This is a genomic window from Microcoleus sp. Pol12B3 (genome assembly GCF_036701355.1).
Lineage (GTDB): Bacteria > Cyanobacteriota > Cyanobacteriia > Cyanobacteriales > Microcoleaceae > Microcoleus.
In genome coordinates, this window is sequence record NZ_JAUBQS010000030.1 from 1 (window position 1) to 57671 (window position 57671).

The window sequence follows — 57671 nt, forward strand, 5'->3', positions numbered from 1 at the left end:
CGCCATCTTTAATACCAGAACCAACGCCATCACCCGCGCCATCTTTAATACCAGAACCAACGCCATCACCTGCGCCATCTTTAATACCAGAACCAACGCCATCACCTGCGCCATCTTTAATACCAGAACCAACGCCATCACCCGCGCCATCTTTAATACCAGAACCAACGCCATCACCTGCGCCATCTTTAATACCAGAACCAACGCCATCACCTGCGCCATCTTTAATACCAGAACCAACGCCATCACCCGCGCCATCTTTAATACCAGAACCAACGCCATCACCTGCGCCAATTCCACAAGCAATACCGTCTCCGATATTAGTTGTGCCCTCCATTGCGCCTGAAAGGCTAGCCCCGATGCCATTACCTACTCCGACACCAACTTTATCTCCGTCTCTTGATGCCACCTTCCCCTTACCGGATATTTCAATTACCAATGCGATCGCCCAATCTGGCAACCTGAATAGCATTAATAGAATTGAATCTCTTTTTAACTACAGATCCGATTGGGTAAGCGAAGTTGTCCAAACGGCATCGCCTCTAAGTAGAGTTAGCCTTAGCGATATCACACGACTGATCGATAGAGGTGATATCCCACAAGCCAGTTTCTTTATCGATATCTTCTACAGTGAACAAGTTGGATCATACATTAACCAGCAAATCAGGCGGGATTTGCAATCTTTTACGGCCATACAGCAAAGAATTAGAGCGATCGCTAGCCAAACTGGTAAAAAACCAGCCATTATCTACACCTTAGCTCGCCCTGAACAATTAGACCTGATCATCGTTCCCCCTACAGGCATCCCAATTCACAAAAGCATCCCCGCCGCCCGGCGCGAAACTCTGATGCAAGTCGTCGCCAATTTCAGATTGGAACTCCTTAGTCCCAGCAAAATCAATACTCAGAGCTATTTGCCAGCATCCCAACAACTTTACCAGTGGATAATTGCTCCCTTGGAAGCGGATTTGAAAGCTGAGGGCATCGACACCCTAGTTTTTAGTATGGATGCGGGGTTGCGATCGCTCCCCTTAGCCGCCCTCCATGACGGTTCTCAATTTCTAGTAGAAAAGTACAGCATCGGACTCATTCCCAGCGTCAACTTAACCGATACTAGCTATGAAAGTGTTAAAAATGCTGAAGTTTTAGCAATGGGAGCCTCACAATTTACCAATAACGAACCCTTGCTAGCAGTGCCTGCAGAACTTAATGCTATTGCCTCCGAATGGAAAGGCGAATCTTTCCTGAACCAAACCTTTACTCTCAATAATCTGAGGTCGCAACGCACCGCCCAAGCCTTTCGGATTATTCACCTCGCTACTCACGGATACTTTAAGTCAGGATCACCGAGTAATTCTTACATTCAGTTATCAGATAGCAGGCTAACACTCGATCGCGTGCGCGAACTAGGGTGGAATCAACCACCTAAAGTTGAACTATTGGTGTTGAGCGCTTGTAAAACTGCTGTGGGTGATGACGACACCGAATTAGGTTTTGCGGGGTTAGCTGTGCAAGCGGGGGTGAAGTCGGTTTTGGCGAGTCTTTGGTCTGTCAGCGATGAAGGTACTTTAGGGTTAATGGCTGAATTTTACCATCACTTGAAAGTTGCGCCGATTAAAGCTGAAGCTTTGCGACAGGCTCAAATTGCTATGATCAAAGGTCAAGTTCGCATAGAAAATGGTCGTTTAATTTTGTCAAACTCAAATAAGGATTTAGAATTGCCGCCAGAATTAGCTAAACTGGGTAATGAAAATCTCTCCCATCCTTATTATTGGTCGGGATTTACGATGATTGGGAGTCCTTGGTAATGTCATTGTGAGAAAAGCGAAGCAATTCCAAAATCTGGCGATTTCTTCGTTTATCGCAATGACAGAAAATTGCTTTATTTCTCGTAATGACATAGTGTAAGTGCAGAAATACTAACAAAGTTATTGCCAGAAACAAAGCAATCGCAATGACTTTAGGCGTGGCTCGCAATCAAATGCTAGTAAGTGCATAAGTGCTATTTGAGCGATACATATAAACTTTGAAAAGTAAAGAGGTTGCATGATGATACAGCAAAAACTTGTTTTAAATATAGTTTTTATCGACCAAAATGTTAAAAATTACCAGAGTTTAATTGGCGACGTTTCTCCAAATGCTGAAGTAATTATTCTAGATGAAACGCGGGATGGCATTGAGCAAATTACCGAAAGGCTAGCAATTGAACAAAATATAGAAGCAATACATATTATCTCTCACGGCAGTCCAGGTGCGGTACATCTCGGTGCAAATACACTTAATAGCAGCAATATAGAAAGTTTCGAGCCTCAACTCAAACAGTGGCGCAAAGCATTAATTCCCGGTGCCGATATTCTCATTTATGGGTGTAATGTCGCTGCTTTTAATCAGCCCTGGCAAATAGAATGCGCGGCTATACAAACAAATTCCGCCTGCGCGGACTATGGAATTTCAACCGACGCAAACGAGTTGAGTTTGTGTAGTAGCGGTTTTAACCGCCGAGTTGAAAATAGTCCTACAAAACCTACAAAACCTAACCAATTCCTCGAACGCCTGAGTGAATTAACGGGTGCCGACATCGCCGCCTCCGCCAACCCCACCGGCAATGCGGCACTGGGTGGAAACTGGGAACTGGAAGTACAAATCGGCCATATCGAAGCAACGCCCATTAAGGCTTTAGCCTACAGCCACATCCTAGCGGCCACCGCTAACCCCGACAACAAAACTATCCCCGTCAACTCGCCCCAAATTAGCATAGACACCCTCGCCAACGACACAGGAAGCGCCCGCCTCTCAGTACAGAGCATCACCACCGCCCCCACCAATGGCACCGCCACCATCAACGATTGGATTTATGTGGGTGGCGCTTTCACCACTGTTAATGCCACTCCTCGCAACAGCATTGCCCGATTAAATAGCGATGGGACGGTAGATAGCACCTTCAACCCCAATGCGAATGCTATTGTCAGATCGATCGCCCTAGACAGCAGTGGCAACCCCATCGTGGGCGGCGATTTCACCACCATCGGCGGCAGTGCCCGCAACCGTATCGCCAAATTAAACCCCACCACAGGTTTCGCCGATCCTACTTTTAACCCGACTGCGGATAATAATGTCAGATCGATCGTCCTAGACAGCAGTGGCAACCCCATAGTGGGCGGCGATTTTACCACCATCGGCGGACAAACCCGCAACCGTATCGCCAAATTAAACCCCACCACAGGTGCCGCCGATCTTACTTTTAACCAGGGTGCGAATAGTATTGTCTATGCGATCGCCCTAGACAGCAGTGGCAACCCCATCGTGGGCGGCAGTTTCACCACCATCGGCGGCAGTCCCCGCAACTATATCGCCAAATTAAACCCCACCACAGGTGCCGCCGATCCTACTTTTAACCAGGGTGCGAACCTTACTGTCTGGACGATCGCCCTAGACAGCAATGGCAACCCCATCGTGGGCGGCTTTTTCACCAGCATCGGCGGACAAACCCGCAACTATATCGCCAAATTAAACCCCACCACAGGTCTCGCCGATCTTACTTTTAACCAGGGTGCGAATACTGAGGTTTTGGCGATCGCCCTAGACAGCAGTGACAACCCCATCGCGGGCGGCAGTTTCACTAGCATCGGTGGCAGTGCCCGCAACTATATCGCCAAATTAGACGCCACCACAGGAGTCGCCGATCCTACTTTTAACCCGAATGCGGGTCTTAGTGTCTATGCGATCGCTGTAGACAGCAGTGGCAACTCCATCGTGGGCGGCAATTTTACCACCATCGGCGGCATTGGTCGCAACTATATCGCCAAATTAAACCCCACCACAGGTGCCGCCGATCCTACTTTTAACCCGAATGCGAGTAATTATGCCAATGCGATCGCCCTTGACAAAGGACGCAACATATACTACACCCCCAACGCCGGATTCAACGGTGTAGACACTTTTCAATACACCGCCACCGACGGCATCGCCTCCACACCCACCACCGTCAGCGTTTTAGTCAACGACTCCCCCACCCTCGATAATTCCGGCATCCCCACTCTCAACGCCCAAAACCAAAACGACAGCGCCAGTACAGGTACATTAATTAGTACCATCATCGCCAACCTCGGCGGTACAAAAATCACCGATCCCAACGCCAGCGCCTTACAAGGCATCGCTATCACCAACCTCGACACCACTAACGGCACTTGGCAATACACCACCGACGGCACTACCTGGAATAACGCCCCAGCCGTTTCTACTACCAACGCCTTACTATTAGCTAGTAATGCCAACACCAGCCTCCGATTTGTTCCCAATGCAGGTTATAACGGCACTCTCACCAACGCCATCACCTTTGCCGCCTGGGATCAAATAGTTGGCACTAACGGCAGTGTAGCCGACTACACCGCAGACCGAACAAATAACACTACGTCCAGTGTTTTCAGTAGCGCTACCGAAACTGCCGATATTGCAATTAATCCCGTTCCCACTGTTACCAATGTTAGTGCCACCACAGCAGACGGGACTTACGGTATTGATACATCCATCGACATCACCGTTCAATTCTCTCAAATCGTCAATGTCACGGGTACGCCGAAACTTAGTTTAGCAGGTGTAACTCCTGTTGCGAATTACCTCTCAGGCAGCGGTAGCAACACTTTAACATTTCGGTATACAGTTGCAGCCGGCGATAGCAATCCTGACTTAGACTATGTTTCCACAACTGCTTTATCTCTGAGTGGGGGTACTCTTAAGAATGCTGCCAATGGTGATGCTATTTTAAGCTTGCCAACTCCGGGTCTAGTGAATTCTTTGGGTGCTTCTAAAGCAATAGCAATAGATGGAATTGTCCCGACTGTTACCATCACTCCTATTGCTGATATTACGACAGCAGGCGGTACAACGCAGACTTTTAATGTTACTTTCAGCGACAATAATGGAGTTGATATTACCAGTTTAGATAGTTCTGACCTAGTAGTAAACTGGTCAGGCGGTACAATTCCGGCTGCATTTGTCAGCGTCGATACTAACAGTAACGGCACACCTCGCATCGCTACTTATTCACTGACTCCGCCTGGGGGAAGTTGGGATGATACAGATAATGGCAGTTACGCTGTTAATTTGCAAGCATCGCAAGTAAAAGATACTTTTGGCAATCAAGTTTTAGGTAGCAATTTAGGAAGTTTTACTGTTAACATTCCCACGCCGATTCCAACTCCCACGCCGATTCCAATTCCAACTCCAACGCCAACTCCAATTTCAACTCCAACGCCAACGCCAACTCCAATTCCAACTCCAACTCCGACTCCAATTCCAACTCCAACGCCAACGCCAACTCCAACGCCAACTCCAATTCCGACTCCAACGCCAACTCCAATTCCGACTCCAACGCCAACTCCAATTCCGACTCCAACTCCAATTCCAACTCCAACGCCAACTCCAATTCCAACTCCAACGCCAACTCCAATTCCAACTCCAACGCCAACTCCGACAATAACTCCGACTCCGACAACAACGCCAACTCCGACAACAACTCCCACGCCAACACCAAGTAATCCCGCTGTCATTATCCTGGAACCACTTGGCAGTACCAACGTACTCGAAAGCTTCGGCAGCAATATATACAAAGTGCGACTAAATACTCAGCCCACTGCTAATGTCACCGTCGCCATTACCCCTGAAACCCAACTTACACTCAGCCAACGGGCCCTGACTTTTACTCCCGCCAACTGGAATGTCGCCCAAACGGTAACGGTGACTGCGGTTGACGATGCGGTTGTTGAGGGCGATCGTCTAAGTTCAATTAGCCACGCCACTACCAGCACTGACACATTGTATAATAATCTCGTAGCTCCTCTCACAGTCAATATCCGCGATAACGATAACTTAGGCGATGTCAAAACCTTGTCCCAAAAGTCAGTAATCGGTTTCACAGATAAGGACGATCGCGTCACAGGATCGGCATTAAACGACATTATCTACGCACGCCCCGGCAATGACTATCTTCATGGCAAAGCAGGCGATGACTTGCTTTACGGACAAAAAGGGGATGACGGCATCAGCGGCGGTGATGGCAATGACATTATTTTTGGCGGGCAAGGGATTGATTTTATTCAGGGCGATCGGGGTATTGACTTGATTTACTCAGGTAAGGAAAACGATCGCATTTACGGCGGCGATGGCAACGATATATTGTTTGGCGACGGGGGTAATGATTACTTATTTGGAGAAATCGGGGCCGACACTCTCACAGGCGGATTGGGTTTTGATGTGTTTGCGATCGCGATCGATACTGGTGGAACAAGTTTAGCCGCTGCTGATGTGATTACTGATTTTACCCTAAATCAAGACAAAATTGATTTAAGTAGCCCCCTGTCTTTTAACCAGTTAAATATTTATCAAGGAACAGGCGCTTTGGAGAGAGATACTATAATTCAGTATCAGGTAACAGGGGAATATTTAGCTATATTAAAAGGAGTCACTGCCATCCGTATAGTTCAGGCAGTAACTTTCGTGGTGTAGGGTTCGGGGATGCCGATAATTTTTGCATCCCATCAGGAGTGTGGTCACGCAGCCCCATTCTAGACGTTTTTAATTAGCATAAATATTTTTTATTGCTAATCACCTATTTAAAAAGTAAGAGATAGCCAATGATACACAAAAAAAATGTTTCAACTCTAGTTTTTATTGACTCAAATGTTGAAGATTATCAAAGTTTAATTAGCGGAATTTCCCCCAATGCGGAAGTAATTATTCTAGATGAAACGCTCGATGGCATTGAGCAAATTACCGAAAGGTTAGCAATTGAACAAAATATAGAAGCAATCCACATCATCTCTCACGGCAGTCCAGGTGCGGTACATTTCGGCGCAAATATACTCAACAGCAGCAACATAGAAAGTTTCGCCCCTCAACTCAAACAGTGGCGAAAAGCATTAATTCCCGGTGCAGATATTCTCCTTTATGGGTGTAATGTCGCGGCTTTTAATCAGCCCTGGCGAATAGAATTCGCGGCTGTACAAACAAATTCCGCCTACGCGGACTATGGAATTTCAACCCGCACAAACGGGTTTAGTTTGTGTAATGGCGGTTTGAACCGCCCAGTTGAAAGTGCTGCAAAGCCCACAAAACCTAACCAATTCCTCCAACGCCTGAGTGAATTAACTGGTGCTGACATCGCCGCCTCCGCCAACCTTACCGGCAATGCCAAACTAGGGGGAGACTGGCAACTGGAAGTACAAATCGGTAAAATTGACGCGCCTTTAGCCTTCACTGAAGCTGCAAGACTTAATTACGCATCAGTCTTGGCGGCGGGTGACTTAGATCCCACATTCGGGACTGGTGGCAAAGTCACGACTGATTTTAACGTAAACGAGGACGTTGGCTATGCCCTATTCATCCAGTCTGACGGCAAATTTGTTTTGGCAGGGCGTACTAACAATGGCAGCAATTATGACTTGGCCCTAGCCCGCTACAATACCAACGGCACACTTGATACCAACTTCAACGGCACTGGCAAAGTCACTACAGATTTTAATAGCAACTCAATAAACGACGAAGGCAAGGCCGTCTTTATCCAGAGTGATGGCAAAATTGTCGTGGCAGGGTCTGCCTATAATGGCAGCAACTTTGACTTTGCTGTAGTCCGCTACAACGCTGACGGCACACTCGATAACACCTTTGATAATGATGGCAAAGTCACTACTGATTTTAACGGAGGTCGTGACGAAGGTCAGGCCGTCTTCATCCAGAGTGACGGCAAAATTGTTGTGGCGGGGAATGCCATTAATGGCACTTATTATGACTTTGCCCTAGTCCGCTACAATGCTGACGGCACACTCGATAACACCTTTGATAATGATGGCAAAATCACTACTGATTTTAACGGCCAAAACGACTATGGGAATGCCGTATTCATCCAGCCTGACAACAAAATTGTCGTAGCAGGGTATGTCTTTAATGGCGTCGCCTATAGTGATTTTGCCCTAGCTCGCTACAACGCTGACGGCACACTCGATAACACCTTTGATAATGATGGCAAAGTCACTACTGATTTTAACGGCAATATCAACGATGGCAATGCCCTCTCGATCCAGAGTGACGGTAAAATTGTTGTGGCGGGGTCGTCTCCCATAGCCCGCTACAACGCTGACGGCACACTCGATATCAGCTTCGGTACTGGCGGCACTGCCACCTTCATCCAAAGCGATGGCAAAATAATCGTGGCCGGCGCCAATTTAGACTTTACCGTAACCCGCTACAATTCTAACGGCAGTTTCGATACGAGCTTCAACGGCACTGGCACAGTTACTACAGATTTTAATGGCTTCAGTGGCATAGGCTATGCCACCTCCATTCAGAGTGACGGCAAAATCGTTGTGGCGGGGGCTGCTTATAATGGCAGTGATTATGACTTTGCCCTAGCCCGCTACGGCGCTCCCGATATTGCCATCACTTCACCTACAATTGCCACCGCTAACATTGCCTCCGGTACTCTCAAGCAGCCGCTATATCAATTAAATTTAGCCGTAACGGGTGTTAATACCCAATTCACCGGTTTAACTGCTACCACTGGTGGTACTTATCAAACTTCTGACATTGCTACCAATGGCTTCAAACTCTGGTATTCCAGTGATAATCTCTTGGATGCCAGCGATACTGTTTTGAAAACTCTGCCACCTGTCGCTACTGGTAGCAACTTAGCTTTTACAGGACTTTCTCAACCTATCAATGCTGGCACAACAGGCTATTTATTCCTAACAGCCGACATAGCAACTGGTGCGACTGATGGAAATACAATTAACATTCTTCCACCCACTTTAGCCAACATTACTTTTACAGAGGGAAACAAAAGTGGAACGCCGACAGCTAGCGGGTTACAGACTATTGTTACTCCTCCTACGGTAACATCCATCGTTCGCGCTAACCCCAATCCCACTAATTTATCTAGCCTGAATTACACCGTAACTTTTAATAAGACTGTAACGGGAGTTGACAGCGGAGATTTTGCTCTTGTAGCTACAGGCATCACTGGTGCAAGCATAGCTGGAGTCACAGGTAGCGGCAATACTTATACTGTCAGCGTCAATGCGGGTACTGGCAGCGGTACTTTAGGGTTAAATTTAGTAGATGATGACAGCATTAATACCTCTGGCATACCGCTGGGCGGTACTGGTACTGCCAATGGCAATTTGACAGGAGAAGTTTACAGCATCGATCAAACATTGCCAACTGCTAGTGTCACTCCTATTGCTGATATTACGACAGCAGGCGGTACAACGCAGACTTTTACTGTTACTTTCAGCGACAATACTGCCATAGATGTTAGCAGTTTGGATAGTTCGGACTTTCTAGTAAATTGGTCAGGTGGTACAATTCCGGCTGCATTTGTCAGCGTCGATACTAACAGTAACGGTACCACTCGCACGGCAACTTATTCGCTGACTCCGCCTGGGGGAAGTTGGGATGATACAGATAATGGCAGTTACGCTGTTAATTTGCAAGCATCGCAAGTAAAAGATACTTTTGGCAATCAAGTTGTAGCTAGCAACTTAGGCAGTTTTACTGTTGACATTGCCACGCCCACGCCCACACCGACTCCAATACCGACTCCGACTCCAATACCAACTCCCACGCCCACACCGACTCCAATACCGACTCCGACTCCAATACCAACTCCAATACCGACTCCGACTCCAATACCGACTCCAATACCGACTCCGACTCCGACTCCAATACCGACTCCGACTCCAATACCGACTCCGACTCCGACTCCAATACCGACTCCGACTCCGACTCCAATACCGACTCCGACTCCAATACCGACTCCGACTCCAGGTACTCCCGCTGTCATTTTCATTCAATCACTTGGCAGTACCGACGTACTCGAAAGCTTGGGCAGCGATATATACAAAGTTCGACTAAATACTCAGCCAACTGCTAATGTCACCGTCGCCATTACCCCTGGAACTCAAGTTACTGTCAGCCTACGGGCCCTTACTTTTACTCCCGCCAATTGGAATGTCGCTCAAACGGTAACGGTGAAGGCTGTTGACGATGCGGTTGTTGAGGGCGATCGTCTAAGTTCAATTAGCCATGCCACTACCAGCCTTGACACACAGTATAATAATCTCGTCGCCCCTCTCACAGTCAATATCAGCGATAACGATAACTTAGGCGATGTCACAACCTTGTTGAAAAAGTCAGTAATCGGTTTGACACAGAAGGACGATCGCATCACAGGATCGGCATTAAACGACATTATCCACGCACGCCCCGGCAATGACTATCTTCATGGCAAAGCAGGAGATGACTTGCTTTACGGACAAAAAGGGGATGACGGTATCAGCGGCGGTGATGGCAATGACATTATTTTTGGCGGCCAAGGGATTGATTTTATTCAGGGTAACGGCGGTACTGACTTGATTTACTCAGGTAAGGAAAACGATCGCATTTACAGCGGCGATGGCGACGATATAGTATTTGGCGATGGGGGCAATGATTACTTATTTGGAGAAATGGGTGCCGACACTCTTACAGGCGGATTAGGTTTTGATGTGTTTGCGATCGCGATCGGCACTGGTGGAACAGACTTAGCCACCGCCGAAGTCATTAATGATTTCACCCTCAATCAAGACAAAATTGATTTAATTAGCCCCCTGGCTTTTAGCCAGTTAAATATTTTTCAAGGAACAGGCGCTTTTGTTAGCGATACTATAATTCAGTATCAGGTAACAGGGGAATATTTAGCTATATTGAAAGGAGTTACTGCCAGCAGTATAGTTGAGGGAGTAACTTTGTAGACTTCGTAGGTTGTTGCGCTTTAGCGCTTTAGCGCAACCACATACCTACCCGATTTCGATCGCCTAGTTTGTAGGGTGTCTCAGCAGTCGATCGTAATTTTGCTGTGATTTTCAGGTATAGCAACCGCTTAATTTAAATTATGTAGCCTGTCTTTGATTTTGGTGCGAGTCACCAATGCAGACTCACAGCGTTCCCAGTAAATTTTAGCAACGCGATCGCCCGGATTCTGACGCCAACACTCGGAAAACAGCCGCGCCGCTTCAAATAACTTCCCTTCCGAGTAAAGTGCCCTAGCTTCTGCAAACAATTCGAGCGTAGATAACTTGACCTGTTTAATTTCTGGTGGATCTGCATCAAACACCTCATAAATCGTCACAGCTTCGGATTTTCCCTTGACTTTTACCGTGTCTAGAGTGCGGATTGCGTACTGAGATGGATTTTTCAGGCGCGTATAAGTTGGCTGGGTAATTAACAGTGACACCCCATAATTTTTTGTCAAACTTTCCACGCGAGAAGCTAAATTCACCGCATCGCTGATTACCGTACCGTCCATGCGATTTGGTCCGCCCACAGTTCCCAGCATCAAAGAACCCGTATTAATCCCAATCCCAATCTGAATCCGCGCACAGCCCGAGTTGGTGCAGTATTCATTATATTCAACGAGACGGTGCAGCATTGCTATTCCCGCTTTCACCGCATTATCAGCTTCCCCACTAAACAGCGCCATAATCGCATCGCCAATATATTTATCAATAAACCCGTGATTTTGATTAATAACAGGTTCCATACGAGAAAGATAGGAATTGATAAATTTGAAATTATTCTCCGGCGTCATAGTTTCCGAAAGCGTAGTGAAATCACGAATGTCGGAAAACAACACCGACATTTCTAACTGTACTTGGTCGCCCAATTCTACATCTATGATGCTTGATTTCTCTAAAAACTGGAGGAATTGATGGGGAACAAATCGCTCGTAAGCTTTGTTGAGTTGAGCCAGCCTGCTTTCATTTTCGCGTACTTCTGTATAAAGCTTAGAATTTTGAATCGAGATCGCCGCCTGTCCAGATAACACTTTTAATAGTTCAACTCTTTCAGGGGTAAAAGCTCCCGCTGTCAGATTATTTTCTAAGTAAACAATACTAATGATTTGAGATTGGTTAATCAGCGGCACACATAAAATTGATTTGGGCTGATGCTTTCGGATGTGGGCGTCGTTAGTAAATTGTCCCGATCGCGCAGCATCATCCAGTACCACGCTTTCTTGAGTCCGACTCACATAATTGACAATGGCGGAGGAAAGGTCTTGACAGGTTTCAACGGGGATTGACTGCAACACGGTGACGAGTTCATCATTGATTGTCCCTTCAGCTTCAATGAACAGTTGTCCCTGGCTTAACAAAATCAGATAGCCTCGTTGCGCCCCTGCATTTTCCATCAAAATTTTCATCAAGCTAGACAGTAGCTTATCTAGCATAATTTCTCCAGAAATCGCCTGAGAAGCCTTCATAACAGCGCTGATATCTAGGTGATTCCCCGAACCAGTCGTTGTCATTGCTACGGTAGTTTGAATATTTTTCCTTCCCGGTTGAGTTACCGCGAATAAGTGGGGATATCGCGTTTCTAAATCCGTTACCTTAGCAGTGGCTCCCCATTCAACATAACAATAATAAGCCTCAAAAATGTAGGCTTGAGCAACTTTTGTTTTGCCCCATTCCCCGTAGAATTTGGCTGCGATTTCGTTTGCCAAGGCTTCGTCATTAACATATTTGTTTTCTTTTGCTCCAGAAATTGCGCGATCGTACATTTCAATCGCCTCGGCTTTATTGCCCAACACCCGTTGCCGTTCTGCTTCCACTAAATACCATTTATGCAGATAATTCATCGGAGCATTTTGCGCCCACTGTTGCAGCGTGGTTTGATGGGTTTCCACTAAGGAAATAATTTCAGTTTGCTCAATTGCTGGCTGTGCGGGAAAAAGTGCCAGGTGCGTCAGGGCGGCATAAAAATGAAAAATTGGAACAAAAGCCGATCCAGATACTCCCATCAAATACTGTTTGACTTGGGAAATGTGGTCTAGGGCAGCCGTGTAATTGCCATAGCAGTAAGCAAGCAGCAGTTTGTAGATGCAGGCACAAGCGATCGCCGTGAATTCATTATCCTGATAGTGCTTGGGAATCATCACCGTTTCATCGTAGGCAGAGCCTATTAACAAATCCGGCCGAATACTGCTTTCCCTCAAGTTTTGCACCGTCTGCTGAATCATATCCAAATAAACCCGAGCAGAATATTGTTTCAACTGCGCCATCACAGCCCTGTAACTTGCTATTTCAGGTTCCCAAGTTTCTAGTTCTACACCAGCGAATAAATGAGTATAAAAACAAATATATATGTTGTAGCCAGCATTTACAAAGTCGCCTGTTTCCATACCAAACCTATAGCCCTCTTTCAGCGTCGGTATCGTTGCCAAAAGAGCTTCTTGGCGATGCTGAATCCAACCACCAAACAAAAGCAGAATTATAGACTTGAATTCCGGTACATTGAACCTATCGAGCAATGAAAGTGCCAATTGCCCAAAGGCATAGCCGGTTTCCACCTCTTGTAAAAAGGCACAGAACACCATCCCGTGCATCGCATACCCCACCGTCGATGCGGGTGCATTCCCAAAGGAGAGCGATAAACTCACCATCGTTGAGCTAAGCAGGGGCAGCAAACCCGGCATTCCCTGGAAAATGGGTGGAAACAACATACCAGACAGTTGCATAGCTGCCTGAGTCTGTGGATTTGTCATCACAGATAGGTCAACCAATTCCTCAATCTTTCTGCCACTTAGTTGGGCCGCAAGGGCTTGCAGCGCTTTGCCAATCTTAGCTTCATCAGGTTCGGCAGGAAGTTCAATCCCCAATTGTAAGAGTGCGTCTCTTGCTACTGCGATCGTTTCTAAAACCTTGCTCTGGGCTGTCTGAGCAGCAATTTTAATTTCGTAAATTTTAACTCGATCTAAAATTGTTTGGGCTTCTTGTAAAACCAGTGCTGCCATCTGTTTCATACCATCAAAATCACCATTCAAATAGGCAATTTCAGCAGCAGCAACGTAAAGATTTAGCGCCAATTCATATTGAGTTTGCCAGCATTGAGGAGTCAGTAGCTCAATTCCCGTCTGTAGATAGATATTTGCCGCCGCGTAGGCGGTAGAATTTCTAGCCTTACGTCCAGCTTCTAAGTTTAGTTGAGCTAAGGCTGAGCGTTCACTTAATTGATGGATTAACTCAATTCCTTGATTTAAATGCCCTACAATATCAAAGATTTTTTCTTCTGTTTCTATGTCGGAAGAACTTTGTAGCAGTAACTGTCCAATTTTGAGATGGGTGGCTTGTTTTCGATCGTCGGGAATCAATGAATAAGCCGCTTGCTGGACGCGATCGTGCAGGAACTTATAAGTGGGATTAGCAACAGACTGATTGGGGGATTCAGCATCTGCTTGAAGGAAGTTATAGCCTTCTGAAATCACTAAAATGAGTCCTTCTTGCAAGGCTTTCCACAGCGCTGATGCCGTTTGTTCTGGTAATTCTTCGCTGACTATTGCCAATGTCTCTAAATCAAACTGCGCCCCAATGCACGCGGCAAGTTTGAGAACATCCTGAGTTTCTGCAGGCAACTTCTGCAATTGCGCCGCCATAAACTCCACCACATCCGAGGCGTCGGCAAATTTAAGTTCATTAATATCGCACTGCCACCCCCCTCTACTGCCTCCCTTAGTAAGAGGGGATTGAGGGGGGTTAAAAATAATTTGACCGTCTTCATACAACGCTTTGAGGAATTGAGTAGAGAAAAAGGGATTACCTTGGGTTTTTTGATAAACCAATTCTGTCAGGGGCTCGGCTAAAGATAAATCGCAAATCAGCGTATCTGCTACCAACTGATTGAGATCTGCTAAACTCAAAGGTTGCAGGGTAATCGTATTCACCGTGGCTCCCGACTTCACAATCTCATCCACCGTCAACATAAAGGGATGAGCCGGTGATACCTCATTATCCCGATAAGCACCCAATATCAAGAGATGCCCCGTATCCTCCATCAACAGTTGTAGCAATTTCAGAGATGCCGAATCCGCCCACTGCAAATCGTCCAGAAACATCACTAAGGGATGTTCTGCTTGGGTAAATACTTGCACAAATTTTTGCATCAGCAAATTGAAGCGATTTTGGGCGGCACTCCCCGACAATTCTAATGCAGGAGGTTGAGCGCCAATGATGCGTTCCAATTCAGGAATTACGTCAATCAAGACTTGCCCGCTCTCGCCTACTGCTGTGAGTATCAGGGTTTTCCATCTGTGTAACTGAGCGTCACTTTCTGATAATAATTGTCCCATCAATTCCCGAAATGCTTGCACAAATGCACTGAAGGGGATATTGCGCTGGAATTGGTCGTATTTGCCTTTGATAAAATAGCCGCGCTGTCGGGCGATCGGCTTGTGGACTTCGTTCACTACTGCGGTTTTACCAATCCCTGAAAAGCCAGCTACTAGCATCATTTCGGCACTAGCATTACGAACTCTTTCAAAGGCAGCTAATAGATGAAAAACTTCTGTTTCTCTGCCGTATAACTTTTCGGGAATCAGGAAATGGTCTGTAAGATCCATGGTTCCCAAGTCAAATTCTGCTATGCTATCGGTTTCTTGTAATTGAACCAGACACATTTCTAAATCCTGCTTGAGACCCAATGCAGTTTGATAGCGATTTTCCGCATTTTTTGCCATCAGCTTGCTGACAATTTGCGAGAGAATTAGGGGGATTTCTGGCTTGATTTCGTGCGGGGGAACTGGTTGTCTGGCAATGTGGCAGTGAACTAGCTCTAAAGCGTCTTCTGTCTCAAAAGGTAGTTTTCCTGTCAGCAGTTCGTAGAAGGTGACGCCGAGGGAGTAAAAGTCAGTGCGGTAATCGATAGAGCGATTCATCCTACCAGTTTGTTCCGGCGAGATGTAAGCGAGGGTTCCTTCTAAAACGTTGGGATTTTTCAGGGTTGGCATTTCTCGCGTTAGCTGAGTGGAAATGCCAAAGTCGATAATTTTGAGCTGTCCCGTTTCCGGGTTATAAACAATATTTGAGGTGTTAATATCTTTGTGGATAATATTGGCGCTGTGAATTTGCCCTAAAGTTTCAGTGGCTGCGATCGCCAGGATCAGAAACTCCTTGAGGCTAAACTTTCGCTGCTGCATCCATATTTTCAAGGATTCCCCGCCAAAGTCCTCCACAAAAATCACGAGGCTATTTTGGTATTTTTGCAAGTCATAAACTTGCACGACTCCCGCCTCTTTCAGCTCTCTGGTGATACGGTATTCGGTGCGGTAGCGTAGCAATTCTTGAGGTGTGGGGTAGCTTTCTTTGAGCAGTTTCAGGATGAGCGGTTGGCGATCCGCTTCCCGAATCCCCCGGTAAACCAGAGAGTTGGTACTTTCGTAAAGCAGTTTCTGGACGGCAATGCCTGGAATGGAGAGCATATTTATTTTTTTGGTAAAAATTAACGTTTACTCAAAACACACCGGATTCGTTGTGTCGAGAATAGCGCTTTAGAAAGGAACAAATTATGTTTTTATAACACACTCTTAGTTTTTCGGCAGCGAAGTGGCTTTCAGGTCGTCTGGCAGAGTAAGGGTAAGGAGTTATAATGCGACGTATCTAAGCCTTGTTAATTCTCAACTCCCTGAATTGTCACCGTTTCGGTTCTCCAAACATCGTTAAAAATTGTCCCACCCCCAGCGCTAAGTAAAACTTTAAATCTATATATTGTCACAGGCACTTTGTTTAAAACCGCGCACATCAAAGGATTTCAGAAGAAACAAAAAAATTGAGAGATCGGCTTTTATTAGAAAAAATATCTTGAGTCGCGATTGTCAAAGTCACGAGGGTGTCCCCCCGCTGGTTCTAATACTATGTGTTTTTCAACAATTAGCATCAGTCCCCCGGAAAGTTCAAGTAAAGTCAAAAAATCAAGGCAAGCTAACGATCCAACACGATCAAATATAGTCGTTTGTAGGCAATAAGGGGAACAAGCAGTGGAAAGAGCTGCCAATAGATGCCTTAACCAAAGAAATTCTAGGGGTTTATAGCAACCCTACATGAGTCGTAAATTTTTTACCCCAGCCCACCCAACCCTCCCCTTAGTAAGGGGAGGGAGTAAGAAATTCACAAATGATTTAGGATGGCTATATATAGGAAGTCTAGTTGAAATGGGTGCTAAAGGTTTGTCAGATTCAGTCCCAGTAGTTGAGAGACGATGTGCTGTCTATTATACAGATTTTTGGGTCGCATATAAAAAAGTTTTGCCTCGCCAGCGACACAAATCTGTCGGGAAAGATACGGGCAAAACTTCTGATCTCTAAAGATGCAAGAACTCCCTGATGAACAGGATATCTCGCTATTGTTGTAAGAAAGAGCCTTTCCTAATCTAAAAAGCTCTCACTCAAATCATGTGGAACCTTTGTGGTATTTTATTCATCAATACAACGCTTCTTTACCCCTAAAAGGATTGAGAATTTTTCCTTGCTATGCAGGACTACCAGACTTTGTTCTCAGGATTTTGGAGAGTCATTTATCTACTTCCGCTTACCCTTCCCCGCTACAAACTCCCGCAGTCGCAGTAAACTGGCGGTTTGCCCCAAATTCAGCGGCAGCAGCGACACCCCCTCCAACCGAGACTGCACCCAACCATCGCCCCAATACCACTCGTGAAATCCGTCAATTCCCTGACTCAATAACAGCCGCAGACAATTGTGCTCAACAATATCAACGTGATGCTGAACTGCCACGGGGCCCAGCCAACTTGTAAAGGTCAAACCTCGAGTAAATTCTTCCGGCAAATCGCTAGACAACTGTTGCGGCCACAGCCACTGCTGCAATTGACTCGGACGCAACAAGCTGTCTCTAATCGCTGTTTCGGAAGCTTCAAGCTCAATCCGCAGGTTGCTTTGTTGAAAATTACCGAGCATAAGAATTTTAGATATAAGTGCAAGTAACTTTAATGTAACTTATTGTACTGGTTCTAACCTCTTAGGGGCGGGCAAGATGCCCACCCCACAAGCAGAAAATTCATCGGTTGTGGAACAGGCCCGAAAGCTTGTTCAGCCTAGAAACCCACCCCACAAGCAGAAAATTCATCTGTTGTGGAACAAGCCCGAAAGCTTGTTCAGCCTAGAAACCCACCCCACAAGCAGAAAATTCATCTGTTGTGGAACAAGCCCGAAAGCTTGTTATTAGAAGTTCGATCGCACACCAGCGCACATCAACGCACATGAGCGCACATCCGCGTTCATCTGCCGTTAAAGATTTAAGATATTCGATCGCACGCCTCGCCCCAGACCCGATTTTCGTATCGAACTGTTAAGCTCTGTTTCATTTCATTGAAATCTCCCCTGCTTCACCCCACCGCATCCAAACTCCGTGATACCATCACACCTGAGTAATGCCTATAGAAAAAAACTGGAGAGAAAAGCTTTGACACTAAGGGTTGCAGTAGTAGGTTCAGGCCCTGCGGGTTCTTCCGCCGCCGAAACATTGGTAAAAGCAGGCATCGAAACATACCTATTCGAGCGTAAATTAGACAACGCCAAACCCTGCGGTGGGGCGATTCCCCTGTGCATGGTCAGCGAATTTGACTTGCCGCAAAATATTATTGACCGCCAAGTCAGAAAAATGAAAATGATCTCCCCCTCCAACGTCGAGGTGGATATCAATATTGAAAACGCACATGAATACATCGGTATGTGCCGCCGCGAAGTGCTCGATGGCTTCATGCGCGATCGGGCAGCTTCCTTGGGTGCAAAACTGATTAACGGCACCGTTCACAAATTAGAAATTCCCGGCAACAATACAGACCCCTATACTCTCCACTATGCCGACCACTCCGACGGCAGCGCAATGGGAATTCAGAAAACTCTGAAGGTGGATTTGGTAATCGGGGCTGACGGCGCTAACTCCCGCGTAGCAAAGGCGATCGACGCTGGTGATTACAATTATGCGATCGCCTTCCAAGAACGCATCCGCCTGCCGGAAGATAAAATGGCTTACTACCACGACTTAGCCGAAATGTACGTCGGCGATGACGTATCTACCGACTTCTACGCTTGGGTGTTCCCCAAATACGACCACGTAGCCGTCGGCACAGGCACGATGAAAGTCAATCAAGCCAGTATCAAAAAGCTGCAAGCAGGCATCCGCGCCCGCGCTGCCAAAAAATTGATGGGCGGTGAGATTATTAAAGTGGAAGCTCACCCTATCCCGGAACATCCGCGTCCTCGGCGGGTTGTCGGCCGAGTTGCTCTCGTAGGCGACGCTGCAGGTTACGTTACCAAGTCTTCCGGCGAAGGTATCTATTTTGCTGCCAAGTCTGGCCGGATGTGCGCCGAAACTATTGTGGAGATTTCCAATAAAGGCGCGCGCATTCCGACTGAAGAGGAAATTAAGATTTACCTAAAGCGGTGGGATAAAGCCTACGGCATTACTTACAAAGTTCTCGACATTTTGCAGCGCGTATTTTACCGTTCCGATGCTACTCGCGAAGCTTTTGTGGAAATGTGTGCCGATCGCGATGTGCAAAAGCTCACATTCGATAGCTATTTGTATAAAACCGTGGTACCGGCTAATCCCTTCATCCAGATGAAGATTACCGCCAAAACCATTGGTAGCTTGTTGCGCGGCAATGCTTTAGCGCCTTAATTCCCTCCGGACAAGCACACTTTGTATAAAAAAGCGGGCAGTTTTATGACTGCCCGCTTTTTTTTCGATCTAAGATAACGAACCCCAAATGCGCGAAGGAAGAGGAAGAAGAATTGTTAGTTCAAGTTCAACTGCACTAAGGTATCGGGGGCGAGGAAGTGAGAAATGTGATAAGCCCGTTCCTCGGTTTTCAGCAGGATTTTTTCGTAGAGGTAGCGCGTAGCTCGATCGCCCAAACTTTCTGCTTGTCCTGCTTGACGGCGCAGCAAAACTATAATAGCTTGTTCCGCTGTCAAATCGTGTTCTAGCATTTGGCGGCAGGAATATACGCCGTCGGCTTCCGGCTCAAAACAGCACAGTTCGGCTAACTTGCTAAAGCTAGCTGCCGGTATGCCGCCCAACCCATTTAACCGTTCGCCCAACTCGTGGACGCTATCTTGAGCTTCTCCGTAGCTTTCTTCAAAGAATTTGTGCAAGGAGTAAAATTCTGCCCCTTCCACCACAAAATGATGTTTTTGATATTGCAGGTATAGAGCCTGAAAACTGGCCAGCAGCGCGTTCATCCCTTCACAAATCGGTGCTGTGACTGAATGTTCCAGTAGAACTGGGTTTTCGGCTATGTGGCCAAACGGTCTCAATGCACTCTGAGTCTCAGCCATGTGTGTTCTCCTCTCAATAGGCAGTTTTGTTGCCAATAGAGTCAGTCTAGCACTGTAAATTTACCAGTCAAGCAGCGTCTGCCTCGATAGTGGAAGATTTTATAGAGTAGGAAATTTTTTTTCTAAACCTATTGAGAATTATTAGCAGTTGGGTTATGCTTTAAAAAGATCCTCGTTCTGAACGCTTCCTGAAAGTGGGGCGAACCTTCTGAAGGCAGAAGGCAGAGGGTAAAAGGCAAAATTTTTTAGGAAGGGCTGTTGATAATCCTTGAGGTTCTTCGGAAATCTAGCTTTGAACTTCTGCCCGCTATCAGTCAGGGTAAAAATTAATGCAAATTATTACTGTTGTCAAAAAATGAATCCAGCAGATCCAGAATTAGAAGTTTGTGACATTGTGCAAGTTAGTTGGCTAGATAGGTGGCAAGTTTACAAACGCTTGCAAGAACTAGAAATTCCCTGCTGGTGTGCGGTTGACCAACCTTTGCGGGCAAAAGTCAACACTGTCAAACAAGCTGCTCAGTTAAAGAGCGTGTTGAGGCAAGTCAGTGCCCCGAAGGGCGAACTCGTGCAGTGGCTGGAGTGCTGCTGGCAAAGGGGCTAAAGGAAATAGGAAGTTAGGTCAAGAGCAGCGTACAAGATGTAACGGATGTAACGGATTTAAAGGAGTTATAACAATGTATAAATCTGGCAAGCAAGTTTCCGAATTCAGTTTAGAGGGAGAAATCCTCGGCCTGATTATTGAAGATGGGTGTAAACTTAAATATTTGCGAATTAGTAGCGATCGCGGAGTAGAATATCTTGTTAAACTTTGCAAGGAATTGCGGTCATTTCTGTCACCTATTTTGACACCGGGGTTGAGAGTTCAAGTTGTAGGTGAGAAAGAACTCAATTTGAAAAACGGTAAAATAAAACTTAAAGCTCGCAGCCTCAAGCTGGCTCAGGGTAACAATGATCGATCGCACGAACTCCTTGACTCCACCAATGGGCCTGTTGCGGTATTGACATCCGACGATCGCGCGATCGGCAAAAGCGAATTCACCTCTCCCACAGCAGCTCAAACTGTAAAAGCTCCGGCAAAAACCCAAACCAAAATATTAGTATGTCAAAAATCAGACTGCCTGAAGCGGGGCGCTGGAGGAGTCTGTAAAGCTTTAGAAAATGCTTTGAATGCGCGCGGTTTAGAAGACAAAGTGACAGTACAGGGAACCGGATGTCTCAAACAGTGTAAAGCGGGCCCAAATATAGTTGTGATGCCGGACAAAACTCGCTACAGCCGCATTGCACCGGCAGAAGTTCCAGCAATTATTGACAAACATTGTGCAGTTGTTAAAGCTTAGGCGATCGCCGGGATACCGAAACAGTGCGTGAGAGATCGGGAAAAATTATTTTAATAGGACTCTGGGCGAAAAACTCACAGGCCCATCTTACGCCTTAATTTGAGTTCGGGTTGTAGTTCGATCGCGCCACTCGATTTAGAGGCTATTGTCCGAAAAAACAGAAAAAATGACAACAACTATCACTTAGGGGCTTCCTTCGGGAGAATATCTAAGGATAGACTGTATCTGAGACCCTGTGAGTATTGGGATAAAAAGCCATGTCAGAAGCTGATCTTCGAGCCCATCAGCACCAATCGCACCCTGCTGTTCCATCCGATACCGAACCATTGCAGTCAGATTTTGCTGCTACTGGGGGTTTTGAGCCGATCGCCCCCGATGCGACAGACACTCCGGCAACGGTTCCCCAACAGCCAGAAGAAGACTGGCAAACAGTAGATTTTCCCAACGCCATCAGCGTAGATGCAATTCCCACAAAACCGGAAACGAAAAATTCGCAATCTCCGACACAGCCTACTGAGGCGGGCTCGCCCCCGATTTCAGATAATCTAAAAAATATGCTTGGGAATGCCGAACAGGCCAAGGGCAAAGGATCAACCCCAGTCACCCTCATGCAAGCTCTGCACGAATGCAACCGCGACCTTTTGCAGCGGATCGCCCAGCTAGAAACAGCTCTCGAAGCGTCCCAAAAAACCTTGCAGAATCGCGAAGCTTTGCTAGAACAGCGGACTGCAGAACTCGAAAATACTCAAGAACAATTGACGCGGCTGTTTGGCAAAGTGGAAGTTTCCCATCAAACCCTTCAAAGTCAAGAAATTTTAGTCGAAACTTTAAGAAGTCAGTTGGCAACCAGCCAAGTCAGGCTAGCGACTGTTGAGCGAGAATGTGCGTCTACTGTGCAGCGCTACAACGAACAGTTACACCAGTTAGTAGCCACAGAAAATATTTGCAGGGAATTGCGAGCCCGTTTGCACCGCCAGCAGCGCCACACTCTGCAATTCAAAGCTGCTTTGGAAAGAAGCTTGGACAGGCCGCAGGTAAAGTCGCCGAGGATCGAGCCGCCTGACAATAATCTGGACACCGCCAGCGCACAATTAGAATCTTTGCTCGCGGCGGTCAAAAGCTCTCAGATGCCGGTGCCGCCAGCCTTCAACGCTTCCCCTGTCCAACCTTGGTCGGAACCAGAAGAGCTTCCAGAGGTAGCCGCTGCTGCCGAGGCGATCGAGCCTGAATCCCCAGCCCCTCTAGAACTCAACAAATTAGCCGAAGTATCCGGCATTCAATTGCAGAAGAGCGAAACCTACCAACCTGATGAGCCTGCAACTGACTCGGCCGAACCGGTTGCGGAACCTGAACTGCCGATGGCTGAGTCTGAACCGGAAACTGCTACCAAAGAGGAGGCCCAAGAATTGGCTAGGGCTTTTCAAATTTTGAACTCTGTTGAAACCTTTGGTATTCAAGAAGTGCGATCGAGTGTGGCAAAACCTACAGCAGTCGCCCAACCAGACTGGCTGAGCTTGATTGCCAGTCCGCTGCGGGCTTCTAAAAAACGTCGATCGCTAGCTGAAATTGAATTGCCGAGTTTTCGATAGCGAACTGAAGTTGCTAGTTTTGAGTCAACACTCAAAACTCAACACTCTTTTCTCCCCTTTCCCATGCCGTAGGTGAGAGCATAGCTGGTAGCCAACAGCCACAGCCAAACAGCAGGATACCGGGGTTCCAACCAAGGCTGTACCTTGCGGGCGAAGCTGGGAAGCCATCCGAATAGCAAACTGGCCAAAGCCAGCAGAGTAAAATTCAAGTAACTTCCCAGCCAGCGCCAAATATCCCCCAAGGTGACAAAATCTAAAATCCACAAAAGGAGAGAAGGGTTTTTTCCGGCTGCTTCGATCGCCAGTCGATTGAAAGTTAGCCAGTCAGTTCTGTCTTTAATAAAAGTTTCGGCTACGGCGAGTTTTTGTGCTGCCAAAATACCGAAAAAGGTATTGAGAATTGAATTAATTCTTTGGGGTGGCAAACTGCTCCCGGTAGGAACCATCATCCCTTTAGAAAATAGCCAAGTTACTGACACATTGCTCTGGTAGGCGCGAATTTGGTTTAAGTGATTTGCCGTCAACAAATTGTGCTTTAATGCTGTATCCAACAGGTCTGTTAAGCGAAAAAGATTGCGGACGAGGGAGCCGAAGCCGGTGAAAACAAGGGGAGATTGCAAGGATGCTGCGTCGCCGATCGAGATTAGGCGATCGATCGCCACGGAGCGATCGCCGCTGTTACTGCTAAAATGCCCAGGAATATAACCAAAGGTCGGTTTTTTCCACACTAATTTATCGACATCGCAGCGACGGTATTCCGGCAAAATTGCGAAAAAATCCTCGTACATTTCCAGCAAAGAACCGGGATTATCGGGATGTACTTGGTGGTAGTGAAATAGATAAACTGTTAATTCTGTGCCCGCGCCGGGAAACAACTCCCAAATGAGCTGGCGGCCACGGGAAATGTCCCCGTGAGTGTAGAGTACATCCCCGTAATCGGAATCCCATACTCCCGGCTCAAATCCTCCGTCGATGACTGCCCCCACTGTCGGACAAACGCTGTCAAAAGTCCGCCCTTCGTTCAATTGCCAAGCGATCGGAGAAGCAGAACCCATGGCATCCACCAACAGCCGTCCTAATGCAGTGCGATCGGCTTTGGTCGGCAAGTGGCGGCCTTGAACTACTACTTTTTCTGCTTCAACATCGGCTCTGATAAACTCAGTTTCGTCCCAGATTTCTCCACCAGCTTCTGTTAGCTTAACTCCCGCTAAATTCAGCAATTTCTCCCCGTCCAAAGCTACATTTAGTACCTTTGGTGTGTGCAGGACTGGCGCTTTAGCTACGGGTGGATTGTTAGCATCAAAAAACTTGTTGTAGCCATCTTTGTATTCTCGGGCAATCAAAGTTTCTATTTCTGCTGCAGTAAATAAACCCAAATCAATTAAGCTTTGAATTTCGTCCCGTGAAATATTCCACTCGCGATTCATTCGCCCGAAAGGCATTCGTTCAACTAGCAGCACCCGGTAGCCTAATCTCGCCATGACTGCGGCGTGAATCACTCCCAAGGCCCCGCCAATATAAATTAAGTCGTAAAAAGTATCGCCAGAATCAGACATCAAAATCGTGTCTTCTGCCTTCTTCCCTGTTCCCTGTTCCTTCAAAAACACTACTTGTTTTGGCTTTTGAGGATTGCTAGTGCCTTCACGCCAACGCTGTTCCCACCAGTAGACGCGCTTGAGGTCGTATTCGCCTTGAGGCATTTTTTGGAAGTATTTGACAGTGAGGGGGTAATAGGGGGCAAGAGCCTCAAAAATTGACTGTTTGGAGAGGTCTATGACAGGGGGTTCCCGGTAGCGATCGGGAAACTTGTTTCTCACAGCAAGATTCAGAGCTTCCAGGAACTTTTTTTCTCCCGCAGGCGCCTCTTCTACACGAAAGACTTTTAAATAAGTGGTGCGTTGCAGTGACCAGACAAAGGTGGAAAGTTCTGTCGATCGCCAATTTTGGTTTCCTGAATTGGTGTCAGCCAATGCGGGTTTTGGATTGGCCTTTTGAGTTCCAGACTTGAGAACCTCGGCTGTTGTGGCTGGTGAAAGCAGTCGAAAGCCGTCAGCAGTAATAATTTTTTCTCCGATTCCGGGATCGAATTCGTGCTGCAACCAAGTGCAGACGGCTGCTGTATCCGGTGTCGGGACTTCTAGATAAAGAATTTCTTGCATGATTAGGCTCTCAATTCTGAATAAATTAATAAAGATGGGGGAGTTGACAAGGGAGCAAAGTAGGCTATACTCCCGAATACTTATTGAGTTTTAAATAAGTTTACAATGTTCTCAGATTTTTAGGTTTTCGATCGCTCTTGCTCTCGGTTGGCCCGCAGTGGCTGAATATCTACTCCTTTCGGTATGCACTTCTATGAATTATCCCATTCCTACGAATCCTCAAGAAATGATTGCTTTGCGACAGCAGCCGCTGAATGAAGAATTGGTGGCGTCGGCGATCGCGGGTGTGATTCAAATAGCTCGATCGCGATCTCAGTCTTTGGATGAATTGAAGGCTGAGGTACTCGCGGACGACAATCTGCTCGATTTTGCTCAGAGGCTATGGCTGAGCGACATTGTGGCTCAAGCTTGGAACAATTTGCCGTAGACTAGACTGCGGCTAAAAGATCTACTTCATTAGAGCTGAACTTAAAATGGTACAAACAAGATTAAAATCCTTAACTTTAGAAGAGTTTCTCCAACTACCCGAAACTAAACCTGCCAGCGAATACATTGATAATCAAATTATTCAGAAGCCAATGCCACAAGGGAAACACAGTGCGATTCAATGTGAACTAATTATTGTCATTAACGCTATATTAAAAGCCCAAAAGGTTGCACGAGCATTTCCCGAACTCCGCTGTACCTTTGGCGGAAGGTCAACAGTGCCTGATATTTCAGTATTTGTCTGGAACCGAATTCCCGCCGATGAGAACGGCGAAATTGCTAATGTCTTTCCCATAGCTCCTGATTGGACAATTGAGATTTTGTCGCCCGACCAAAGTCAAACTAAAATTACTAAAAATATTCTGCACTGCTTAAATCATGAAACTCAAATGGGCTGGCTGATAGATCCCGACGAACAATGCGTATTTGTTTATGTTCCCCAGCAACAGACAGCAGTATTTGATGAACCCGAAATGCTGCTACCTGTGCCGTCCTTCGCTAGCGAACTGCGGTTGAGTGTCGGAGAATTATTTGGCTGGCTGCTGAAATAATCTTTGGAAGAGTGTCCTATTTTTAATATTTTTTACTTTTCCCTACTGCCAACAGTCAACAGTTAACAGTCAACAGTCAACGGACTAACGCAACTCTACTTCTCGCTTGACTTCTGTCAAAACTCGATCGCCCCGCGTCAACCGATATTCGGCCCGCCAAACTCCGGGAGTCAGAGGAGAATTTGTACTGTTTCTTTTGCCGACATAACCCAACCAAGTGCGGCTGGGGGCTTTAATTTCATTGGTTTGGTCAGCGATTGTTGTGCCGTTGGGTGCAAATAATTTGTATTGTTCGCGATCGCCCTTGAGCACTCCGTAACTTTGCACCCAAAACAACAAAGCTGGACTGTTTGCAGGGAGTTGAGTCTCGGAAAATTGTCCTTCCCAGACAGCGTTGATATCGGGTGGCTTATTGGCAAAACCGGCCCGAATTAAACCTGTGGAAATATAGTCTAGAGGCTTGTCCCAAATAGGATTGCGGGCGATGTTGCAGCCTGCCTTCGCGTCGGGCCCGACAAACGGATCTACGGGTTTGCCTTGATAGCGAAAAGTTACGTGTACGTGGGGGAAAGATGCCATCCCAGAGTTTCCCACCATGCCCAAAACAGTGCCTTTTTGTACCTGCGTCCCCGGTTTGACGGCAACGCTTCCTTTGCGGAGGTGGCAGTATTGCGCTTCCCAGCCTGCGCCGTGGTCGATTACCATGCCGTTACCGCATTCTGTGCCTGCGATGCTGGCTTTGTCTGTATCGTTCTGTAAACGCCGATCGACCACACCATCTCGTGCTCGCAAAACTTTGCCTGCAGCGGAGGCAATAACTGGAACTCCTTTTGCCATTGCTTTGGCGTCGGGAATGGCAAAGTCTGTGCCGTCGTGCCCGTCGTAGGTTTGGCGCCCGCAGCCAAAATCGACGGCGGTGGGGCCGGGTTCTCGATCGAAATACAGCAATACAAAACAGTCTTTTCCTAGGGTACAGTTGATCGGCTGACCGAACTGCGGGTTGTTCGGCTTTTGGGCGACTGCGGTCGAAACCAGACGCTGGGCGATCGTGTGGGCTTCGGCGATCGGGGCACTTACTCCGCTGTTATTCTCACAACTAGCAAGACTTGTCAACCCACAGGTCAACAAAATTGCAGAAATGTATTTTTTTGATAGTATAGTCATTCGCCGGTGGGATGTAAAAGCTGAGGTGGGTAGTGAAAAATCAATTAATGATTCAGAATAAAGTGGCTCAAGAATCTTGACGATCGGTAAGGTGTTTTCGTTTCCGATAGTTGTTGTATTATTTTCAGTTGAAACTTTTAAAAGTTGAAATTACTTAAAAAATGCGCTCTAAAATTCGATCGCTCATTTCGATAATTCGGCTGGCAGGGCTTGGTGTTGCTGCTTTGGCGATGTGGGGATTTGCCACTATTGCCGAAGAGGTTTTGGAAAAGGAAACCTACGCTTTCGATAAATCTATTTTACTATATCTTAGGAGCCTTCACACTCCGCTGCGCGATCGCATCATGCTCGCCTTTACATTTTTGGGAGAGCCAAATTTGCTGCTAGCCCTGAGCGTGAGTTTGGGTATTATATTATGGATCCGCAAACATAACTCCGAAGCCACAACTATTGCAGTTACTGGCGCAGGGGCGGTAGGTTTAAATCTACTGTTAAAAAAACTTTTTGCGCGCGCTAGACCTCAACTTTGGGAGCGCGTTGTTGACGTTCGCTTTTACAGTTTTCCTAGCGGACACGCGATGATTTCAATGGTTATTTACGGTTTGTTAGGATATTTCTTGGGTTCGCGCTTTCCCAGGCAACGCTGGTGGATTTACAGCTTGACAGTTGTATTAATTGCTGCTATTGGTTTGAGCCGGCTTTACCTAGGAGTTCACTGGCCTACCGATGTTATTGCCGGTTATACGGCGGGTTTGGTGTGGCTGATTGCCTGTATTCTCAGTTTGGAAGTATGGAAGCAATTTCGTTCTGTTAGTGCGCCTTCTGAAGAAGAGTTTTTGTCACCAGAACCCTCTCAAGAAATAACTAATGACTGATGACTAATAACTAACAACTATTTGCTTTTGGGTAAAACACATGGCAATTCCTTTTTCGTAGTAAGCAGCCTCGTTAATAAAAATTGGATATATGGTTGATTTACCTTCATACAATACCGACTCACCATCCAAGGTCAAAAACATCGGATCGCCGGGATTCAGGGCTTGATAATCTCTGAATTGCAGATGAGGATGAATCATTGCCTGAATTTCTCTGTTCTCGTTTCTGGGATAGTCGATCGCCCCAATGGTATGATAAATAGTCAGGGGATTTTTTGCAGCAGGCATTGTGCCTTGATTGTAGGCTTCTACGCAGTCTAAAATTCGGCAGACAACTTGCTCAGTTTGCTGAAATAAAGACGCATCCAAGACGCCTTGTGGCACTGCACCAACTTCCAGCGTACCGCCTAATTCGGAAAGCGATCGCAGCAAAGGACTATCATGATTCTTGGTTGTAGAAGCGAGTACCTTGAGGTGGGGATACACAGAGGTTAAATAAGCTGCTAGTTGCAGGTTAAATGGATGATGGCTGGCGAGAATAAAAGTTAACCCCATGTTGGACGTGGTGCTGTGCAAATCGATAATTAAGTTTGGCAGATGAGTATTTTTTGAGCTAAAAAGGCGGTAGATTTCTTTCGCCCGCTGCGCTTCATAGCTGGAGAGATGGGGATTTTCTAAATCTTGCTTTCTAAAGCAGCGGTTGAGGTCGATATCGATGTAGCGTGTCCCGATTTCGCAAGCTTTGGGATTGGCTAGCAGGACGATTGTTTCAAAAGTCGATCGCCCAATTAACTCTGGCGCGCGATCGAATTTCTTCACGAGGTAAATTCCTGTAAGTTCGTTTCCGTGGGTTCCTCCCACTATGGCAACACGTTTAATTTGGTTCATAAACAAATAAGTTCCTATCCCAATCGTATCACCCTTTGTCATCAGTTGGTAATAAACATGATATTGAGGTTGATTATGTGTTTATATTTAGATTAGCTAAAGTTTAAGTAGGTATCACACGCAGAACTGAAAAACCCGGTTTATCCGGGTATTTCTCGTCACTACATAAAAAAATACGATCGCCACCGGGAAGAAATCGATCGCATCATTGTTTCTCATCAAACTGAATAGTAGAATAGTAGATAGATAAAAGAGGGATTTTAGATATGGGACTGAATGAGTATTTTGATTTCTTAGCACCGGATGATATTCGCATTAAAGGACATCGCATCGGGATTGAGACGGTACTGTATGAGTATCTTTATCGGGAACGCACCCCTGAAGAAATTCAGCAACTCTATCCCACTCTAACTTTGGCAGAAGTTTATACAACTATTTTGTATTATTTACAAAATCAAGAATCAGTAAGTAGATATTTGCAAGATTGGTTGGAATGGTCGCATCAGCAGCGAAAGAACCAAGTAGCAAATCCCCATCCGGCGACAGAAAGATTGCGAAAATTGAAAGCTGAACGGGAAAGACAATCTGTTATCCAGGGTGCTTGATCGATGGCGCTCAAATATTTAATGGACGAGAATGTTACGCCGATTTATGCTACACAACTTCGGCGAAAACGCCCTGATTTAGTAGTTTGGTCAGTGGGCGAAATTGGTACACCCCCAAAAAGCACTCTCGATCCGGAGATTAATGCTTGGCGTTATTACGATCGCCACCGGGAAGAAATCGATCGCATTATTGTTTCTCATCAGACAGATAATTAAATCGATTAAGTTTAAGAAAACCAGTTTTCGATTGCCAAGTCTTGAAAGTTTGCATAATCAGCAACATTTCGTGTCACTAGAATCAGATTATTGACTTTAGCGATCGCTGCAATTTGCCCATCAGCATAAGACGGTGTAAGTCCGATCGGGATGAGTCTTGCTCGTTATGCGGCGAACCACTCAGCCGCTTCTTGGGTGTAGGGCAAAATTGGTAATTTTACTTTCACTTCTTCCTGAAGATAAGCTTCGATCGCACTGCGACGCTTAGAATCTGGCATTCGATAACAGCCCACCAGAACTTCCTGCCAAACGATCGAGGCGATCGCTACCGTGGATTTTGCCTCAATTAGTTTAGTCATCACATTCGCATTCGGAAGAGGACGAACAGGTTCCGAGATAATGTTGGTATCGAGTAAATAATGCAGCGTCATTCAAAGATGACCTCGCGTCCTGCAAAAGTTCGATCGCGAACTTCTCCCCAAATTTCATCAGGATTTAAACCCAGTTCGTGCAGTTGATATTTTTCACGAAATGCACTGAGAGATTCTCCAAAGCTAAGTTCGAGATTCTGTGGCTGTTTGCGGCGTTGAATGTATTCGCGCAAGGCGATTTCAACTAGAGTCTCCAACTCAATTTCTCCCTCAAGTTCGATCGCCTCTTGCAGCAGTGCCGTATCCACATTCAGGCTCGTCACCATTGGCTTTCCTCTTGTAACCGTTATTTTATTATAGTTGTGATGCGTCGCTCAGAAACCGGGTTTTGGCCCAGAAGACGCATGACAGTGTAGAAACAAAAAAAAACCCGGTTTCTTTGATTGTGACGCGCGGGCAACTGCCCACCAAGCGAAAATTCCTGTCACAATAAAATGAATCATACCGAGAGACAAAGGGCATGACGCGAGAGGAAGCAGTGCGGCGAATTGACCAAGCAGCCGAGGAAAATTTGACGGAACTGGATTTGTCGGGGCTGGACTTGGAGGAATTGCCGCCGGAGATTGGCAAGTGCACGCAGCTTGAGACTCTGGTTTTGGGGAAGGTATATCAATCCAGCAGTGTTGGTAGTAAATGGACTCCGCAGCCGATTACGAATCAATTAAGCGCACTGCCGGAGGAAGTGCGATATCTGGGAAATTTGCGATCGCTCGACCTCAGTGGCAATCCATTCGGAACGATACCAGAATTGCTGCTGGAAATGAAGCAATTAAAGAGTTTAAATTTAACCAGTATTGGTTTAACAGAACTTCCAGAGGCGATCGGGCAACTGTCGAATCTGACACAGCTTGACCTCAGTGGCAATCAGATTATACAAATCCCAGATGCGATCAGCAAACTATCAAATTTGACATGGCTGATCCTCATAGGCAATCAGATTACCTCCATCCCAGAGGCGATAGGGCAACTGTCGAATCTGACACAGCTTGACCTCAGTTTCAATCAGATTACCTCCATCCCAGATGTGATAGGGCAACTGTCGAATCTGACACAACTTGACCTCAGTTTCAATCAGATTACCTCCATCCCAGATGCGATCGGTCAACTACCGAATCTGACACAGCTTGACCTCAGTAGCAATCAGATTACCTCCATCCCAGATGCGATCGGTCAACTACCGAATCTGAGATGGCTTGAGCTCAGTTTCAATCAAATTACCCAAATCCCAGATGCGATCAACCAACTGTCCAATTTGACACTGCTTAACCTCAGTCACAATCAGATTACCCAAATCCCAGAAGCGATCGGGCAACTGTCGAATCTGACACAGCTTGTCCTCATAAACAATCAGATTACTCAAATCCCAGAAGCGATCGGCCAACTGTCGAATCTGACACAGCTTGTCCTCATAAACAATCAGATTACCTCCATCCCAGAAGCGATCGGGCAACTGTCCAATTTGACACAGCTTTCCCTCAGTAGCAATCAGATTACCTCCATCCCAGAGGCGCTCGGCAAACTGTCCAATTTGACACAGCTTGAGCTCAGTAGCAATCAGATTACCTCCATCCCAGAGGCGCTCGGCAAACTGTCGAATAATCTGGCACATCTTTACCTCAATAATAATCAGATTACCCAAATCCCAAATGCGATCGCCCAACTGTTTAATCTGACAGTGCTTTTCCTCAATAGCAATCAGATTACCCAAATCCCAAATGCGATCGTCCAACTGTTTAATTTGACACATCTTTACCTCAGTAACAATCAAATTACCCAAATCCCAGAAGCGATCGCCCAACTGTCCAATTTGACACAGATTTCCCTCAGTAACAATCAGATTGAGACTATTCCTGAATACTTGGAAACACTGCCACAACTTAAATACCTGGATCTCCGTGACAATCCCCTGCCCATTTCTCCAGAAGTTCTAGGGCCCGCCAACCGGAACGAAGCCCCCGGTACTCCCGCCACCATCTTCAACTACCTGCGGCAACTCCGCAGCGGCGAAGTTCTCCCCCTCAACGAAGCCAAAGTCCTTCTCGTCGGGCAAAGCAGCGTCGGCAAAACCTCCCTAATTAACCGCCTCACCAACAACAAATACAACCCCAACGAACTCCAAACCGACGGACTCAACATCACAGACTGGAAAATTACAGTCAACACCAAACCCGTCAAACTCAACGTCTGGGACTTCGGCGGACAAGAAATCTACCACGCCACCCACCAATTTTTCCTTACCAAACGCAGCCTCTACCTGCTGGTGTGCAACTGCCGCGACAACGAAAAGACAAACTGCCTGGAAGAGTGGCTGAAACTGATCGAAAGCTTCGGCGACGCATCCCCCGTCATCCTCGTCGGCAACAAATGCGACGAACAACCCCTGGATCTCAACCGCAAAGCCTTGCGCGACAAATATCCCAACATCAAAGCGATTATCGAAACCTCTTGCCAAAGCGGAACCGGCATCGACGAACTCCGCAGCGCCATCCACACGGAAATCTCCCAACTCAAAGAAGTCTACGATCTTTTGCCGCTAAGCTGGTTCCAAGTCAAGCAGCGCCTGGAAAACCTCGACAAAGACATCATCAGCATCAGCGAATACGCCACCATCTGCGCCAAAGAAAACATCTTTGAAGAAACCGACCAAACCCAACTGATCGGACTGCTGCACAACCTGGGCATTGTCCTCAACTTCCGCGAACACCCGATCCTGCAATCCACCAACATCCTCAATCCCCACTGGGTGACAGAAGGCATCTATGCCCTCCTCAGCGACGACGCACTCAAAGTCAAAACCAAAGGCATTCTCACCTACGCCGACCTCAGCCGCATCCTCGACCCAAATAAATATCCCAGCCACCGCTACCACTGCCTCACCGGGTTGATGGGCGAATTTGAACTCTGCTTCCCCGTCAGCCATTGTCCCGCGCCGACTTTCCTCATCCCCGGCATCTTGCCCCAAGAGGAACCGGAAAACACCGAACTCCAAGGCGAAACCCTGGAATTTCAATATCACTACCGCATCCTCCCCGACAGCATCCTCTCGCGCTTCATCGTCCTCATGCACGAGAAAATCCACAACCGCACCCACTGGCGCACGGGGGTTATGCTGGAGTACACCGAAGGCGCTGAGGTGTACAACATCGCCCGTATCAAATCTGACCCGGAAGATAAGAAAATCTTTATTGCCGTTAGCGGGCGGGAATCGACGCGGCGTTCTTTCCTCAGCATGATTCGCGATACGTTTACCAAAATCCACAATTCTTTTGCCAATCTGGAAATCAGTCAATGGGTGCCGGTTCCGGGTTATCCCGATGCCGATCCGCTGGATTATGATGAATTGCTAGGGCTGGAGGATATGGGCGAAAATACAAAGCTTGTCGGTAAACTTAAGCTGCGTCTGAATTTGCGGAAGTTGCTGGATGGGTATGAGTCGATCGAACTTCGGCGCAGAAACCAAATGGGCGATCGAGAAATGGGAAAATACGGAAGAGAATATGACGACCTTGTAGATATCGCTAAACTAGCTGTTACTAGACCAATTATTAATAAAGCCGAAGCAAAAATGACTCAAAATTCTTCTGAAACCAACAACTTTCAAGGTGCTTTTCAAGGTGCTAACTTCTCCGGCAATATCGGCGGTTCGTCGAACAGTGCCGAAGTTGCTGGCAATCAATCCGTGCAAAACAATAACACCAATACCGCCGAACTTTTCAAACTGATTTCCTCGATGCGTGAAACCGCCGATCAGTTTCCCGAAGACATCCGCGAGGGGATAATTATAGATATTGAAGATGTCGAAACCGAAATCAAGAAACCGGAAAATCAATGGAATAAAACTCGATTAAAGAAAAGCTTAACAGCTCTTGTAGCGGCGGGTACTGCGATCGGAGTTGGCATCGCAGGCGTGACTGATTTTGCTGATAAGGCGATCGATGTCGGTCAAAAGCTGGGTATCGAACTCAAGCTACCGTCACGACACTAAATCATTTAAAATTAAGGTAGTTGGGGCGACGATAGCCCCAATTATTCCAAAAACCTGGGTTTTGCCATGCGTAAAATTGTACTATTCATTGCATCTAGTTTAGACGGTTATATCGCGCGATCGAACGGCGATATTGACTGGCTGTTTACCGACCAAAATTACGGTTATAGTAAATTCTTAGATAGCATCGATACGGTTCTCATGGGTAGGAAAACTTACGAACAAGTTCTAACTTTTGGCGAGTATCCCTACCAAGAAAAAAAGAGTTATGTTTTTACTAAAAATCTAGATTTTCAAGCCACTTGTGATGTCGAAGTGGTAACAGATTTAGAGGATTTTGTCAATGATTTGCGCTTGCTTGAGGGCAAGAATATTTGGTTGGTGGGAGGTTCTCTGCTGATTCGCGATTTCCTGAATCAAAACTTTGTCAACGAAGTGATTCTCTCGGTTCATCCGCTTATTTTGGGCGAGGGAATTCCTTTATTTACTAATCCCATAAATACTACAGCTTTGCACTTAACTGGATGTCAGACATATAGTTCTGGTATGGTTCAGCTATCTTATGAGATAGCGACTTGAGGGCGATCGCAGCAGCTTGCGCGCTTTGGCTGCTATAAGATAGATATAGAAGCTGTATGAGGGAGAAATGGCTGCTAGAGATTTATTTCACGATGCTGTCAAAAAAGCGCTTCAGAAGGAGGAGTGGGAAATCACCGCAGATCCGCTGATCGTCAAAATTCAGGGTGTTAAGTTTGAGATTGATTTAGCCACAGAAAAGATTTTGGCAGCGGAAAAATTAGGGCAAAAAATTGCTGTTGAAATTAAAAGCTTCCTCAACAACTCTGCAATTACTGACTTTCATCTCGCCTTGGGTCAATTTTTGAATTATCGGCTTGCCTTACAAATCAAAGAACCGGACAGAACACTGTATCTAGCAGTACCATTTGATACTTTTGACTCGTTTTTTCAAGAGCCATTTATACAAGAAGCGGTCAATGTCTATCAACTTAAACTCGTCGTTTACGATCCGCAAAAGGAGGTAATTGTGGAATGGAAAGAGTAGAGCATTACCGCCAGTGTATCCGCAAATTGCTAACTCAACAAGCAACGCTAGAAAAGCCTAATTCAGACGTTGAATGCCAGCTTGTTTTTGATGGGGAACATGACCACTATCAGTTACTAGATGTTGGCTGGGAGGGACTAAAGCGGATATACAACTGTTTCATTCATTTGGATATTAAGGATAGTAAAATTTGGATTCAGCGCAATATGACAGAAGTGGATATTGCACGGGAATTTGTGGAGATGGGAGTGTCTGAGGAGGATATTGTGTTGGGGTTGCATCCACCTTACAAGCGTCCGCATACTGGGTTCGGAGTAGCGTAAAGGAAAAGGCGATCGCAGATGATGAAATGTGTTTGCTACTTTTTGTTATTAATATCTTTTTTCTGGGTCGCGCTTCCTGCTGATGCCTCTGTATGCCGCAATTATCAAGGAAGCGAGATTTGCATTGTGGATATCAAACGCAGTGCGAAAAACTATTGGGAATACAGGGTAATTCTTAGTGTTAATGGAGTTAAACAGCCTCTGGAAATCTACAATTGCCGCGATCGCACTACAGTTAAGAAAGATGGAACTGTTTTGGCGTTCGGACAAAACAACCCTGGTGAAATCGTCTGCCGTTTTTTTAATCAGAAATAAGTAAATGAAGTTATTGTAAGGTGCGCTTCGGGCTGAATGTGGCTACCACAAACTCAAGAATTTTTCCCGAAGCGCAGTCTACGTTAGAATTTGCCGTCTACTGCTGACACGCAGCGTTCGCAAATTAGCGGATGTTCGATCGACTCTCCGACGTGAGTAGAGTAGTTCCAGCAGCGATCGCACTTTTCACCGTCTGCTTTGACTACACCAATCGCCAACTCTGGAGACTGGTAACTGTACGGCAATTCCTGGATAACTGCATTCGATTCTACCAGTTCCACTTCCGAAGTAATGAACAAATACCGCAGTTCATCTACACCGCTGCCGGTCATTGTAGAATCGTGCGTTACAGCTATTTCAGCAGGAATTTCGGGTTTGGGTTCGATCGCAACTAATTCTGCTGTCGGGATTTGGGGTGTTTCTACAAACACTTTTTCGGCTGGGGCTGTTTGTGCGATCGCCTGTGTTTCTACAAGCACAAGCGCTGTATCTAATGCCGGTGCGAGGACGATCGCCTTTGTTTCTGCAAGCACAAGGGCTGTACTCCGGCCCACCACATCTGCTGTCAGGAAATCAATTTGTTCTGCAATTTCTTGACGGTTGGCGGCAAACAACAAGTGACGGAAAGCAAACCAAATTGTAAATAAGATGCCGATGACTTCCAATAAGCCTCCCAACATCGGAATCTGATTGATCGTATCCAAAATCGCCAGCGTTACTCTGCCCGTTATCAACACAGAGGCTAACAGCCCAAGTGTTACCAGCGCTTGTTGGTATTCTGTAAAAAAGTTGCCCGCGTATTCAGGCAAATTAGCCACAAACTCGGCGGCTCGATCTAAGATTTGCCCAGAATCTGAAGCCGACAGTTCAGGGACAGAATACTCTACTATTTCAGAACGTCGATCGCTCTTTTCTGCGATCGTTTCCGCCTCAACATAAATTTTGTTTTCTGTCAAGACTTTGGCAACTTTTGCCGCTTGTTCTTCCTGTTTATCTTGTGCTGCTTTTGCTTTCTCCTCTGCGGCTAACTCGATGAGGGAATTTTGCGATCGCACATAATCCACCAATTCTTCGCTGCTGGGATTCAAAGCTTGCAATTGCTCTCTTTTCTCAACATCGGGAACGTACAGCAAAACCTTAGCTTCCAAAGAAGAACCGATCGCCTTTTCCATCCTGGCTTTTTCCAAAACCTTGTTAACTTCGCCGCGCACTTGCCGCAAATACTGCCAGCGAGTAGCCAATTCTGGATTGTGCCATTTTGCATCAACTTGCACCCAGCCGGCTTCAAATACTGACTTGTAAGGAGTTGGATAGGGAAGGTACTGCCAAATATCCTCAGCCATGTGACACAAAACAGGTGCGATCGCCCTTGCTAAATTCTCCACAGCAATTGCAATCACTGTCTGACAACTGCGGCGGCGAAGGGTATCTGTCGCACTGATGTAAAGTCTGTCTTTGGCAATATCCAAGTAAAAATTAGATAAATCTACCGTGCAGAAATTCTGCACAGTTTGGAAAAATCTGGAAAATTGGAAGCTTTCAAAAGCATCTTGGACTTCCGCAAAAACTTCGCCCATTCTGTGCAGCATATAGCGATCGAGTTCCGGCAATTCCTCGTAAGCCACTGCATCTTTTGCCGGATCGAAATCGTGCAAATTGCCCAGTAAAAACTTAGCTGTATTGCGAATTTTGCGGTAAACATCCGATTGCTGTTTGAGAATGTTTTTGCCCAAAGGCACGTCTGCAGAGTAGTCTACCGAAGACACCCACAACCGCAAAACATCGGCTCCATATTCCTTAATTACGGCTGCTGGATCGACGACATTGCCTTCAGATTTGCTCATCTTGCGGCCTTTTTCATCTAGCACAAAACCGTGAGTCAAAACTGTTTTGTAAGGAGCGACGCCGTTTGTTGCTACACTGGTCAGCAAACTCGATTGAAACCAGCCGCGGTGTTGGTCTGAACCTTCCAAATAGATATCAGCAGGATAGTTTAATTCCGATCGACCTTGGGCAACTGCGGCCCAGGAAGAACCCGAGTCAAACCACACATCCATCGTGTCGGTTCCCTTGCGGTAAGTGCGGCCGTTATTGCGGTAAGATTCCGGCAGCAATTCGCCGATCGACAATTCCCACCAAGCATCCGAACCCTTCTCGGCAAAGATGGCTTGCACGTGGGCGATCGTTTCTTCATTTAACAGCGGTTCGTTGGTTTCTTCGTCGTAGAATACGGGAATCGGAACGCCCCAAGTCCGCTGGCGAGAAATACACCAATCCGACCGATCGCCCACCATTGCAGTAATCCGATTTTCCCCTTGGGCGGGAATCCAATTCACATCCGCGATCGCTTTTAAGGCTTCATCTCGGAACCCTTCAACCGAGGCAAACCACTGTTCTGTCGCCCGAAAAATTGTTGGTTTTTTGGTGCGCCAATCGTAAGGATAAGAGTGAGCGTAACTTTCCTCTTTAATCAAACAATTTGCTTCAGCAAGGGCATCAATGACTGCTGCATTGCCATTTCCGAGGACATTTAAACCTGCGAACTGTCCGGCTTCTGCGGTGAAATTTCCGTTCTCATCTACGGGCGTTAAAACTGGCAAACCACAGCGTTTCCCGACGATAAAGTCTTCTTGTCCGTGGCCGGGTGCGGTGTGCACCAACCCTGTCCCGGAATCAGCGGTAATGTAGTCGCCGCCGGCAACGATCGGACTTTCGCGATCGAACAGCGGGTGTTTGTAAATACAACCTTCTAATTCTTTGCCTTTGAAGGTAGCAAGTATCTTTAATTCAGTGTTAAAAGTTGCCGACAGCCGATCGACCGCATCGACAGCTACTAACATAAATTGTTGTGCGATGTGGGAATTTGCCGGCGGTTCCACCACCGCATAAGTCAGTTCAGGATTGACTGCGATCGCCAAGTTTGCCGGAATTGTCCAGGGGGTAGTCGTCCAAATCGCCGCCCAGAGGCTCGGCATATAGCGCTTGAGCTTCGTTTGCAGGGATTTTGACAGTTTTTTCACATGAAAGCCGACGTAGATGCTGCGCGAAGTGTGGCCTTCGGGATATTCCAATTCCGCTTCGGCGAGGGCTGTTTTCGAGCTCGGACTCCAGTGAACCGGTTTGAAGCCGCGGTAGATGTAGCCTTTGAGAACCATTTGACCGAAAACGCCGATTTGAGCGGCTTCGTATTCGGGTTTCATGGTTAAATACGGGTGTTTCCAGTCGCCCCAAACGCCGTAGCGCTGGAAGGATTCGCGCTGCTGTTCCATTGTTTGCTGGGCGAAGGCGGCGGCTTTGCGGCGGAGTTCGATCGGGGAAAGATTTAGCCGTTCCTCCGATTTCATGTTCTGCAATACTTTAAGTTCGATCGGCAATCCATGACAATCCCAACCGGGCACGTAGCGGACTTTTTTGCCGCGCAGCATTTGGTAGCGGTTGATAAAGTCTTTGAGGATTTTGTTGAGGGCGTGGCCGATGTGGAGTTGTCCGTTGGCGTAGGGGGGCCCGTCGTGCAGGATGAACAAATCGCCTGGGTTATTTTCCGAAAGGCGATCGTAGATTTCTTGATCGGTCCAAAATTGTTGCAATTCTGGTTCCCGTTTGACGGCGTTGGCGCGCATATCAAACTTGGTTTTGGGCAGGTTTACCGTGTCTTTGTAAGATTTAGCTTCCATTTTTGACAAACTTTTTATGTAGTTAGTTGTTAGTAGTTAGCGGTTATTTGAGAGATGATATCAAGTCCGGTTAAATAATCATAATTAAGTTTGTACTGATAACTTTAGTTTTCTCTCGTCCTTGAAGTGCTGACAACCAGATATTCTAGTATAGGCGATCGACCGCACATTAGATCGAACCAAATCCGTAGAGAGATCTCTTCTCTTCCTCTGCGCCCTCTGCGCCCTCTGCGGTTAAATCATTCACAAATCGAGGTGGCGCTACTCAGTCAGCCAACTGAACATTTCACCGACGGTGAGATTGAAGGATTCGGCAAACGTTGGAACAGGGATGCGATCGCCCGGTTCTTCAAAAACTGCTATGGTGCGATCGCGGTCTAACTCGTTTGACGGCGAGTCCGACAGGGATTGAAATCCCTGTCTCATAGCGCAAGTCCTCTGCAAGAGGACTGAGGACGGTTGATTAACGTGCATTGCGAAACTCAACATCGAGTTAAATTGAGACTTGCAGTCGGTTTTAACCGACTTTTGCTATGAGACAGGGAATTCATTCCCTGTCGGACTGTCGGACTAGGACAAGCAATAAACGCTTAAAGAAACAGTCCCAACCCGCGGCTAACGGCATTTCCCATACGATCGCACAATGACGCCGCCGGCACTCCCTGTCCTTCCTGTTCCCATTTTTCCACGAGTTGGCGGCCTAGGGGCGTGAGGCGAAAACTGTCGGTAATCCCTTGTCCGTCTACTTCCCGTCGCAACACGCCGACTTGGATCAGCCAAAGTAGCGAGTTTTCGGCTACGAGTTCGGATACGGGCGATCGAGTGTAGCCGCTTTCGACACCCGTGTTTGAGGCGATCGCAGTTAGGAAAACGCTGTTATCGCGGATTGTCTGGAAGAAGTGTAATTGAAAAGGGCTGCACCGGACGGCGCGATCGGCTCTTTTGACAGTGCGATCGGGATAACTAATAGATTTAAACGCTTCAGATGGAATAAAAGTCATTCAAAAAACCTCTGAACAGGTACTATATTTTTAATTGTTACAGATATGGCGAGGCATTGACAGTTGAAATAGGCGATCGGCTACTGTATCCCTGACAAGAGTCATAGAATCGAACACTAACGCTGGTTCATCCAATTGATATTAATTTAACACTTCTTATGACCAATCCACTTAGTTAAGGTCAAGCAAATTCATCTGATTATTCGTCGTACTCTTCATATTTTGCAAACTGTGTTTTTTGAGCTTCAGTTGAGTTATTAAGGTATTCAATTAATTCTTTAAGAACAATTAAATCCATAGCTTCTTCATAGGTCTCTACATTTCGCATAATGTGTGTCACACCATGATATTTTCGATACTCTAGACAATCTTCGTGTAGAGTTGTAACAATCCTATAGTTTTTTCTCCATTCTTCACCTGTTTCCCAAACTACAACCAAATTAATATTTTTAGAATTCTTGATGCCTGTGTCTATATTTTCTATTAATCCATCTAATGAAAATTTATATTCCAATACTTTGGGTACAGATCGAAAAGGAAGCTGATTATTTGACTCATAACTTTCTAGATTTTCTTCTAAAACTCCTATCGGATTAAGTTTTGGATCATAGATATGCAATTCATTACGGTCAATCAGTATTCTATATAATCCGTCATAGTCTGACCGTTCATTCGTTGCCATGATCTGGATACCCCGAATAACACCTCCAGCAATCATTTGGTTAAATAGAGCAATGACATCTTGTTCTCTGGAAGGAAATGATGTTATTGACACTTTCTTGGTTGGAATAAAGAAATTTTCATTTATTAACTCTAAAGGATTATTTTTTTCGTGTTCCTCCATCTCCTTTTTCCATTCTTCAATTCTTTGCTGTCTAGATAGTTCATCCCGATTCCTTCCTCCAGTTGTAGGTTTTAAACATTTATGATATTTGAATAAAATATCTACTAACTTAGATGCAATTTTTTGAGCCAGTTCAATTAACTCTTTTTTATAGTTTTTTCTCCCTAAGTCTGGAGTATAGTCCTCAAAATGAACTAGCACATGGGCATTATTTTGACGACTAATATTCTGACCTAATGGAATTGTTACTGTCTCTCCTTGCGGCATATTATTGGCAGCTAACTGTATACCACCCTGTAAAATTTTGCTAGAAATCCTATATTTTATATCTCGATGAAAATCCTTCCAGTAATTAACTGACCACACGTAAGCACAATATACATAAGGCTTATGAATTTTCAATAGTCCTTTTTCTTCTTCTGTCAAGCTCCATCTATCTAGAGACAAAATTGATTCATGATCCCACTCTCCATAGATAACAAGGCGATTTTTATAATTGCTTGGAACATCGTCTGTATTTTTATGCCTTTTATGTAACTCATCTTTTTTCTTCTGTATTTCTTTATAGCCAATCGACTTATTTGGTGATATGTCGTGAATACGTAAATAAGTCGGTTTTTTAATTTTATCTTGTGTTGAATTTCCCAGCTTATCAATAACATTTAAAACAATGTTTAACCCATAAGTAGGATTGATTGCTCCCAAAGCAGTTTTGAGGCGCAAGACCTTCAGCCATGCACTAGCTTCATTCATTCCCACCCAATTAAGATCTTTAGGAAATGTATGTTTATCAAAGTGTATGCAAATGGAAACGCCTGTATCTACACCGTCTATAAAGTGTTTGTCTAAAGGGCCGTCTATGTCATTTGTAACTTCAGGTCGGCTTGAAGGACTTTCATCTTCTACCCAATCTTTAGCGTGTAACATTTTTCCAACCGCGGTAAAGCTTTCTGTTTTAGTACAGAGCTGGATGTGGTTAAATCCATAAGCAAGATAGGTAGCTCCTACACCTTTGTGTCCACGATTCTTTTTCGACTTGAAAGAAAAAAATGGAGCTAAGAAAGATTTAAATTGACTTTCATCTAATCCAATTCCATTATCTGTAACTATCAGTCTGTTTTCTTTTATATCAATTGTTATCCAGATTGTTGGCTCATACGAACCGTTCTCTTTTTCAGCACGCTTGTCTACGGCATCCATAGCATTTTGGATTGTTTCGCAGAATGGATCGTACCATCCCACATAGGATGTCAGAATTCCTTTTATTTCATTTTTTAGAGCTTTTAATTTAACTTCTGTAGCTGCCGCTGTTTTAGCTTCAAGAGGATCAAATGATTCAAAATGTTGAAAGTTTTTCATATAACCAATTGAACTTTTAGTTTAGATCTCGTGGTTCCCCTGCTTAAGCCACGATTATTTCCGGCGTGACTTTGGGAGATGGTGACTCTAATCATATTACCATAACCTGCTCTGGTCGTAAACCAGCAGATTCGTAGATGCACCCACTCGCGATGGCAATCTCCCTGACTAAATAGAGAAATTAATCATATTTTATTTAATAAATTAAGTTTAATGGCATTAGCAAAATCTAATGATACGCCAATAACTTAACACAAAATCGCCCATCTGAGAATAACCACCGCAGAAACACCTGGGCCCCAGAAAGGTATAGAATACTTAGGATGGAGCAATTAATTTACCCACTATGACAGAAGACAAAACATTGACAACCGCTAGCGGAATTCCGGTTGCAGATAACCAGAATTCCTTGACAGCAGGTGAACGCGGGCCTATCCTCATGCAGGATTTTCACCTGATGGAAAAACTGGCTCACTTCAACCGGGAACGCATTCCTGAGCGCGTTGTCCATGCAAAAGGAGCCGCTGCATTTGGCACGTTTACCGTCACCCATGACATTACTCGCTACACCAAAGCTCACCTATTTTCAGAAATTGGCAAACAAACTCAGGTTCTCCTCCGCTTCTCTACCGTAGGCGGAGAACAAGGTTCAGCGGATGCCGAACGTGACCCCAGAGGTTTTTCGATCAAGTTCTACACCGAAGAAGGAAACTGGGATTTAGTAGGGAACAACACGCCTGTTTTCTTCATCCGCGATCCTCTGAAATTCCCTGATTTAATCCACACCCAAAAGCGCCATCCCCAAACGCATCTCAAAGATGCTGACGCAAAGTGGGATTTCTGGTCCTTGAGTCCAGAAGCTTTGCATCAGATAACTATTCTGTTTTCCGATCGCGGTACGCCGAAAAACCACCGCCACATGGACGGTTTTGGCAGCCATACCTTCAGCCTAATTAATGCTCAAGGAGAACGGGTTTGGTGCAAATTCCACTTCAAAACCATGCAAGGTATTGACAATTTCACCGCCGAAGAAGCGACGCGAATCAAAGGCGAAGACCCCGATCATGCCACTCGCGACTTGTTTGAGGCGATCGAGCAAGGTAACTATCCCAAATGGCGGTTTTGCATTCAAGTAATGACCGAGGCCCAAGCCGCAGAATATCGCGAAAGCCCCTTTGACTTGACAAAAGTGTGGAAGCACTCTGAGTTTCCGTTAATTGATGTGGGAATTCTTGAACTCAATCGCAATCCACAAAACTTTTTTGCTGAGGTGGAACAGGCGGCATTTTCTCCTTCTAATGTCGTTACAGGTATTAGCTTCTCTCCAGACAAAGTGCTGCAATCTCGCATCATGTCTTATCCAGATGCTCAACGCTACCGTCTCGGTGCAAACTATCAGCAATTGCCCGTCAATCAACCAAAGTGTCCCGTGATGCACTATCAACGGGATGGCGCCATGGCACCGGGTAATAACGGTGGTAGCGGGCCCAACTACGAACCGAACAGCCACGAAGATGCCCCGAAGCAAAATTCGGTCTATGCTGACCCAGCTTGGGACTTAGGAAATGTCAAAGTCGATCGCTACGATCACCGTAAGGGAAATGACGATTATACCCAAGCAGGAGACCTCTATCGCTTGATGAAACCCGACGCACAGCAGCGGCTTGTCGCTAACATTGTGGAAAGTTTGAGTGCAGCAAAATCGGAGATTCAGATGCGCCAATTGTGCCATTTTTTCCGCGCCGATCCGAATTACGGCCGCCAAGTTGCAGAAGGTTTGGGAATTGCGATCGATCCATCTATGATGGCTGCTGCTCAACCGGTTGGTGTGTAGAATCCGCGAACATTCAATTAGACATCTGCTAAAAAGCAGATGTCTATTCTCACATATTGCACTATTTTCCCTGAACAGGACAAGATGCCTGTTCCACAAGAAAATCTACTCTTTGGGGAACAGGCATCTTGTCCTGTTCAAAAAAGGATTATTGACAGTGGTGCAAGAGCTCAGTATTGAAACTATGCGTGTAATAGGCACTCTTACCCCGCGTCTTAGGTGCAAATTAAATGCAGTAAAGCTTAACGTCATGGAGTTGGGGGCGATTAAGAGCGGGATAGCTTCGCTTCACGCGATTTTTAGCAATTGTCTCTTGAAAAGGCACAGAACCAAGTAAAATAAATTGAGGAACTGCAATAAAAACCAAACAAGAGAAATCAAACTATGACATTACCAATTGGCTGTGCCGCTCCTCAATTTACCGCCAAAGACACCAACGGCAACACCGTCTCCCTGTCCCAATTTGCCGGTAAAACCGTAATCTTGTATTTCTACCCCAAAGATGACACCCCAGGCTGCACCAGACAAGCCCAAAGCTTCAAAGCAGCCCATGAAGAATACAAGGGAAAAGATATAGTAGTTCTCGGTGTCAGCCGAGACAACGAGGAATCGCACAAAAAGTTCACAGAGAAATACGGTTTGCCTTTCCAGCTATTAGCAGATGTTGATGGCACCATTACCAAAGCTTACGATGTCGAGAAAGGCGATTATGCCAAGCGCGTTACTTTTGTCATCGACGGTACCGGCAAAATTATTCAGGTTTATGAAGGAGAAAATCTGAAAGTTGACTCTCACGCCCAAGATATTCTGGTCACCATAGTTTAGTCGCAGTTTAGTCGAAATTTAGCCGCTCGCACTAACACTCCTGCACGCACCAAACGGCTAAAAACCCGGTTTCTTCCTAGATGGCTCGTTGCTATAAGCAATATTCTCCTAGGAACCGGGTTTTTTTCGTAAGTCCTGACTCAGCAAGTGAGGGGTTAAGGGTACAGGGGGAAGCAACTTACTCGAACTAAATTCCTTCCCTCAAAACTTACACCAGAAATCCTCTCAACCAGGCATATATTCGGTTAATATGCTCATTGTACGCCTAAAGTTAGATTTGTGGCGCCACTCCCGCCAATAATTAAAAACTTATGCTGGAAAAGGCATTAACCGCCCGTAGGGTGAATATAGGGGCGATTTTGTCCTAGTTCAGGTCATTGTGTTTAATAAAATCAGAAGTTATCCTTGCTTTAGCTGAATAATGAAGTAGGTAGGGGGATATATAATGACAAGCAGCAACATTATTTTAAGTTACTTATGCCCGCGAGAAATTGAGGTCAATAGAGCCGCTGTCTTAGTTGGCACTTTTGACAAAAATCTAGTGGCAGCGATTTCAGCAGCAGAAGGCTCAAATGCCCTGAATGTGGGGATAAATCTCTCTAGAGGCATTTGGAACATCAGTTTAGAAAAAGGATTCGATAGCGCCGGAACTCGCACAGTGCAGGTGAGGGCAACTGATAAGACCGGCAAAGTTATCGGCCAACAAACAATTAACATCAAAGTTAATCCTGCTTCTCAGTCACCCGCTCAATTTTTCACGTTAATTACTCTCACAGATACCAAATTTAAAGCCGGAACACTGCCCGCGAGCAATCTCAACGAGCTGCAAAAAGCGGACATACCAGCAGGGAAAATTTATCAAATTACTGACTACGAGTTAGAAGACGGACATCTGAATGTTCAACTAAATAATCCAATTAATCCGGTAGGAAAGTCCGGCTTTTTCTACGAAAAACACGTACTCATCACCAAAGGCGCAAAAATTCTCATATTCGATCGCGCTGAGTTGCCGGTCCCGCCGCCTGGAATGCAGTTACTGTGGGTGATCAAAAAGACCTGGTTAAAGTTCACCCCTGTAGATTCTGGAACTTTAGGATCGACTCAGAAGTTACAATTTAACCTGGGAGAAACTTTCAATCTTCTTGGCTACGCTTGCGTGGAAAACCATTTCCGAGTCGCTTTTGCTCGGGCAGTTCCTAACCTAGGAACTTCGGGATTTCTGTACTGGCAGCACGTCCAAATTTTGCGAGACGGCAGGGGAATTGAGTATGATAGAAATGCAGTTACGATGACAATCATCAAAACGACTGTGTTTAAAAAGCGGCCGATAAATGCCGCTAGCCTGCCACCCCAAGAAAAAACTACCTTGCCGGCGGGAATGATTTACGGAATTGCCGGATTCTCGATCGAACAAAGCCACATTAAAGTCTCGCTGACCGAGAATTTGCCGCAATTTGGCAATACGGGTTTCATTTATCCCGATTTTGTGCAATTCAGCCGCGGTGGCAAATCTTTTAATCCCGCTGTGAATTTAACTTATCAAGGGCCGTCAGAAGTTTTAGTAAATCAGCCGATCGTCCTTCGGGGTACTTTTGATCGGCAACAAGCAGCAAAAATTGACGTCATAGCTGAGGATACATTTCCCCTAACCGTCACTCTAAACCTAGAGACCAGCACTTGGCAAGTTAATTTGTCTAAAGGATTTAGCGTAGCGGGAGCTAGGTGGCTGAGGTTGCGGGCAACTGACAGCAAAGGCAACGTTACTGGCAGCCAAATAATTTACATTACCGTAACTACCGATCCGCTAACTGTCGGACAAGGTTTGACCTTAAAGATAGTTTCTGACACTTTGTTTAAGGTAGCTCCCCTTGATTCTTCCCGGCTCAACAATCAGCAAAAAGTTTTTGTCAAAGCAGGCCAGACGTTGGCAGTTAGCAAATACGGATTTATTGACGGGCATCTCAAGGTGGTTCTGGATTCAGCAATTTGGCCGATCGGCACTTTTGGCTATTTTTATGAACCCGACGTTCAGTTGGCCAAAGGTACTCAAATCCTAAAATTTAACCTGGCTGACGTACCCAATAGCAACGTCAGCGCTCAACTGTTGGTAACTCAAACAACTCAGATTAAAGCTAAGCCCGAAGATTCATCTAAACTGCCTGCCAATCAAGTTGCTGACCTACTTTTAGGCACTACCTATGCCATCACTGGTTATGCCTGCATTTTGGGGCATTTCCGAGTAACTCTCGCCCAACCAATTCCCGGTTTCGGCAATATCGGATTTATTTACTGGCAGGACGTTAAAATTAAAAAAGACGGCAAAGAAGTTCCCTTTGACCCCGATGCTTTGACGATGACAATCCTGCAAGCAACTGTGTTTAAAAAACGGCCGGTAGATTCTGGTAGCCTGAGCAGTAGCGAGAAAACTACGCTGCCTTTAGGTCGAGTTTACGGCGTGAACAGCTACGGTGCGGAAGGAGCTCACTTGAAAGTTTCCCTGACTGAAGAACTGCCTAATTTTGGCAATACAGGTTATGTTTTTCCTAGTTTTGTTCAGTTCAAGCGGGGAGATAAAATTTTCGATCCGGTTCCGAACAATGTGGAATTGAACGTGCCGTATTTTTCGCAGCGGGACAATCCGCGTTTTGACTGGTCTACTTGCAACGTAACTTCGATCGCAATGGTGCTTTATTATTACGGCATTCGTTCTCAGTGGGGCGGACAGTTGGAGGATGAGTTGTTGCAGTGGTGTTTCGATTATGCCGGCCAGGGTTCTCAAACGGATCACAGTGTGCTTTCGGCGCTGATTCAAGCCTACGGGTTTAAGACGAGTTTTAGTACGACTCGCACGTGGGCAGAGGTGCGATCGGAATTGCTAAATCGGCGGCCAGTAGTTTTAGCCGGAGATTTTACTGCTGCCGGTCACATTCTTACTGTAATTGGCTACAATTCTCAGGGTTATATCGTGCAAGATCCTTGGGGAAATGCACTCACTGGTTACAGCGATACAGAGGGAAGAAAGTTGATGTATCCCTACAGTTACGTCAATCAAGTTGCTGGGCCAGATGGAAATGTTTGGGCGCATTTTATCTATCCATAATCTACTCTACTGTTGGCAATTTGTGAGGCACTACGCTTATTAGTAAGGTGTGCATAACAGCTATTCGTAAGGTACTGAATGCACACCCTACCTAACTTAGGAAATCTTGCGCTTACTTTTGCGTTTGGCAGCGCCAATACCTAAAAAGCTCAATCCTAGTAAAGTACCAAACCAAGTAGAAGGTTCGGGTACAGCCTCAAACGATCCTTGAATAGCGATCGCATCGTTAGCGCACTCGGCAAAAAAGTTAGCAATATAGTTCCCCGAAGACATTGAGGATTTATTGAAACTGAATCCAATTGTTTGAGAACCCACGACATTAAACTGACCGAAATCAAGACCGAGGACACTCAAAGTTGCTGGCGTTAAAAAATTGATTTCTCCTACTTTTGTACCCGTAGCCATTGAGTTGAGAATAGTCAAGTTTCCTGTTTGTTCAAAGTAGGGATCTGTGGCAGCTAAATCGCCCATTGATGGGGTTCCGCCTTGAGATTCCACTACCGTATTGAATTGATTTAAATTGCTAAAGCCAGAGTTAGTTTGGGTGACGTTGTTCGCTGTAACATTTGTGTAAACGCCTGTTGTCGCCACGCCGGAGTCATTGCCTTCGGCAAAGCGGATACCAAACAAGCTGCCGTTTGCGTTAGCTGTATTGAAGTTTTGACCGGAAAAATTGAAGAATAAATCGCCGTAGTTGATGTTGCCTCTTTGAGCTAGTGGGTCGGCATATCCTGCTAAACTTAGATTAGAATTGATGGCGATGAAAGCTGTATCTGATGTTTCTTTAATGGCGATGCCGTAAAATTCAAATTCCCCGCCGCCTATTTGGGGTCCTGTCACGCCGTCGTTGAAGGAATCGATCGCATAATTCCAGCCGTTAGATAGCGTTGCTGCTGTAGCTTTTTGTTGCTGTATTGCGAAAAGGACACAGAAAATAGCCACTGAGTAAGTACAGCGGATGGTGTTTTTAGCAATGGATTTCATAAAATGCTCCCTGGGAATCATTCTTAAATTGTCAAGTCTGCTCGCTCGACTATTTTAAATTTTCAGTCAATCATATATTTCGGCGGAAAATATTAAAATATTGCTAAAAATTTGGTCGGGCGATCGCATTATATCAACTATATTGGTTAAAAAAACTAACCAATGGCAGTAACTAAATACAGGATTTATGCAGGCACAATATAAAGTATGGCTGCATAAGCCTTGTATAGGTGAAAATAAACCAGCTACCAGTTTTAGGCGGTTGAGTGCAGCAATAAACTGTCCGCGATTCAAGATCTAGGCTTTACCGGTCCCTACAAGATATTATTGTTTTTTCCTGCCGCTCGACTTAATTGAGTTTTTATCAATTACCAATGAATTTTGACAAAAAGGGGCATGATGTTGTAGATGCCGATGCCTGCTTCTGTGAATATTTCGATTTTTTGATTAATAATTTTCATAACTTGCGTGTCATCTCCAGCCCTGTTCAATAGACCTACCCCATAATTATTGTGGAACAGGCATCCTGCCTGTTCAAGACAGGGTTTTATGGAGATGTCTAATAATTATAATTACGTGGGTTGGGATGACTTCATTCCTCCAACTCCTCAAATGCCGATCGCGCACAGCAGTTTTAATAATTTTACCATCAGCGTTCCACCCAACAGGCTCTCAATAGAGCGTCAAAACTGTGAATCACCACTTTTTCTGTAAGTGCTGCCCAAAGCGAGAATTGGATAATCAAAAAAAATCATACGGCAAGAGCGATCGCACGTTTTTACAACAGCCAATAAACTTCCGGCCCTACATCCGCAGCAGCCATCGTGGGTTCCTTTTAACTCGGGCGGCGGTCTCTGCACTTGCAGCCCTGCATAAATCAATCAAATTTTTAAATGCTGTTAACATATCACCGACAGTTCGTTGACTATCTTGACTCTTCCCTTCACTACAGAACGCAGCAGGCGGTTAATTGAAAGTCTGTATTCCTCGTCGAGAGAGTCGTCCAAAACAGCGGCCATCAAGCCGTAGCGATCGGCTAAAGTCAAACAACCCGTATCGCTAACAGAGGCAAGCATTTCGCAAATAGCGCCGGGAATAAGTTGAACTAAAAGCATGAGACATTCCCTGAATTCGATGCTTATATCATCTCTCGTTCTCCGAAAATTAATAGTGACGCTGGCATAGCACATAATGTGATGTTTTGAGGCCAACTGTGTGACAGCGACCGCTCTAATGTTGTGACGATCTTGTTTTAAGTCTGCGATCGCACTCACAACATTAATCTTAGATATTCCAATTTCCACCTCTTCCGTCGTAAATCTAAAGATTTAGAGAGATTTTTCGGTTTTTTGGGTGTCTTTACCCATTTCCCATGTATAAAACGCATCGGCATTATGCGAAATATTCATAAAACTCAATATTTTGTAAAAATAGCTACGAATATTTACAATCGTGGGCTTTACATTAGCTCATAACAAAGGTGCATCGAAACGCAGCGATCGACCGAATCATCGGTAGCAACTATAACCGTAAATAGTTTGGCGACGTTCGAGCCAGCGCCCAGTCAAGCTAAAGTTTACAGAAGACCAACCATGCTTAAAAGAAATTCCATCTAGTAACTAAATATACAGTTTTAAATCCATACAGTCACTAAGGTTAGCAGGAAACACACACTTTATGCTCCAAGTCAATACCTCCCCACACAAGCCAGCAGCGAGGGTAAACCCATGACCCAAACAGTAGAGCCCAAAGCCCAAGCGAGCCTGAACAAGTTTGAAAAACTCAAAGCCGAAAAAGATGGCTTAGCATTAAAAGCCGAACTCGACCACTTCGCCACAATCGGCTGGGAAGCAATGGACGAAACCGATCGCGAGCACCGCCTCAAATGGCTCGGCATCTTCTTTCGGCCAGTAACTCCCGGCAAATTCATGATGCGGCTGCGCTTGCCCAACGGCATAATTACTAGCAATCAAACCAGAACGCTAGCAGAAATCGTCCAACGCTACGGCGACGACGGCAGCGCCGACATCACCACCAGACAAAACCTGCAATTGCGCGGAATTCGCATTGAAGATGTACCCGACATCTTCCGCCGCCTCAAAGAAGCGGGCATGACCAGCATCCAGTCGGGCATGGACAACGTACGCAACATCACGGGTTCCCCAGTCGCGGGCCTGGACGCCGACGAACTGATAGATACGCGGGAACTGGTGAACCAAGTCCAAGACATGATTACGAACAGCGGCGAAGGCAACCCCGCGTTTTCAAATTTGCCGAGAAAGTTTAATATTGCGATCGCAGGCTGCCGCGACAACTCAGTCCACGCAGAAATCAACGACATCGCCTTCGTACCCGCTTACAAAGATGGCAACATCGGCTTTAACGTTTTAGTCGGCGGTTTCTTCTCTGCCAAACGCTGCGAAGCTGCAATTCCTCTCAACGCATGGGCAAGTCCCAGCGACGTTGTAGATTTGTGCAAAGCAATTTTAACTGTGTTTCGCGATCAAGGCCCGAGAGCAAACCGCCAAAAATCGCGGCTGATGTGGCTGATTGACGAACTCGGAATCGAACAATTCCGAGCCGAAGTCGAACAAGAATTAGGTCGCACTTTGCCCGCCGCCGCGCCCAAAGATGAAATCACCTGGGACAAACGCGACCACATCGGCATCTACCCCCAAAAACAATCAGGGCTCAACTATGTAGGGCTGCACGTTCCAGTCGGACGGCTGCAGGCATCGGATTTGTTCGATTTGGCCCGAATCGCCGAGGTTTACGGCAGCGGCGAGCTCAGGCTCACTGTGGAAGAAAACGTGATTGTTCCCAACGTTCCCGACTCGCGGATTGAATCGCTGGTCAAAGAACCGCTGTTGCAGCGTTTTTCGATCGATCCCGCACCGCTGACGCGAGCCTTGGTTTCCTGCACCGGCGCCAAGTTTTGCAACTTTGCCCTCATCGAAACCAAAAGCCGATCCGTGGCAATGATTGAGGAACTCGAAGGCGAACTGTCAGTTCCCAAACCTGTGAGAATTCACTGGACGGGTTGCCCCAATTCCTGCGGTCAACCCCAAGTAGCAGACATCGGTTTGATGGGAACAAAAGTTCGCAAGAACGGCAAAACCCTCGAAGGTGTAGACATTTACATGGGAGGCACGGTCGGAAAAGACGCTCATTTGGGTACTTGCGTCCAAAAAAGCATCCCTTGCGAAGACCTCAAACCAGTGCTGCATCAATTGTTAGTCGAGCAGTTTGGGGCAGTTCCCAAAGAGATTACAGGGGATGTAGCTGTGCTGAACCGGCAACTGCAACTGACGGTTGACAGGGACGAAACGGCAGTCCCCGCAGCAAAACCTCAGACATCTACTGTCATTTTCGCTCGATCGGGCAAAGAAGTTCCTTGCAGCGAAGATGAGTTCATTCTCGATGTTGCCGAACGGGCCGGAGTCGAACTTGACAGCAATTGTCGGTCCGGAAGCTGTGGCACTTGCCAGCAGAAACTCCTAGAAGGCCAAACAGTCTACGACAGCCAACCCGACGCGGCCCGAGACTTAGAACCAGGGTTCATTTTAGCTTGCAGCGCCCGGGCGATCGGCAAAGTGTCGATCGACGCCTAATCTCACAATGTGAGATGCGATGCGAAGGTCGCGAATCAATCTCACATCTCACATTTCCACGATCTCAAAGTACAACAACAATTCAAGACAAATGAGCAACCTTTCCAGAAGAAAATTCATCATCACCGCTGGAGCAACAGCAGCCGGCACCCTTCTCGCCCACGGTTGCAGTTCCGCTTCCACTTCCACCACCTCTAGCGCAACTCCCAGCGGCGCATCACCCAGCGCCGCACCAGCAGTCAACATCAACCCTGCCGATGCCCCAGAAGTTACCGCAGCCAAACTCGGATTCATCGCCCTCACCGACTCAGCACCCTTAATCATCGCCCAAGAAAAAGGGTTATTTGCCAAGTACGGGATGAAAGACGTACAAGTTACCAAACAAGCATCTTGGCCAGTTACTCGCGACAACTTAGAACTCGGTTCCGAAAAAGGTGGGATTGACGGCGCCCACATCTTATCCCCGATGCCTTACCAAATGACATTAGGCACTATTACCAAAGGCAATCAGCCAGTGCCGATGAACATTGTTGCCCGGTTAAATACTAACGGTCAAGCAATTTCCCTCAGCAAAAAATACCTAGATTTAAAAGTAGGTACTGACAGCAAACCTCTCAAAGAAGCCCTCGCCAATCAAAAAATTGCTATAACTTTTCCCGGTGGCACCCACGACTTGTGGATGCGCTACTGGCTAGCAGCCGGCGGTATTAATCCAGATACAGATGTTTCCGTAATTCCCATACCCCCGCCCCAAATGGTAGCGAACATGAAATCTGGCAGCATGGAAGCCTTTTGCGTAGGCGAACCTTGGAATGCTCAGCTAGTTACTCAAAAGGTAGGATACACCGCGTTAGTAACCGGAGAACTTTGGAAAGACCACCCAGAAAAAGCTTTCGCTTTAAGAGGAGATTGGGTTGAGAAAAACCCCAAAGCTGCTAAAGCAATAACAATGGCCGTACTGGAAGCCCAGCAGTGGTGCGACAAGGCAGAAAATCACGATGAGATGTGCCAAATAATCTCTCAAGATAAGTGGTTAAAAGTGCCAGTAGCAGATATTATCGGTCGCTCTAAGGGTCAAATTGACTACGGTACCGGCCGCATTGAAGCTGCCAGCCCAGTGGCGATGAAATTCTGGGCTGATAATGCTTCTTATCCCTACAAGAGCCATGATACTTGGTTCTTAACTGAAAATATTCGTTGGGGTTATATGCCGGCAACTACCGACATCAAAGCCACGGTTGATAAAGTTAACCGCGAAGATATTTGGAAAGCAGCAGCGACAGCACTTGGCGTTCCCGCCACCCAAATTCCTACTACCACTTCTCGCGGTGTTGAAACCTTCTTTGACGGCGTAAAGTTTGACCCAGAAAAACCACAAGAATATCTGAATGGTCTGGCAATCAAAAAAGCATAATTAGTTTGTTGACTGTTGACAGTTGACTGTTGACAGTTGACAAATACCTAAAATTGACGGTGTTGGGCCGAGTGAAACGCAGGGTGCGTTCCAGGTTCAAAACCTGCTCAACTCTGTTCAAAGTATCTACAAATAATCGATTATTCACAATACTGCAAAACAAAAATGGCAACAAACCTCGCTGTTACTAAAAGCAAAAATCCAGTAAATTTCGTTCTGGATCAGGTTCAAAAAAACCGCAGAAAAATCATCCGCCCGCTGGTAGCAATTACAGTTCTGCTCATAATCTGGCAAATCCTCTGCCACGATGCCTCATCCACCTTGCCCGGGCCAATCAAAGCTGTCCAAGAAAGCTGGAATCTGATTATCAATCCTTTCTTCGACAACGGCGGTACAGACAAAGGCTTGTTCTGGCAAATTTTGGCTAGTTTGCAGCGGGTGGCGATCGGCTTTACTCTAGCAGCAGTTCTCGGCATCAGTTTGGGAATCCTGATCGGCACAAACTCCTTAATGTTCGATGCTTTAGACCCGCTGTTTCAAGTATTCAGAACTATCCCGCCCCTGGCTTGGCTGCCGATCGCCCTGGCAGTATTTCAACAGTTCAATCCCTTTGAAGGCATGGGGGTAAAAGCTAACGAAGTATCAGCACTATTCGTAATCTTAATTACAGCAATTTGGCCGATTTTAATTAATACCACAGTAGGCGTTCAACAAATACCCCAAGACTACAGAAACGTCGCCCGCGTCTTGCGCCTCCCCAATCAAAAATACTTCTGGAAAATCCTGCTCCCCTCTTCAGTTCCTTACATCTTCACTGGCTTGAGAATTGGTATCGGTTTGTCTTGGCTGGCGATCGTAGCTGCGGAAATGTTAGTCGGCGGCGTCGGCATCGGCTTCTTCATCTGGGACGCTTACAACAGTTCTCGACTCAGCGCAGTTATTCTAGCAGTGCTTTATGTAGGAATTGTTGGCTTAATTTTAGACAGAATCGTTGGTTTCATCGCTTCCAAAGTAGTTCCGGAAGAACAGAAATAGAATTTGGGCATCTGGCATCGGGCATGGGGAATGGGGAATGGGGAATGGTTGCCAACTACAAACTGGTAGAAATTAGTCGTAAATTAATGCCCAATGCCCCATGCCCAATGCCCAATTAATAATCAGCATCTTACAAATTACAAACCAACCTAAAATTACCATGTCAGTATTTGTTGAAGTAGACCACGTTGACCGCGTATTTAACTTGCCCAATGGAGAGCAATACATCGCTCTTAAAAATATCGAACTTAAAATTAAAAAAGGAGAATTCATCACCTTAATCGGACACTCGGGCTGCGGCAAATCTACGCTGCTAAATATCATCGCCGGCCTCGACAAAGCAAGTCAGGGCGGGATTACTTTAGAAGGGCGCGAAGTCCGCGACCCAGGCCCGGATAGAATGGTGGTGTTTCAAAATTACTCGCTGCTACCTTGGCTGACGGTGCGCGAAAATATTGCCCTAGCGGTAGAGGAAATTTACAGCGGTAACTCTAAAGAAGATCGCGAGTTGGTGATCGAACACCACATTAAATTAGTCGGACTCGGACACGCCGCTGACAAACGCCCGGGCGAAATTTCTGGGGGGATGAAACAAAGAGTGGCGATCGCCCGCGCCCTGGCGATTCGCCCAAAATTGCTGTTGCTAGACGAACCCTTCGGCGCCCTCGATGCTTTAACTCGCGGCGGTTTGCAAGACCAGTTGATGAAAATTTGCGAAGAAAGCAAAGTCACCAGCGTGATGGTAACTCACGACGTGGACGAAGCTTTATTACTGAGCGATCGCATTGTGATGCTCACCAACGGCCCGGAAGCGCAAATCGGGCAAATCCTCGAAGTGAACATTCCCCGCCCCCGCAAGCGCATGGAAGTTGTCAACCATCCGAGTTACTACGCGCTGCGTAACGAAATGGTTTACTTCCTCAACCAGCAAAAGCGGGTCAAACAGCGCCGGGCCAAACAACAGCCCGCTGTCATCGCCCGCAACGGTCTGGAAAAAATCAACCTCGACATCGGCTTTATTCCCCTCACCGACTGCGCCCCCTTAGTAGTAGCTAAAGAAAAAGGATTTTTCAAAGCCCACGGCTTGGAAGAAGTTACTCTCAGCCGCGAACCGGGCTGGAAAGCGATCGCCAAAGGAGTCGCCGAAGGACGGCTGGATGCGGCGCAGATGGTCGCAGGAATGCCGATCGGTATGCTGTTGGGGCTCGACGGTGAAGTCCCTGTGCCCGTCTGTAGCGCCCTCACGCTGTCTCGCAACGGCAATTCGATTATTTTCAGCAAAGACCTTTACAAACAAGGCATTCGGACATTAGAGGGTTTCAAAGCCGCGATCGCCAAGAGTCCCGATAAAGTTCACACCTTGGGCATGGTACACTCCGCCTCCATGCACAATCTGCTGTTCCGCTACTGGCTGGCCGCCGGCGGTATCGACCCCGACCTCGACGTGGGCTTGACCGTGATTCCGCCCCCCCAGATGGTAGCGAATTTAAAAGCAGGCAACATTGACGGCTACTGTTCAGGCGACCCCTGGAACTCCCACGCAGTCAACAGCGGTACGGGTTTTGTCATGGCCCGTTCCCTCGATATTTTGCCCGGACACATCGAAAAAGTTCTCGGTGTTACCGAAGATTGGGCTCAGAAATATCCTCAAACCCACCTCGCCCTCGTCAAAGCGCTTTTGGAAGCCTGCGACTACTGCGACGACCGCCGCAACCGCGAAGAAGTCCTAGCATTGATCAGCCAAGAACAATACATCGGCGCCGATCCGAAAGATATCCGTCCGGGGTTCCTCGACCCGTACAACTCCGGTACGGAGGCAGAACCAGAAATGCTCTACAACTTCAACCA

Annotated in this window: 39 protein-coding genes and 1 pseudogene (1 of these 40 running past the window's edge); 25 read left to right on the forward strand and 15 right to left on the reverse strand. The window is 46.3% G+C overall.

The features are described 5' to 3' along the window. Positions 1-366 (reverse strand): hypothetical protein (locus tag QUA53_RS16590; RefSeq protein WP_333248969.1); only part of this gene is annotated, 366 nt, incomplete at its 3' end. Between QUA53_RS16590 and QUA53_RS16595 the strand changes: the two genes are divergently transcribed. The 3 genes from QUA53_RS16595 to QUA53_RS16605 all read left to right on the forward strand — a co-directional run bounded on the left by QUA53_RS16595 (position 360) and on the right by QUA53_RS16605 (position 10784). Then, complete coding sequence (locus QUA53_RS16595) at positions 360-1808, forward strand: CHAT domain-containing protein (protein WP_333248971.1); 1449 nt, start codon at positions 360-362, stop codon at positions 1806-1808. The genes QUA53_RS16590 and QUA53_RS16595 overlap by 7 nt on opposite strands. A gap of 238 nt (positions 1809-2046) precedes the next feature. Further along, positions 2047-6504, forward strand: a complete 4458-nt coding sequence (locus QUA53_RS16600; protein ID WP_333096128.1) for a DUF4347 domain-containing protein — start codon at positions 2047-2049, stop codon at positions 6502-6504. A 128-nt stretch (positions 6505-6632) separates the two neighbouring features. Continuing rightward, a complete protein-coding gene (locus QUA53_RS16605; RefSeq protein WP_333096127.1) occupies positions 6633-10784 on the forward strand; it encodes a DUF4347 domain-containing protein in 4152 nt (1383 codons plus the stop codon). Positions 10785-10912: 128 nt separating this feature from the next. Here the strand turns inward: QUA53_RS16605 and QUA53_RS16610 are convergent, their stop codons facing one another. Both QUA53_RS16610 and QUA53_RS16615 read right to left on the reverse strand, forming a co-directional pair. After that, on the reverse strand, positions 10913-16282 hold the full coding sequence (locus QUA53_RS16610) for an AAA family ATPase (protein ID WP_333096126.1): 5370 nt from the start codon (positions 16280-16282) through the stop codon (positions 10913-10915). A 1095-nt stretch (positions 16283-17377) separates the two neighbouring features. Continuing rightward, complete coding sequence (locus QUA53_RS16615; protein WP_333096125.1) at positions 17378-17770, reverse strand: hypothetical protein; 393 nt, start codon at positions 17768-17770, stop codon at positions 17378-17380. A gap of 505 nt (positions 17771-18275) precedes the next feature. Between QUA53_RS16615 and chlP the strand changes: the two genes are divergently transcribed. Continuing rightward, positions 18276-19496, forward strand: coding sequence for a geranylgeranyl reductase (gene chlP, locus QUA53_RS16620; RefSeq protein WP_333096124.1), 1221 nt, complete (start codon positions 18276-18278; stop codon positions 19494-19496). A gap of 116 nt (positions 19497-19612) precedes the next feature. On the opposite strand, the gene QUA53_RS16625 is transcribed toward chlP, so the two are convergent. After that, positions 19613-20155, reverse strand: coding sequence for a Dps family protein (locus QUA53_RS16625; RefSeq protein ID WP_333096123.1), 543 nt, complete (start codon positions 20153-20155; stop codon positions 19613-19615). Between the two features lie 355 nt (positions 20156-20510). Between QUA53_RS16625 and QUA53_RS16630 the strand changes: the two genes are divergently transcribed. The 3 genes from QUA53_RS16630 to QUA53_RS16640 all read left to right on the forward strand — a co-directional run bounded on the left by QUA53_RS16630 (position 20511) and on the right by QUA53_RS16640 (position 23081). Then, complete coding sequence (locus tag QUA53_RS16630) at positions 20511-20756, forward strand: Asr1405/Asl0597 family protein (RefSeq protein WP_333066856.1); 246 nt, start codon at positions 20511-20513, stop codon at positions 20754-20756. A gap of 73 nt (positions 20757-20829) precedes the next feature. Next, entirely contained in the window at positions 20830-21492 is a 663-nt protein-coding gene (locus QUA53_RS16635) for a (2Fe-2S) ferredoxin domain-containing protein (protein ID WP_333096122.1), read from the forward strand. A gap of 257 nt (positions 21493-21749) precedes the next feature. After that, entirely contained in the window at positions 21750-23081 is a 1332-nt protein-coding gene (locus QUA53_RS16640; RefSeq protein ID WP_333096121.1) for a hypothetical protein, read from the forward strand. A gap of 38 nt (positions 23082-23119) precedes the next feature. Here the strand turns inward: QUA53_RS16640 and QUA53_RS16645 are convergent, their stop codons facing one another. Next, complete coding sequence (locus QUA53_RS16645; RefSeq protein WP_333096120.1) at positions 23120-25240, reverse strand: flavin-dependent dehydrogenase; 2121 nt, start codon at positions 25238-25240, stop codon at positions 23120-23122. Positions 25241-25433: 193 nt separating this feature from the next. On the opposite strand from QUA53_RS16645, the gene QUA53_RS16650 reads away from it, so the two are divergent. Both QUA53_RS16650 and QUA53_RS16655 read left to right on the forward strand, forming a co-directional pair. After that, entirely contained in the window at positions 25434-25667 is a 234-nt protein-coding gene (locus QUA53_RS16650) for a hypothetical protein (RefSeq protein WP_190662685.1), read from the forward strand. 46 nt (positions 25668-25713) lie between these two features. After that, entirely contained in the window at positions 25714-26277 is a 564-nt protein-coding gene (locus tag QUA53_RS16655; RefSeq protein WP_333096119.1) for a Uma2 family endonuclease, read from the forward strand. Between the two features lie 84 nt (positions 26278-26361). On the opposite strand, the gene QUA53_RS16660 is transcribed toward QUA53_RS16655, so the two are convergent. Continuing rightward, positions 26362-27441: a M23 family metallopeptidase gene (locus QUA53_RS16660; protein ID WP_333096118.1), complete on the reverse strand. Its 1080-nt coding sequence runs from the start codon at positions 27439-27441 to the stop codon at positions 26362-26364. Positions 27442-27602: 161 nt separating this feature from the next. Here QUA53_RS16660 and QUA53_RS16665 point away from each other — a divergent pair, with 161 nt between their 5' ends. Next, positions 27603-28316, forward strand: coding sequence for a phosphatase PAP2 family protein (locus tag QUA53_RS16665; RefSeq protein WP_333096117.1), 714 nt, complete (start codon positions 27603-27605; stop codon positions 28314-28316). A 3-nt stretch (positions 28317-28319) separates the two neighbouring features. Here the strand turns inward: QUA53_RS16665 and QUA53_RS16670 are convergent, their stop codons facing one another. Beyond that, entirely contained in the window at positions 28320-29204 is an 885-nt protein-coding gene (locus tag QUA53_RS16670) for an aspartoacylase (protein ID WP_333096116.1), read from the reverse strand. A 266-nt stretch (positions 29205-29470) separates the two neighbouring features. Here QUA53_RS16670 and QUA53_RS16675 point away from each other — a divergent pair, with 266 nt between their 5' ends. Continuing rightward, positions 29471-29809, forward strand: a complete 339-nt coding sequence (locus QUA53_RS16675) for a DUF433 domain-containing protein (RefSeq protein WP_333096115.1) — start codon at positions 29471-29473, stop codon at positions 29807-29809. Between the two features lie 3 nt (positions 29810-29812). Beyond that, positions 29813-30025, forward strand: coding sequence for a hypothetical protein (locus tag QUA53_RS16680; protein WP_333096114.1), 213 nt, complete (start codon positions 29813-29815; stop codon positions 30023-30025). 164 nt (positions 30026-30189) lie between these two features. On the opposite strand, the gene QUA53_RS16685 is transcribed toward QUA53_RS16680, so the two are convergent. Then, entirely contained in the window at positions 30190-30456 is a 267-nt protein-coding gene (locus QUA53_RS16685) for a PIN domain-containing protein (RefSeq protein WP_333096113.1), read from the reverse strand. Further along, a complete protein-coding gene (locus QUA53_RS16690) occupies positions 30453-30722 on the reverse strand; it encodes a type II toxin-antitoxin system VapB family antitoxin (RefSeq protein ID WP_333096112.1) in 270 nt (89 codons plus the stop codon). The genes QUA53_RS16685 and QUA53_RS16690 overlap by 4 nt, the downstream gene beginning before the upstream one ends. Before the next feature lie 194 nt (positions 30723-30916). Here QUA53_RS16690 and QUA53_RS16695 point away from each other — a divergent pair, with 194 nt between their 5' ends. From QUA53_RS16695 to QUA53_RS16715, 5 genes are all read left to right on the forward strand, one after another. After that, a complete protein-coding gene (locus QUA53_RS16695) occupies positions 30917-34441 on the forward strand; it encodes a leucine-rich repeat domain-containing protein (protein WP_333096111.1) in 3525 nt (1174 codons plus the stop codon). A gap of 66 nt (positions 34442-34507) precedes the next feature. Further along, a complete protein-coding gene (locus QUA53_RS16700; protein WP_333096110.1) occupies positions 34508-35020 on the forward strand; it encodes a dihydrofolate reductase family protein in 513 nt (170 codons plus the stop codon). Between the two features lie 67 nt (positions 35021-35087). Then, positions 35088-35504, forward strand: coding sequence for a XisH family protein (locus QUA53_RS16705; protein WP_333096109.1), 417 nt, complete (start codon positions 35088-35090; stop codon positions 35502-35504). After that, the gene (locus QUA53_RS16710) at positions 35492-35827 is read left to right on the forward strand and encodes a XisI protein (RefSeq protein ID WP_190732844.1); all 336 of its coding nucleotides are present in this window, start codon (positions 35492-35494) and stop codon (positions 35825-35827) included. Before QUA53_RS16705 ends, QUA53_RS16710 begins: the two co-directional genes overlap by 13 nt. A gap of 126 nt (positions 35828-35953) precedes the next feature. After that, positions 35954-36142 carry a hypothetical protein gene (locus QUA53_RS16715; protein ID WP_333096108.1) on the forward strand — a complete coding sequence of 63 codons (189 nt, stop codon included), beginning with the start codon at positions 35954-35956 and terminating at the stop codon, positions 36140-36142. Positions 36143-36225: 83 nt separating this feature from the next. Here the strand turns inward: QUA53_RS16715 and ileS are convergent, their stop codons facing one another. The 4 genes from ileS to QUA53_RS16735 form a co-directional block, all read right to left on the reverse strand. Next, on the reverse strand, positions 36226-39816 hold the full coding sequence (gene ileS / locus QUA53_RS16720) for an isoleucine--tRNA ligase (RefSeq protein ID WP_333096107.1): 3591 nt from the start codon (positions 39814-39816) through the stop codon (positions 36226-36228). A gap of 261 nt (positions 39817-40077) precedes the next feature. Beyond that, on the reverse strand, positions 40078-40242 hold the full coding sequence (locus QUA53_RS16725) for a hypothetical protein (RefSeq protein ID WP_216670280.1): 165 nt from the start codon (positions 40240-40242) through the stop codon (positions 40078-40080). A gap of 164 nt (positions 40243-40406) precedes the next feature. Further along, positions 40407-40817: an Npun_F0494 family protein gene (locus QUA53_RS16730; RefSeq protein ID WP_333096106.1), complete on the reverse strand. Its 411-nt coding sequence runs from the start codon at positions 40815-40817 to the stop codon at positions 40407-40409. A gap of 199 nt (positions 40818-41016) precedes the next feature. Beyond that, entirely contained in the window at positions 41017-43020 is a 2004-nt protein-coding gene (locus QUA53_RS16735) for an ATP-binding protein (RefSeq protein WP_333096105.1), read from the reverse strand. A 346-nt stretch (positions 43021-43366) separates the two neighbouring features. On the opposite strand from QUA53_RS16735, the gene QUA53_RS16740 reads away from it, so the two are divergent. The 3 genes from QUA53_RS16740 (at position 43367) to QUA53_RS16750 (ending at position 48779) form a co-directional block, all read left to right on the forward strand. Next, positions 43367-44854: a catalase gene (locus tag QUA53_RS16740; protein WP_333096104.1), complete on the forward strand. Its 1488-nt coding sequence runs from the start codon at positions 43367-43369 to the stop codon at positions 44852-44854. Between the two features lie 384 nt (positions 44855-45238). Then, on the forward strand, positions 45239-45679 hold the full coding sequence (locus QUA53_RS16745) for a peroxiredoxin (RefSeq protein ID WP_333068093.1): 441 nt from the start codon (positions 45239-45241) through the stop codon (positions 45677-45679). A gap of 445 nt (positions 45680-46124) precedes the next feature. Next, the gene (locus QUA53_RS16750) at positions 46125-48779 is read left to right on the forward strand and encodes a C39 family peptidase (RefSeq protein ID WP_333096103.1); all 2655 of its coding nucleotides are present in this window, start codon (positions 46125-46127) and stop codon (positions 48777-48779) included. Positions 48780-48875: 96 nt separating this feature from the next. On the opposite strand, the gene QUA53_RS16755 is transcribed toward QUA53_RS16750, so the two are convergent. Next, positions 48876-49763, reverse strand: coding sequence for a PEP-CTERM sorting domain-containing protein (locus QUA53_RS16755; RefSeq protein ID WP_333096102.1), 888 nt, complete (start codon positions 49761-49763; stop codon positions 48876-48878). A gap of 899 nt (positions 49764-50662) precedes the next feature. Continuing rightward, positions 50663-50878, reverse strand: a complete 216-nt coding sequence (locus tag QUA53_RS16760; RefSeq protein ID WP_333096100.1) for a hypothetical protein — start codon at positions 50876-50878, stop codon at positions 50663-50665. 612 nt (positions 50879-51490) lie between these two features. Between QUA53_RS16760 and QUA53_RS16765 the strand changes: the two are divergent. The 5 genes and pseudogenes from QUA53_RS16765 to QUA53_RS16785 form a co-directional block, all read left to right on the forward strand. Beyond that, a pseudogene (locus QUA53_RS16765) lies at positions 51491-53029 on the forward strand (ferredoxin--nitrite reductase); the annotation flags it as partial. Positions 53030-53047: 18 nt separating this feature from the next. Then, entirely contained in the window at positions 53048-53374 is a 327-nt protein-coding gene (locus QUA53_RS16770) for a 2Fe-2S iron-sulfur cluster-binding protein (protein ID WP_333096164.1), read from the forward strand. Between the two features lie 91 nt (positions 53375-53465). Beyond that, a complete protein-coding gene (locus tag QUA53_RS16775; RefSeq protein WP_333096099.1) occupies positions 53466-54788 on the forward strand; it encodes a CmpA/NrtA family ABC transporter substrate-binding protein in 1323 nt (440 codons plus the stop codon). A 165-nt stretch (positions 54789-54953) separates the two neighbouring features. Beyond that, positions 54954-55823, forward strand: a complete 870-nt coding sequence (gene ntrB / locus QUA53_RS16780; RefSeq protein WP_333035909.1) for a nitrate ABC transporter permease — start codon at positions 54954-54956, stop codon at positions 55821-55823. A gap of 160 nt (positions 55824-55983) precedes the next feature. Continuing rightward, a protein-coding gene (locus tag QUA53_RS16785; protein WP_333096098.1) for a nitrate ABC transporter ATP-binding protein crosses the window boundary here: on the forward strand, positions 55984-57671 show its 5' portion. 337 nt of this gene lie beyond the right edge of the window; 1688 of the gene's 2025 nt are visible here — the first part of the coding sequence; the start codon lies at positions 55984-55986; the stop codon falls past the right edge of the window.

Bases quoted from the DNA above. Each gene is read 5' to 3' on its own strand.
- QUA53_RS16595 (WP_333248971.1), top strand. From the start codon at position 360: ATGCCATTACCTACTCCGACACCAACTTTATCTCCGTCTCTTGATGCC.
- QUA53_RS16600 (WP_333096128.1), top strand. From the start codon at position 2,047: ATGATGATACAGCAAAAACTTGTTTTAAATATAGTTTTTATCGACCAA.
- QUA53_RS16605 (WP_333096127.1), top strand. From the start codon at position 6,633: ATGATACACAAAAAAAATGTTTCAACTCTAGTTTTTATTGACTCAAAT.
- QUA53_RS16610 (WP_333096126.1), bottom strand. From the start codon at position 16,282: ATGCTCTCCATTCCAGGCATTGCCGTCCAGAAACTGCTTTACGAAAGT.
- QUA53_RS16615 (WP_333096125.1), bottom strand. From the start codon at position 17,770: ATGCTCGGTAATTTTCAACAAAGCAACCTGCGGATTGAGCTTGAAGCT.
- QUA53_RS16625 (WP_333096123.1), bottom strand. From the start codon at position 20,155: ATGGCTGAGACTCAGAGTGCATTGAGACCGTTTGGCCACATAGCCGAA.
- QUA53_RS16630 (WP_333066856.1), top strand. From the start codon at position 20,511: ATGAATCCAGCAGATCCAGAATTAGAAGTTTGTGACATTGTGCAAGTT.
- QUA53_RS16635 (WP_333096122.1), top strand. From the start codon at position 20,830: ATGTATAAATCTGGCAAGCAAGTTTCCGAATTCAGTTTAGAGGGAGAA.
- QUA53_RS16640 (WP_333096121.1), top strand. From the start codon at position 21,750: ATGTCAGAAGCTGATCTTCGAGCCCATCAGCACCAATCGCACCCTGCT.
- QUA53_RS16645 (WP_333096120.1), bottom strand. From the start codon at position 25,240: ATGCAAGAAATTCTTTATCTAGAAGTCCCGACACCGGATACAGCAGCC.
- QUA53_RS16650 (WP_190662685.1), top strand. From the start codon at position 25,434: ATGAATTATCCCATTCCTACGAATCCTCAAGAAATGATTGCTTTGCGA.
- QUA53_RS16655 (WP_333096119.1), top strand. From the start codon at position 25,714: ATGGTACAAACAAGATTAAAATCCTTAACTTTAGAAGAGTTTCTCCAA.
- QUA53_RS16660 (WP_333096118.1), bottom strand. From the start codon at position 27,441: ATGACTATACTATCAAAAAAATACATTTCTGCAATTTTGTTGACCTGT.
- QUA53_RS16665 (WP_333096117.1), top strand. From the start codon at position 27,603: ATGCGCTCTAAAATTCGATCGCTCATTTCGATAATTCGGCTGGCAGGG.
- QUA53_RS16670 (WP_333096116.1), bottom strand. From the start codon at position 29,204: ATGAACCAAATTAAACGTGTTGCCATAGTGGGAGGAACCCACGGAAAC.
- QUA53_RS16675 (WP_333096115.1), top strand. From the start codon at position 29,471: ATGGGACTGAATGAGTATTTTGATTTCTTAGCACCGGATGATATTCGC.
- QUA53_RS16680 (WP_333096114.1), top strand. From the start codon at position 29,813: ATGGCGCTCAAATATTTAATGGACGAGAATGTTACGCCGATTTATGCT.
- QUA53_RS16685 (WP_333096113.1), bottom strand. From the start codon at position 30,456: ATGACGCTGCATTATTTACTCGATACCAACATTATCTCGGAACCTGTT.
- QUA53_RS16690 (WP_333096112.1), bottom strand. From the start codon at position 30,722: ATGGTGACGAGCCTGAATGTGGATACGGCACTGCTGCAAGAGGCGATC.
- QUA53_RS16695 (WP_333096111.1), top strand. From the start codon at position 30,917: ATGACGCGAGAGGAAGCAGTGCGGCGAATTGACCAAGCAGCCGAGGAA.
- QUA53_RS16700 (WP_333096110.1), top strand. From the start codon at position 34,508: ATGCGTAAAATTGTACTATTCATTGCATCTAGTTTAGACGGTTATATC.
- QUA53_RS16705 (WP_333096109.1), top strand. From the start codon at position 35,088: ATGGCTGCTAGAGATTTATTTCACGATGCTGTCAAAAAAGCGCTTCAG.
- QUA53_RS16710 (WP_190732844.1), top strand. From the start codon at position 35,492: ATGGAAAGAGTAGAGCATTACCGCCAGTGTATCCGCAAATTGCTAACT.
- ileS (WP_333096107.1), bottom strand. From the start codon at position 39,816: ATGGAAGCTAAATCTTACAAAGACACGGTAAACCTGCCCAAAACCAAG.
- QUA53_RS16725 (WP_216670280.1), bottom strand. From the start codon at position 40,242: ATGAGACAGGGATTTCAATCCCTGTCGGACTCGCCGTCAAACGAGTTA.
- QUA53_RS16730 (WP_333096106.1), bottom strand. From the start codon at position 40,817: ATGACTTTTATTCCATCTGAAGCGTTTAAATCTATTAGTTATCCCGAT.
- QUA53_RS16735 (WP_333096105.1), bottom strand. From the start codon at position 43,020: ATGAAAAACTTTCAACATTTTGAATCATTTGATCCTCTTGAAGCTAAA.
- QUA53_RS16740 (WP_333096104.1), top strand. From the start codon at position 43,367: ATGACAGAAGACAAAACATTGACAACCGCTAGCGGAATTCCGGTTGCA.
- QUA53_RS16745 (WP_333068093.1), top strand. From the start codon at position 45,239: ATGACATTACCAATTGGCTGTGCCGCTCCTCAATTTACCGCCAAAGAC.
- QUA53_RS16750 (WP_333096103.1), top strand. From the start codon at position 46,125: ATGACAAGCAGCAACATTATTTTAAGTTACTTATGCCCGCGAGAAATT.
- QUA53_RS16755 (WP_333096102.1), bottom strand. From the start codon at position 49,763: ATGAAATCCATTGCTAAAAACACCATCCGCTGTACTTACTCAGTGGCT.
- QUA53_RS16760 (WP_333096100.1), bottom strand. From the start codon at position 50,878: ATGCTTTTAGTTCAACTTATTCCCGGCGCTATTTGCGAAATGCTTGCC.
- QUA53_RS16775 (WP_333096099.1), top strand. From the start codon at position 53,466: ATGAGCAACCTTTCCAGAAGAAAATTCATCATCACCGCTGGAGCAACA.
- ntrB (WP_333035909.1), top strand. From the start codon at position 54,954: ATGGCAACAAACCTCGCTGTTACTAAAAGCAAAAATCCAGTAAATTTC.